This window comes from Erwinia sp. MYb416, assembly GCF_037479575.1.
GTDB lineage: Bacteria > Pseudomonadota > Gammaproteobacteria > Enterobacterales > Enterobacteriaceae > Erwinia > Erwinia rhapontici.
In genome coordinates, this window is the sequence record NZ_JBBGYT010000441.1 from 1 (window position 1) to 57,671 (window position 57,671).

At 53.6% G+C, this 57,671-nt stretch carries 48 protein-coding genes and 11 pseudogenes (1 of these 59 running past the window's edge); 43 read left to right on the plus strand and 16 right to left on the minus strand.

Annotated elements, in window-relative coordinates; all coding sequences use genetic code 11:
- From WH277_RS23430 to WH277_RS23460, 7 genes are all read left to right on the plus strand, one after another.
- The coding region (locus tag WH277_RS23430) for a VENN motif pre-toxin domain-containing protein (RefSeq protein WP_339507142.1) at positions 1-1,949 on the plus strand (1,949 nt) is incomplete at its 5' end.
- Positions 1,946-2,338, plus strand: a complete 393-nt coding sequence (locus WH277_RS23435; RefSeq protein WP_133847030.1) for a contact-dependent growth inhibition system immunity protein — start codon at positions 1,946-1,948, stop codon at positions 2,336-2,338. The genes WH277_RS23430 and WH277_RS23435, both read left to right, overlap by 4 nt.
- 74 nt (positions 2,339-2,412) lie before the next feature.
- Complete coding sequence (locus tag WH277_RS23440) at positions 2,413-2,637, plus strand: hypothetical protein (protein WP_133847029.1); 225 nt, start codon at positions 2,413-2,415, stop codon at positions 2,635-2,637.
- Positions 2,619-7,103: a hemagglutinin repeat-containing protein gene (locus WH277_RS23445; protein ID WP_339507145.1), complete on the plus strand. Its 4,485-nt coding sequence runs from the start codon at positions 2,619-2,621 to the stop codon at positions 7,101-7,103. The genes WH277_RS23440 and WH277_RS23445 overlap by 19 nt, the downstream gene beginning before the upstream one ends.
- 2 nt (positions 7,104-7,105) lie before the next feature.
- Positions 7,106-7,462 (plus strand): hypothetical protein, encoded by a 357-nt coding sequence (locus tag WH277_RS23450; RefSeq protein ID WP_259152078.1) that lies wholly within the window; start codon positions 7,106-7,108, stop codon positions 7,460-7,462.
- A gap of 95 nt (positions 7,463-7,557) precedes the next feature.
- Positions 7,558-9,009: a VENN motif pre-toxin domain-containing protein gene (locus WH277_RS23455; protein ID WP_339507148.1), complete on the plus strand. Its 1,452-nt coding sequence runs from the start codon at positions 7,558-7,560 to the stop codon at positions 9,007-9,009.
- 3 nt (positions 9,010-9,012) lie between these two features.
- Positions 9,013-9,450 (plus strand): hypothetical protein, encoded by a 438-nt coding sequence (locus WH277_RS23460; protein WP_259152076.1) that lies wholly within the window; start codon positions 9,013-9,015, stop codon positions 9,448-9,450.
- Positions 9,451-9,467: 17 nt separating this feature from the next.
- Here WH277_RS23460 and WH277_RS23465 read toward each other — a convergent pair.
- Positions 9,468-9,671 (minus strand): annotated as a pseudogene (locus WH277_RS23465) (hypothetical protein); the annotation flags it as partial.
- A 3-nt stretch (positions 9,672-9,674) separates the two neighbouring features.
- Here WH277_RS23465 and WH277_RS23470 point away from each other — a divergent pair.
- The 8 genes and pseudogenes from WH277_RS23470 to WH277_RS23505 all read left to right on the plus strand — a co-directional run bounded on the left by WH277_RS23470 (position 9,675) and on the right by WH277_RS23505 (position 13,764).
- The gene (locus WH277_RS23470) at positions 9,675-10,481 is read left to right on the plus strand and encodes a hypothetical protein (protein ID WP_339507150.1); all 807 of its coding nucleotides are present in this window, start codon (positions 9,675-9,677) and stop codon (positions 10,479-10,481) included.
- Positions 10,478-10,840 (plus strand): hypothetical protein, encoded by a 363-nt coding sequence (locus tag WH277_RS23475; protein WP_212813394.1) that lies wholly within the window; start codon positions 10,478-10,480, stop codon positions 10,838-10,840. Before WH277_RS23470 ends, WH277_RS23475 begins: the two co-directional genes overlap by 4 nt.
- 79 nt (positions 10,841-10,919) lie before the next feature.
- A pseudogene (locus WH277_RS28800) lies at positions 10,920-11,306 on the plus strand (hypothetical protein); the annotation flags it as partial.
- A 286-nt stretch (positions 11,307-11,592) separates the two neighbouring features.
- Positions 11,593-11,823, plus strand: a complete 231-nt coding sequence (locus WH277_RS23485; RefSeq protein WP_339507155.1) for a hypothetical protein — start codon at positions 11,593-11,595, stop codon at positions 11,821-11,823.
- Between the two features lie 4 nt (positions 11,824-11,827).
- Positions 11,828-12,190, plus strand: a complete 363-nt coding sequence (locus WH277_RS23490) for a hypothetical protein (protein ID WP_339507157.1) — start codon at positions 11,828-11,830, stop codon at positions 12,188-12,190.
- 95 nt (positions 12,191-12,285) lie between these two features.
- Positions 12,286-12,426: a hypothetical protein gene (locus tag WH277_RS23495; protein ID WP_166653709.1), complete on the plus strand. Its 141-nt coding sequence runs from the start codon at positions 12,286-12,288 to the stop codon at positions 12,424-12,426.
- Positions 12,386-13,555, plus strand: a pseudogene (locus tag WH277_RS23500) (VENN motif pre-toxin domain-containing protein); the annotation flags it as partial. The gene WH277_RS23495 and the pseudogene WH277_RS23500, both read left to right, overlap by 41 nt.
- Positions 13,555-13,764 (plus strand): hypothetical protein, encoded by a 210-nt coding sequence (locus WH277_RS23505; RefSeq protein WP_339507160.1) that lies wholly within the window; start codon positions 13,555-13,557, stop codon positions 13,762-13,764. The pseudogene WH277_RS23500 and the gene WH277_RS23505, both read left to right, overlap by 1 nt.
- A 341-nt stretch (positions 13,765-14,105) precedes the next feature.
- Here WH277_RS23505 and WH277_RS23510 read toward each other — a convergent pair whose 3' ends face one another.
- Positions 14,106-14,318: a SymE family type I addiction module toxin gene (locus tag WH277_RS23510; protein ID WP_339507344.1), complete on the minus strand. Its 213-nt coding sequence runs from the start codon at positions 14,316-14,318 to the stop codon at positions 14,106-14,108.
- Between the two features lie 84 nt (positions 14,319-14,402).
- Between WH277_RS23510 and WH277_RS23515 the strand changes: the two are divergent.
- From WH277_RS23515 to WH277_RS23530, 5 genes and pseudogenes are all read left to right on the plus strand, one after another.
- Positions 14,403-15,275 (plus strand): annotated as a pseudogene (locus WH277_RS23515) (hemagglutinin repeat-containing protein); the annotation flags it as partial.
- A 351-nt stretch (positions 15,276-15,626) separates the two neighbouring features.
- Positions 15,627-15,809 (plus strand): annotated as a pseudogene (locus tag WH277_RS23520) (hemolysin); the annotation flags it as partial.
- Positions 15,799-15,978: pseudogene (locus WH277_RS28805) on the plus strand (hypothetical protein); the annotation flags it as partial. The pseudogenes WH277_RS23520 and WH277_RS28805, both read left to right, overlap by 11 nt.
- An 11-nt stretch (positions 15,979-15,989) precedes the next feature.
- Positions 15,990-17,936 (plus strand): annotated as a pseudogene (locus tag WH277_RS23525) (VENN motif pre-toxin domain-containing protein); the annotation flags it as partial.
- A 35-nt stretch (positions 17,937-17,971) separates the two neighbouring features.
- Positions 17,972-18,298 (plus strand): zinc ABC transporter substrate-binding protein, encoded by a 327-nt coding sequence (locus WH277_RS23530; RefSeq protein WP_159336749.1) that lies wholly within the window; start codon positions 17,972-17,974, stop codon positions 18,296-18,298.
- Between the two features lie 46 nt (positions 18,299-18,344).
- Here the strand turns inward: WH277_RS23530 and WH277_RS23535 are convergent, their stop codons facing one another.
- Entirely contained in the window at positions 18,345-18,572 is a 228-nt protein-coding gene (locus tag WH277_RS23535) for a SymE family type I addiction module toxin (RefSeq protein WP_159336934.1), read from the minus strand.
- A gap of 291 nt (positions 18,573-18,863) precedes the next feature.
- Between WH277_RS23535 and WH277_RS28810 the strand changes: the two are divergent.
- A pseudogene (locus WH277_RS28810) lies at positions 18,864-19,262 on the plus strand (hypothetical protein); the annotation flags it as partial.
- A 5-nt stretch (positions 19,263-19,267) separates the two neighbouring features.
- A complete protein-coding gene (locus WH277_RS23545) occupies positions 19,268-19,651 on the plus strand; it encodes a CDI toxin immunity protein (protein ID WP_339507166.1) in 384 nt (127 codons plus the stop codon).
- Positions 19,652-19,696: 45 nt separating this feature from the next.
- Here WH277_RS23545 and WH277_RS23550 read toward each other — a convergent pair whose 3' ends face one another.
- Positions 19,697-19,972 carry a SymE family type I addiction module toxin gene (locus WH277_RS23550; RefSeq protein WP_159336751.1) on the minus strand — a complete coding sequence of 92 codons (276 nt, stop codon included), beginning with the start codon at positions 19,970-19,972 and terminating at the stop codon, positions 19,697-19,699.
- Between the two features lie 22 nt (positions 19,973-19,994).
- On the opposite strand from WH277_RS23550, the pseudogene WH277_RS23555 reads away from it, so the two are divergent.
- Positions 19,995-20,246: pseudogene (locus tag WH277_RS23555) on the plus strand (hemagglutinin repeat-containing protein); the annotation flags it as partial.
- Positions 20,247-20,326: 80 nt separating this feature from the next.
- Here WH277_RS23555 and WH277_RS23560 read toward each other — a convergent pair.
- Entirely contained in the window at positions 20,327-20,647 is a 321-nt protein-coding gene (locus WH277_RS23560) for a hypothetical protein (RefSeq protein WP_133842672.1), read from the minus strand.
- 14 nt (positions 20,648-20,661) lie between these two features.
- Positions 20,662-21,576, minus strand: a complete 915-nt coding sequence (locus tag WH277_RS23565) for a lipid kinase (RefSeq protein ID WP_339507346.1) — start codon at positions 21,574-21,576, stop codon at positions 20,662-20,664.
- 497 nt (positions 21,577-22,073) lie between these two features.
- Between WH277_RS23565 and gdhA the strand changes: the two genes are divergently transcribed.
- Positions 22,074-23,417, plus strand: a complete 1,344-nt coding sequence (gdhA, locus tag WH277_RS23570; protein ID WP_133842670.1) for an NADP-specific glutamate dehydrogenase — start codon at positions 22,074-22,076, stop codon at positions 23,415-23,417.
- A 64-nt stretch (positions 23,418-23,481) separates the two neighbouring features.
- Here the strand turns inward: gdhA and WH277_RS23575 are convergent, their stop codons facing one another.
- Entirely contained in the window at positions 23,482-24,870 is a 1,389-nt protein-coding gene (locus WH277_RS23575; protein WP_133842668.1) for an amino acid permease, read from the minus strand.
- Between the two features lie 465 nt (positions 24,871-25,335).
- On the opposite strand from WH277_RS23575, the gene dld reads away from it, so the two are divergent.
- Both dld and WH277_RS23585 read left to right on the plus strand, forming a co-directional pair.
- Positions 25,336-27,027, plus strand: a complete 1,692-nt coding sequence (dld, locus tag WH277_RS23580; RefSeq protein ID WP_133842666.1) for a D-lactate dehydrogenase — start codon at positions 25,336-25,338, stop codon at positions 27,025-27,027.
- Positions 27,028-27,218: 191 nt separating this feature from the next.
- Positions 27,219-27,665 (plus strand): DUF3828 domain-containing protein, encoded by a 447-nt coding sequence (locus WH277_RS23585; RefSeq protein ID WP_133842664.1) that lies wholly within the window; start codon positions 27,219-27,221, stop codon positions 27,663-27,665.
- Between the two features lie 6 nt (positions 27,666-27,671).
- On the opposite strand, the gene WH277_RS23590 is transcribed toward WH277_RS23585, so the two are convergent.
- On the minus strand, positions 27,672-28,604 hold the full coding sequence (locus WH277_RS23590; RefSeq protein ID WP_133842662.1) for a VirK/YbjX family protein: 933 nt from the start codon (positions 28,602-28,604) through the stop codon (positions 27,672-27,674).
- 214 nt (positions 28,605-28,818) lie between these two features.
- Here WH277_RS23590 and gstA point away from each other — a divergent pair, with 214 nt between their 5' ends.
- From gstA to WH277_RS23605, 3 genes are all read left to right on the plus strand, one after another.
- Positions 28,819-29,424 carry a glutathione transferase GstA gene (gene gstA / locus WH277_RS23595; RefSeq protein WP_133842660.1) on the plus strand — a complete coding sequence of 202 codons (606 nt, stop codon included), beginning with the start codon at positions 28,819-28,821 and terminating at the stop codon, positions 29,422-29,424.
- A 68-nt stretch (positions 29,425-29,492) separates the two neighbouring features.
- Entirely contained in the window at positions 29,493-30,326 is an 834-nt protein-coding gene (locus WH277_RS23600; RefSeq protein WP_133842658.1) for an AraC family transcriptional regulator, read from the plus strand.
- A 69-nt stretch (positions 30,327-30,395) separates the two neighbouring features.
- Positions 30,396-31,358, plus strand: a complete 963-nt coding sequence (locus WH277_RS23605; protein WP_133842656.1) for a DMT family transporter — start codon at positions 30,396-30,398, stop codon at positions 31,356-31,358.
- A gap of 861 nt (positions 31,359-32,219) precedes the next feature.
- Here WH277_RS23605 and WH277_RS23610 read toward each other — a convergent pair.
- The gene (locus WH277_RS23610) at positions 32,220-32,615 is read right to left on the minus strand and encodes a transposase (RefSeq protein WP_339507171.1); all 396 of its coding nucleotides are present in this window, start codon (positions 32,613-32,615) and stop codon (positions 32,220-32,222) included.
- A 546-nt stretch (positions 32,616-33,161) separates the two neighbouring features.
- Here WH277_RS23610 and WH277_RS23615 point away from each other — a divergent pair.
- Positions 33,162-34,418 (plus strand): polysaccharide biosynthesis protein, encoded by a 1,257-nt coding sequence (locus WH277_RS23615; protein ID WP_133842652.1) that lies wholly within the window; start codon positions 33,162-33,164, stop codon positions 34,416-34,418.
- A gap of 8 nt (positions 34,419-34,426) precedes the next feature.
- A complete protein-coding gene (locus tag WH277_RS23620; RefSeq protein ID WP_133842650.1) occupies positions 34,427-35,389 on the plus strand; it encodes an ATP-grasp fold amidoligase family protein in 963 nt (320 codons plus the stop codon).
- Positions 35,390-35,447: 58 nt separating this feature from the next.
- On the opposite strand, the gene WH277_RS23625 is transcribed toward WH277_RS23620, so the two are convergent.
- Positions 35,448-35,729, minus strand: coding sequence for a YjcB family protein (locus tag WH277_RS23625; RefSeq protein ID WP_133842648.1), 282 nt, complete (start codon positions 35,727-35,729; stop codon positions 35,448-35,450).
- 812 nt (positions 35,730-36,541) lie between these two features.
- On the opposite strand from WH277_RS23625, the gene WH277_RS23630 reads away from it, so the two are divergent.
- Complete coding sequence (locus WH277_RS23630) at positions 36,542-37,846, plus strand: diguanylate cyclase domain-containing protein (RefSeq protein ID WP_159336756.1); 1,305 nt, start codon at positions 36,542-36,544, stop codon at positions 37,844-37,846.
- A gap of 5 nt (positions 37,847-37,851) precedes the next feature.
- On the opposite strand, the gene soxS is transcribed toward WH277_RS23630, so the two are convergent.
- Entirely contained in the window at positions 37,852-38,277 is a 426-nt protein-coding gene (gene soxS / locus WH277_RS23635; protein WP_171149306.1) for a superoxide response transcriptional regulator SoxS, read from the minus strand.
- Between the two features lie 92 nt (positions 38,278-38,369).
- Between soxS and soxR the strand changes: the two genes are divergently transcribed.
- The 4 genes from soxR to WH277_RS23655 all read left to right on the plus strand — a co-directional run bounded on the left by soxR (position 38,370) and on the right by WH277_RS23655 (position 43,091).
- A complete protein-coding gene (gene soxR, locus WH277_RS23640; protein ID WP_133842643.1) occupies positions 38,370-38,837 on the plus strand; it encodes a redox-sensitive transcriptional activator SoxR in 468 nt (155 codons plus the stop codon).
- Positions 38,838-38,864: 27 nt separating this feature from the next.
- Positions 38,865-39,527 (plus strand): glutathione S-transferase family protein, encoded by a 663-nt coding sequence (locus tag WH277_RS23645; protein WP_200643824.1) that lies wholly within the window; start codon positions 38,865-38,867, stop codon positions 39,525-39,527.
- Between the two features lie 389 nt (positions 39,528-39,916).
- Positions 39,917-41,266, plus strand: a complete 1,350-nt coding sequence (locus WH277_RS23650; RefSeq protein ID WP_133842641.1) for an NCS2 family permease — start codon at positions 39,917-39,919, stop codon at positions 41,264-41,266.
- Positions 41,267-41,441: 175 nt separating this feature from the next.
- Positions 41,442-43,091, plus strand: coding sequence for a Na+/H+ antiporter (locus WH277_RS23655; protein ID WP_133842640.1), 1,650 nt, complete (start codon positions 41,442-41,444; stop codon positions 43,089-43,091).
- A gap of 167 nt (positions 43,092-43,258) precedes the next feature.
- Here WH277_RS23655 and WH277_RS23660 read toward each other — a convergent pair whose 3' ends face one another.
- Positions 43,259-44,161, minus strand: coding sequence for a LysR family transcriptional regulator (locus WH277_RS23660; RefSeq protein ID WP_133842639.1), 903 nt, complete (start codon positions 44,159-44,161; stop codon positions 43,259-43,261).
- A 107-nt stretch (positions 44,162-44,268) separates the two neighbouring features.
- Between WH277_RS23660 and WH277_RS23665 the strand changes: the two genes are divergently transcribed.
- From WH277_RS23665 to WH277_RS23675, 3 genes are all read left to right on the plus strand, one after another.
- Positions 44,269-44,697, plus strand: a complete 429-nt coding sequence (locus WH277_RS23665) for a CidA/LrgA family protein (protein ID WP_133842638.1) — start codon at positions 44,269-44,271, stop codon at positions 44,695-44,697.
- Positions 44,690-45,388, plus strand: coding sequence for an LrgB family protein (locus tag WH277_RS23670; RefSeq protein ID WP_339507177.1), 699 nt, complete (start codon positions 44,690-44,692; stop codon positions 45,386-45,388). The genes WH277_RS23665 and WH277_RS23670 overlap by 8 nt, the downstream gene beginning before the upstream one ends.
- A 140-nt stretch (positions 45,389-45,528) precedes the next feature.
- Positions 45,529-46,074: a YfaZ family outer membrane protein gene (locus WH277_RS23675; protein ID WP_133842636.1), complete on the plus strand. Its 546-nt coding sequence runs from the start codon at positions 45,529-45,531 to the stop codon at positions 46,072-46,074.
- Positions 46,075-46,357: 283 nt separating this feature from the next.
- Here the strand turns inward: WH277_RS23675 and WH277_RS23680 are convergent.
- The 3 genes and pseudogenes from WH277_RS23680 to acs form a co-directional block, all read right to left on the minus strand.
- Positions 46,358-48,009, minus strand: a pseudogene (locus WH277_RS23680) (cation acetate symporter).
- Positions 48,006-48,317: a DUF485 domain-containing protein gene (locus WH277_RS23685; RefSeq protein ID WP_133842634.1), complete on the minus strand. Its 312-nt coding sequence runs from the start codon at positions 48,315-48,317 to the stop codon at positions 48,006-48,008. The pseudogene WH277_RS23680 and the gene WH277_RS23685 overlap by 4 nt, the downstream one beginning before the upstream one ends.
- A 181-nt stretch (positions 48,318-48,498) precedes the next feature.
- Complete coding sequence (acs, locus tag WH277_RS23690; protein WP_133842633.1) at positions 48,499-50,454, minus strand: acetate--CoA ligase; 1,956 nt, start codon at positions 50,452-50,454, stop codon at positions 48,499-48,501.
- Between the two features lie 521 nt (positions 50,455-50,975).
- On the opposite strand from acs, the gene gltP reads away from it, so the two are divergent.
- The 3 genes from gltP (at position 50,976) to WH277_RS23705 (ending at position 55,053) form a co-directional block, all read left to right on the plus strand.
- Complete coding sequence (gene gltP / locus WH277_RS23695) at positions 50,976-52,277, plus strand: glutamate/aspartate:proton symporter GltP (protein WP_133842632.1); 1,302 nt, start codon at positions 50,976-50,978, stop codon at positions 52,275-52,277.
- Between the two features lie 379 nt (positions 52,278-52,656).
- A complete protein-coding gene (locus WH277_RS23700; protein ID WP_133842631.1) occupies positions 52,657-54,201 on the plus strand; it encodes a methyl-accepting chemotaxis protein in 1,545 nt (514 codons plus the stop codon).
- An 87-nt stretch (positions 54,202-54,288) separates the two neighbouring features.
- The gene (locus tag WH277_RS23705) at positions 54,289-55,053 is read left to right on the plus strand and encodes an AraC family transcriptional regulator (RefSeq protein ID WP_133842630.1); all 765 of its coding nucleotides are present in this window, start codon (positions 54,289-54,291) and stop codon (positions 55,051-55,053) included.
- Here the strand turns inward: WH277_RS23705 and leuA are convergent.
- A complete protein-coding gene (gene leuA, locus WH277_RS23710) occupies positions 55,035-56,702 on the minus strand; it encodes a 2-isopropylmalate synthase (RefSeq protein WP_133842629.1) in 1,668 nt (555 codons plus the stop codon). The two genes, WH277_RS23705 and leuA, sit on opposite strands and share 19 nt — an antisense overlap.
- A gap of 599 nt (positions 56,703-57,301) precedes the next feature.
- Here leuA and WH277_RS23715 point away from each other — a divergent pair.
- A pseudogene (locus WH277_RS23715) lies at positions 57,302-57,671 on the plus strand (dihydroxyacetone kinase subunit DhaK); it runs 952 nt beyond the window's last position.

Here is a 57,671-nt window from a genome sequence, read left to right on the forward strand (position 1 = left end):
ACCTGAGCATCACCAGCGGGCGGGACGCCACGCTGCACGGTGCCCAGGTGAGCGGCGAGAAGGTGGTGATGGACGTGGGGCGTGACCTGACGCTGAGCAGCCAGCAGGATGAAGATTATTACGACTCGAAGCAGCAGAGCGTCAGCGCCGGGGGCAGCATCAGCTTCAGCGGGGGCAGCGGGTCGGTTAACGCCAGCCGGGATAAAATGCACAGCAGCTGGCAGTCGGTGCAGGAGCAGACCGGGGTGTTTGCGGGCAGCGGCGGCTATGATATCACCGTGGGTAAACATACCCGGCTGGACGGAGCGGTTATCGGCTCGACGGCCACGGCGGATAAGAACAGGCTGGATACCGGCACGCTGGGCTTCAGCAACATTGAGAACAGGGCTGAGTACCAGGTTGAGCACCAGAGCGTGGGCATCAGCTCGGGCGGTAGCGTGGCCGGTCAGTTTGTGGGGAACATGGCCAACGGCCTGCTGGCGGGAATGAACGGCAGCGGGAGCGACAGTTCGACGACGAAGGCGGCGGTGAGCGAGGGCACGATAGTCATCCGTGATACGGCGAACCAGCAGCAGGACGTGGAGGGGCTGAGCCGCGACGTGGAGCACGCGAACCAGACGCTGAGCCCGATATTTGACAAGGAGAGGGAGCAGCGGCGGCTGAAGGAGGCGCAGCTGATAGGAGAAATCGGGAGCCAGGCGGCGGACATCGCACGGACGCAGGGGCAGATAGAGGCGACGAAGGCGGGCAGGGCAGAGCTTGAAAAACAGGGCATCCGCCAGCCGGGTGATAAGGCGACGAAGAAAGAGCGTGAGGCTTATGACAAGGCGCTGACGGAAACGGCGGGCTACAAAACCGCACAGCAGAAATGGGGCACGGGCAGTGCCATCCAGCAGGGGTTGCAGGCGGCGACGGCGGCGGTGCAGGGCCTGGCGGGCGGGGATCTGAAAGCGGCTATTGCCGGAGCCTCAGCACCCTACATAGCGGAAATTATCAAGCAGACGGCTCCGAACGAAGCCAGCCGGATAATGGCACATGCTGCGGTAGCGGGAGTGATAGCCGCCGCGCAGGGCAACTCGGCAGCAGCAGGCGCGGCGGGAGCGGCCACGACGGCCCTGATGGGTGAAGCTATCAAACAGTCACTGTATGGTGACGTGCCGGTCAGTCAGTTGAATGAAGATCAAAAGCAAACGCTGGTTGCGCTGGGAAGTCTGGCGGCGGGTCTGGCAGGCGGTCTGGCCGGAGGCAGTACGGCGGACGCCATAGCCGGAGCGCAGGCAGGCCAGAACGAAATCAGCAATAATATGGCCGGTGTGGGCATGCTGTCACAGATGCTGGCGCAGCAGACGCTGAACTCGGCGGCGATGGCTGAGGCTGGCAAGGGCAACGTGAACGACCAGGCGGCGCTGGCGCTGACAAAAGCGGTGAAAGATGGACTGAGCGCCGGATGCCTTGCGAACGATGCCTGCGTGCTGATGGCGATAGTCTCCGCGCAGAATCAGTCTGAATCAGACGGTAGCCAGAACCCGAATATTGGTAAAGATCTGACGGATGAGCAGAAGAAAGAGCTGGGCGGAACTGGAACAGGATCGGGAACACCACCATTGCCAGAAAATGATCCGAAAAAATCGGAAGAGAAAAAGATCGATAAACTGAATCAGAAGCAAGAAAGTGCTATGAGAAAGATCGATAATCTAATTAAAAACTCTTTGAAAGATCATGATATTACAGGTTCTCTTAAAGATATGGATAGTAACCCTATTCCTAAGCCTGATGGAAGTGGGCAGAACTGGAATCATATGAAAGAGATGCAAGATACTCTTAATGGTTTAAGGAATCATGCAAACACTCTAAAAAATGTAAATAATCCTGAAGCTCAAGTAGCTTACGGAAGAGCAAAAGAAGCAATCAATAAAATCGAGTCAGCGATTAAAGGATACGGCATATGACAACGTTTAGAGATTTGTTAATAACGGAAGGCAGTAATTATGAGCCTAGCACTAGGTCATCTCTTGATGAGTGGTTTAGCAGTATCGTAGATGTGCCACTTGATGAGCTGGACGTTGGGGATATTGCTAGAGCTATAAGGCAAGATCTGTTTTTAGTTCACATTCTGCCGAGAGCAGAATCTATCTTGAAAGGTAATCCTCTGGCTGGAGATGATTACGATGGTCAATTAATATCATCAATCGCATCCTTAAGTCACAACGAAGCAAAATGTGTTTTATCTTCCCTGAAAAGAATAAGTCATATTTTAAATCAAGTAGATAAAGATACCTTTGATAGGCAGCTACAGTTAGACCTAGCAAAAATTGATAAATTAACCTCTTGTGAGTAGTACAAATCCTCGGCCAGGGCCAATTGGCAGGGCACAGCCACGGTGGGGCAATATGCTGTTGCGCGGTACCGGGCGTGGCGCTGACGCCGGCACAGATAGCCGCGTTACAACAGGACATCGTCTGGCTGGTGAGTGAAACGGTCGACAGCGCAGAAGGCCCGCAGACGGTCTGGGTGCCGAAAGTCTATCTGGCCAACAATACCGTTCGCCTGTCCGGTGACGGGGCGCTGATCGCCGGTGGCAACTCTCGGCCAGCAGCCTCAGCAATGCCGGAAACCTGGTGGCTGACCAGGCGCTGAAGATTGATGCCGACCAGTTCCTGCACCAGGGCGGCGATATTCGTGCTGACAGTATTAACGTACAGGCCACTCACCTGACGTTAAGCACCAACCTTCAGGATGCCCTGCGCCAGGCCTCAATGAGTGCCAGTGACATCAGCCTGAGCGGCACCGATGTGACGTTGCAGGGGGCGAAGCTGGACGCCACGCACAACCTCAGCCTGAGTGCGCAGAACAGCCTGGAGATTGGTGCGGCCCGCAGCAGCCAGACGGCCAGCTTTGAGGTGATTTCCGGGGCGATGGGCAACCGGACGCGCGATGGCATGGAAGACGCAGGCTCGCGTAAGGCACAGGTGAGCGGTGAATGGCAGCAGGCGCTGGGCAGTTCGCTGAATGCCGGGGGCAACCTCAGCCTGAATACCGGGCAGGACATTACCCTGCAGGGCAGCCAGGTGAAAGCGGGCGGCACCACCCAGCTGCAGGCGGGCGGTGAGATAAAACTGCTGGCAGAAACCACCACCAATACCACCCACCTGAAAGCGAACAGCAGTACCTCATCGGTGCGTAACACCCGTCAGGAAGATCGTCTGTTGCTCAGCACCCTGAGCGGTGACCAGGGCGTGACGCTGGTGGCCGGTAAAAACCTGCGCGTGGAAGGCGCGCAGGTGGACAGCGAGAAAGGTAGCATCGGCGTGAGCGCGCAGGATGTGATCATCAAAGAAGTGCGCCAGGTTGTCATCGACCAGGACAGCGAAAAGAAACGCGAAGGCAAAACCAAAATCCAGCGTGAGATGGAGACGGTGCGCGACACCGGGATCGGCAGCACCTTCAGCGGCGAGAAAGGCGTAACGGTGATCGCCCGTGAAAATGATATTACGCTGGCGGGCAGTACCCTGCACAGCGAGGATGGCGCGATTGCGCTGCAGGCGAAACGGGACGTGGTGATTAACAGCGCCACCGATCGCGAATCGCAGTTCTCCGAAGATCGCAGCGAGAAAAAAGGCTTCCTGTCAAAAAGCAGCAGCCACACGGTAAAAGACGATCGCTCCACCCTTGAACAGGGCTCGCTGCTCAGCGGGGAAAGCGTCAGCATCACTGCCGGACGCGATCTGGCGGTCGTGGGATCGGCCATCGCTGCTGATAATGATGTCACCCTCGCCGCGGGCAACAATGTGGATATCGTCGCGGCCACCGAGACACAGTCGCATTATCTGCTGGAAGAGAAGAAAAAGAGCGGCCTGATGAGCAGCGGCGGCATCGGCTTTACCGTCGGAAGCCAGTCAACACGTCATCAGATAGATGAGAACGGCACCACGCAGAGCCAGAGCGTCAGCACCGTGGGCAGCAGCCAGGGCAATGTCAGCATCACCGCAGGCAACCGGGCGCATATCGGCGGTGCCGATGTGGTGGCGGGCAAAGATATTGCCATCACCGGCGACAGCGTGCAGATAGATCCGGGCTACGATAAACGCACCAGTACCGAAACCTTCGAATCGAAGCAGAGCGGCTTCACCCTTGCCCTCTCCGGGGCGGTGGGCAGCGCGCTGAATACCGCCGTCAGCACCGCGCAGCAGGCAAGGAAAGAGGGCGATGGACGCCTGCAGGCACTCCAGGGAACGAAAGCTGTGCTGTCCGGGGTGCAGGGGGCGCAGGCCTGGGATCATGACAATGCTGTAACGGAAGCGGCCGATGCAAAAAATGCAGCAAATGGCGTGGAGAAAGGCGCCGATGGGGCAGAAAAAGGCGCCACCAATACGGTGGGGGTGAATCTCTCTTATGGCAGCCAGTCGTCAAAGAGTGAGACGACCATCAAAAGCAGCCAGTCGCAGGGTAGCACCCTGAACGCCGGGCAAAACCTGTCGATCACCGCCACTGGCAAAGGTAAAGGGCCTGACAGCGGCGATATCAACATTGCAGGTAGCCAGCTTAAGGCGGGTAAAGATCTGTCGCTGGACGCCAGTCGCGATATCCATCTGGTGTCGGCGCAGAATACCGAAAGCACCGACGGTAAAAACAGCAGTAAGGGCGGCAGCGTTGGCATCGGGATCGGAGTGGGCTCTGGCGGCTGGGGCATCAGCGTCTCGGCGAGCGTCAATGCCGGTAAAGGCCATGAGAAAGGGAAGGGCCTGACGCATAGTGAAACCACCCTGGACGCGGGCAGCGTGGTCAGCCTGAACAGCGGGCGCGACACCACGCTGAAAGGCGCACAGGTCAGCGGTGAAACCGTGACCGCTGATGTCGGACGTAACCTGACGCTTGCCTCGCAGCAGGACAGTGACAGCTACGATGCAAAGCAGCAGAATGTCAGCGCGGGTGGGAGCTTCACCTTTGGATCCATGACCGGATCGGTGAATATCAACGCCAACCGCGACAAGATGAACAGTGATTTTGACTCGGTGAAGGAGCAGACCGGGCTGTTCGCAGGCAGCGGCGGCTATGCTATTAAAGTAGGTGAGCACACGCAGCTGGACGGGGCGGTGATCGCCTCAACGGCCACGGCGGATAAAAACAGCCTTGATACCGGGACGCTGGGTTGGTCAGATATTCATAATCAGGCTGATTACAAAACCGAGCATCAGAGCGTGGGCTTTAACAGCGGTGGGCCAATAGGGGCCAACCTTTTAAGCAACGTCAGCGCCCTGCCGATATCCGGTTCGGGTAGCGAAGGGCACGCGGAGGGGACCACCAAAGCGGCGGTCAGCGAAGGCAGCATCACCGTGCGTGATACGGCGAAGCAGCAGCAGGACGTCAGCACCCTGAACCGCGATACGGAGCACGCCAACGACGGCAGCATTACCCCGATCTTTAACAAAGAGAAAGAGCAGAAGCGGCTGCAGCAGGCGCAGCTGGTGAGCGATATCGCCGCGCAGGCGCTGGATATCTACAACACCCACGAGGCGACCAAAGCCACGCGTGAGGCCACGGCGGCACTGGGCGATAAATCGCGTCAGGCCGGGCTTGAGGAGCGGGCGAAAAAGGCGCTTTCGGAGGAGAAAAGAGTCAATCCGAAGGTGGATGACGGGCCGCAGGCGGTAGCCGGAAAAGCCTGGCAGCTGGCCTATGACGATGCGCTGGCGGCAAATGGCGCGCAGATGGGGGGCAGCGTGAGCACGGGCGTGAATGCGGTGGTGAGTGCGCTGCAGGGCCTGGCGGGAGGGGACATCAGGGCCGCGCTGGCGCAGGGAGCGGCGCCGTATCTTGCGGGGGTGGTCAAGACCCTGACGACGCAGGATAAGCAGTACAGCGAACTGAGCGCGGCGGAGAAAGCGAATAATGCGCTGGCGCATGCGCTGCTGGGCGGAGTGGTTGCAGAGCTGAGCGGCGGCAACGCGGCGGCGGGAGCGGCGGGGGCGGCCACGGGAGAGCTTGCGGCGCCGGCGATAGCGCTGGCGCTGTACGGTACGGCGGACAGCAGTAAGCTGACGTCGCAGCAGAAGGAAAACCTGAGCGCGCTGGCGACGCTGGCGTCAGGGATAGCGTCCGGTGTGAGCAGCGACAGCACGGCGGGAGCGGTGACGGGCGGGCTGGCGGGTAAGAATGCGGTTGAGAATAACTCACTGGCCGGTGACAAAGCCCGGGAGTCTGTGAAGCAAAGTGCTGAACACTGGAAAGAGCAGGTCAGGGATAAGCTGGGTGAAGGTACAACGTCTTCCATCGCGAACGGCATTATCAATGCCCTTGCGGATACCGGTGATGCAGCATTAGGTTCTGCGGACTATGCTGCTGATGCAGCAATGGCGCTGGCTTCATGTGCTGCGGGTGATAGCTATTGCACTAAAGCGATGAGCGACCTGGAGGGTAAAAATCAGGCTGCGGCAGATACACTGAAAGCTCTGATGAAGAGTGAAACCTGGGAAGCTGTTGCCGGGCAGGTGAAAGAAGCCGCGCAAGGTAACCAGCTTGCGTTGGAAGCCACAGGTGGAATGCTAGCGGGGCTGTTCCTGCCAGGCAAGAAATTACCTGATGGCGTTGCTAGTACAGGAAAAATCCCAGTCCTTCAAAAAAATAGTGATGGAATAACGGAGGTAAAAGTTAGCTCGACTCCTCTGGAGGGCCATGACCGCTTAAACACGCCAGATGTAAATGGTAACGGGAAGTATAACCCAGCAGAAGCTGCGGCTGCTGCAAGGTTGGAAGGTGTTCTTGGGCCGTTGGAAAGAGCTCCTGATACAGGTGGAAAAACAGCTGATTTTATTATTAGCACCGGGCATAATGCTGGGAAAACGGTTGACTTTATGTATACGACAAAGAATTTGTCTCAGAAAGAGATTGATGGGATTAACAAATTTTTTGAAAAAAATATGACTACCCCCTTAAAGACGGGAGACATTCCAGGAGGCCAGAAACAAATTCTTGAGCATCTGGAAAAAGCAGACATAGTTCCTGTTGATTTTACAGTGTTAGCGCCATCAAACCAGAAAGTTTTTATGGACTACATAAAAACTTTACCTAAAAATCAACAAAGTAAAATTATCATTATGAGGTGATTATGGGTTCTTTCGTTAACGTGGGATATAAGCCACCATATAATGACAGCTATCAAGGGAAAGATCTTACTATAGGCCTTAATAGAACATGGTCTAATGCTTTAGAAGTATTGTTTGACGATGCTTTGCAGGAAAGTTATCCAGACATGCATGAAAAGATAATGTTGTATTTACCATTAGATCAAATAACGTTAGCTGAGTTGGAAACAGAGGAGTTCAATGTGGTTGTAAAAGTTATTCGGGAGTGTATTAACAGCCGAATAGAGCCAACCCAAGGCCAACTCTTCCAGAAGCGAGTATGGGAAGAGGTAATAGAGCCCCTTATTCAGCAAGATGAACGTTATCAAAAACAAAGTTAAGGTAGTAATCCCGGCCAACTGGCCAGGATCTTTGCTTTTAAGCCCTGAAAACCTCATCTTCTCGTCGCCGTAACCGGATCACACCTTGTGCGGCGGTGAGTGAGGGCACGATAGTCATCCGTGACGCGGCGACCCAGCGGCAGGACGTGGAGGGTCTGAGCCGGGACGTGGAGCACGCGAACCAGACGCTGAGCCCGATATTTGACAAGGAGAAGGAGCAGCGGCGTCTGAAGGAGGCGCAGCTGATAGGAGAAATCGGGAGCCAGGCGGCGGACATCGCGCGGACGCAGGGGCAGATAGAGGCGACGAAGGCGGGCAGGGCAGAGCTTGAAAAACAGGGCATCCGCCAGCCGGGTGATAAGGCGACGAAGGCAGAACGTGCGGCTTATGACAAGGCGCTGACGGAAACGGCGGGCTACAAAACCGCCCAGCAGAAATGGGGCACGGGCAGCGCCATCCAGCAGGGTTTGCAGGCGGCGACGGCGGCGGTGCAGGGCCTGGCGGGCGGGGATCTGAAAGCGGCTATTGCAGGAGCCTCAGCACCCTACATAGCGGAAATTATCAAGCAGACGGCTCCGAACGAAGCCAGCCGGATAATGGCACATGCTGCGGTAGCGGGAGTGATAGCCGCCGCGCAGGGCAACTCGGCGGCAGCAGGCGCGGCGGGAGCGGCCACGACGGCCCTGATGGGTGAAGCTATCAAACAGTCACTGTATGGTGACGTGCCGGTCAGTCAGTTGAATGAAGATCAAAAGCAAACGCTGGTTGCGCTGGGAAGCCTGGCGGCGGGTCTGACAGGCGGTCTGGCCGGAGGCAGTACGGCGGACGCCATAGCCGGAGCGCAGGCAGGCCAGAACGAAATCAGCAATAATATGGCCGGTGTGGGCATGCTGTCACAGATGCTGGCGCAGCAGACGCTGAACTCGGCGGCGATGGCTGAGGCTGGCAAGGGCAACGTGAACGACCAGGCGGCGCTGGCACTGACAAAAGCGGTGAAAGATGGACTGAGCGCCGGATGCCTTGCGAACGATGCCTGCGTGCTGATGGCGATAGTTTCTGCTCAAAGTCAGCGACATCCGGAAGGTTCAGGAAGTAATAATGTAACCATCCCGGTTAAGGATGATCTGACTGGCGGCAAGCTGGTCAATCCGGGCCATCAGGGTGAAAAGGATACGTCATTTACCACGCCAGACCAGCGCGATCAGAACGGAGCTACGCATACAGGTAACAGCGATGGCGCGCCAGATACGGGTGGAAGTACTATCGTCACTCCGATCCCTGATGGGCCGAGTAAAGATGATATCGTTTATCTGGCTCTCAAGGGGAAAGAAGCACAGAAGGCTGCTGGTGATTTAGGTTATGATCGGAGAATACCGCCACAGAAAGCACCGTTTGATTCGCATGGTCAGCCCGTTTTTTACAACGGAAAAAATTATATTACCCCTGATGTTGATAGTCATAATGTGTCCAATGGCTGGAAGTTATTCAACAGCAAAGGTAAGAGAATTGGTACTTATGATAGCGAACTTAACAAGATTAAGGACTAGTTTATGTTTGGTATATTTCCCGAAGAGATGCCGACCACTATAGAAGGTGAGTCCGTTTTACCTGCATCGATAGTCATTGACGGATTCAAAGAGTCAATGAATATCCCTTTAACCTATTGGAATTTAGAGGATTATAAAAAAAGCTGGTTAAAATCACTCAAGGAAGGGTTGGAAAATAAAAATCATGCTGCGTTAGCCGTCTCAATGTATGAACCTAAGTTAATGAATTTTGTTTTTGCATGGGTTGTCTATTTTGAAGATGACGCAGCTCACATTCAAAATAATATTATTTTTTTGGATGAATGTAATAATTTCACTCCTGACAAGATCAACGAATTTATCGAAAAACGTACTGCCTATGATGAAGATGGAATGAAAATATCGGAATGGAGCACTGATATAAAAAGTATTTTAGACTTCTATAATAGTCTTAATCACTGAACGGAATCCCGCCCTTATCAGGCGGGATCTTCCCTGTACTCTTTCAACTCCCGTGCATGATAACCGCTGTTGCGCTTAAACTTTGGCACGTCGCAGGTGCTGTGCAACGCTCCCGGGAATTCCTTCAGCCACTGCGCCACCTTCCTGCGGTTAATCGGCACCACGCTTAAGCCCTTGATGAAACCCCACAGTTCGCGAGTGTCCTGGGTGGTGATCACGATGCGGTGGATAATAGCTTCCTCAGCTCAAAAGATGTGTTTAATCTGCATAAAGAGCTTGAGGAAGCGGATAAAACCGGTGCAAACAAAAAGGATATCTACGAGAAATACGCGGAGGTCAGCAAGAAGAACCGTGAAGAGGCGGTAGCGGAAGGCTGTTCCGGCAATCCATTCTGTGCCAACGGGGCATTGCCAGAAGCCGCTGTGGGTTCTGATATTGCGAACAGCCTGAAACGTCTGCCACTGTTCTCCGCCCTGAGCAGTGACGACCTGGCACAGCTTGATCGGTTTGTGCTGGCAGAGAATGAAGACAACGCCAGAGCGATTTACCAGGCGATGCCGGACTACGTCAAAGTCGCGCTGAACGGTAAGGAAGCGGTAGAAGCGATAGGGCTGGGTGCTGCGGTTGGTGGTGGTAAGGCGCTGGCTGCACTGGGCGTTGTGGGTAAGGCTAATAAACAGCCTCATCAGCCTCATCAGCCTCATCAGCCTCATCAGCCTAATCAGCCTAATCAGGGCGCTGTTGGGAATATGGGTGAGTTCTTCAGGCAGCCAGGTTTTGGTAGTCAAATGAAGGGTAAAACGCAGAAAACCAGCCAGATGTACGATGGGCAAAGTGTGTATCAGGCTAAGGGTGAAGTCGGAGAGTATATAGTTAAAGGTGATAAATATTATCTGGATGGCATGCACAAAAACCACATTGAAGTTTTTGATAAAAACAGGAATATCAAAGCCGTTCTGAATCTTGACGGTTCTTACAATGATACTAAGACCAAAAAAGCAATTGCCGATGGAAGGAAGTTGCCAAAATGATAAATTATGAATTTCTTAATGAAATAAAGGGGCTTTTCCCACTTATTCTCAAGCGGAAAGCGTCCCAGTCAATTGATACAGATGACATGGCTATTGATTATCAAGATTCTATTGTAGATAGGTTGGACAGGCAGTTATTTCTGTTAAAGGAAAATACTGAACTGTTAGCCCAAGCTAAAAAAGAAAATGATGAATTAGTGATGGAAGTTGCGTTGTTAAGGATCAGGACTCACTCAATGAGCTTATCTGGTTTTTTTGATGCTATTGCAGAAGATGCGACGCTATTAATCAAGGCAGATGGTTGGCCTGACATACCAGAAAATTATCAGGTTCCTGAACACTACAATTATCCTAAATGATAAAGCATAAATCCCGGCCACCGCGCCGGGATTTTAACATTAACAGTCAGCCAGCACCCCGCTTCTGCGGTTTCGCTATGTGGAGAATAACTCACTGGCCGGTGACAAAGCCCGGGAGTCTGTGAAGCAAAGTGCTGAACACAGGAAAGAGCAGGTCAGGGATAAGCTGGGTGAAGGTACAACGTCTTCCATCGCGAACGGCATTATCAATGCCCTTGCGGATACCGGTGATGCAGCAATGGCGCTGGCTTCATGTGCTGCGGGTGATAGCTATTGCACTAAAGCGATGAGCGACCTGACCGGGAAAAATCAGGCTGTGGCAGATAGCGTGACCGCTCTGATGCAAAGTGAAACCTGGTCAGCAGTCGCGGACACAATTAAACAGGCGGCTGAAGGCAATCAACTTGCGTTAGAGGCCACAGGCGGTATGCTGGCAGGCCTACGTTCACCTGGTAAGAAAATACCGGTTCTAAGTACTACACTTGGTAAAACTGAAAAGCTGGTCAGGAATACAGATGGCATTCACGAAGTAAAAGTCAACGTCACGCCTCTGGAAGGACATGACCGACTTAATACACCGGATCTGGGTGGTAATGGTAAGCTAAAACCGGCTGAAGCTGCATCTGCCGCACAATTAGAGCCTACCCTCGGTACGATGGAACGTTATACGCCTTCGCCTGGAGAAAAATTCGGGACTTCACCTGATTTTTTTAATTACGGCAGGTCCCAATAAAGGTAAAACCGTCGATGCCATGTATACGACAGATAGGCTGTCACAAAAAGAAATAGACGGATTAAATAAGTTTTATGAGAAAAATATGAGTGCTGGTAGTGGAAGAGATGTCATCCAAGATCATTTGCAAAAAGCAGACTTTGTGCCTGTTTATTTTAAAGTGCTAACGCCTGCTAACCAAAAAATTTTCATGGATTATATAAAAATACTGCCTGAAGCACAGCAAAATAAAGTTATTATTATGAGGTGATAGTATGGGGGCGAGTTTGTTTATCGGTTGGAATGACAATGGGCAAAGAGAAAGTAATTTCCAACGAACTGGAGGCTTTGTTAACGGAAGTTATTGGGATGCCTTTGGCGATCTGCTGGATGCCATTTTTTTACCAGATTACCCTAGGTTGCATGAAATAATTAAGTCTGAAGAAGGTGAGTATCTAAAGTTTTATTCATTTGTTGAGTTAGATAAGGCAGATTTTAACCAAGCTGTTAAGCTAATCAGGGATTACATTGCAAAGCAACAAAATCCGACGAAATGGCAACAGATGGCAAATGTTGTGTGGGAGGAAATTGCAGAACCTTACATTATTCAGGATGCGCGTTATGACGTTACTGCATGAATAAAATAACGGCCAGTCAGCCTGATGTATTTTATTCAATTGACTAAAATCCCGGCCATTACGCCGGGTGTTTGGCGAACGATGCCTGTGTGCTGATGGCAATAGTCTCCGCGCAGAATCAGCAGAAAGCAGAAGAACAGTCAGGACCAAATCTCGGTAAGGAACTGAGCGACGTGCAGAAGAAAGAGCTGAGCGGCGATAGCGCTGGCGCTGTACGTTACGGCGGACAGCAGTAAGCTGACGTCGCAGCAGAAGGAAAACCTGAGCGCGCTGGCGTCAGGGATAGCGTCCGGTGTGAGCAGCGACAGCACGGCGGGCGCGGTGACGGGCGGGCTGGCGGGTAAGAACGCGGTGGAGAATAACTTCCTGAGCAGAGAGGAAAAGACAGAGCTTGAGATAGCGAAACAGACGCTCAAAAATAGTAAAAATCCGGCAGAGCTTGAGAAAGCGCAGCAGAAGTATGATGCACTGCTTGAGAAAGATATCAGCAGTGACAAGGCAGTTATAGCAGCGTGCAGTAATGGGCAGGCTGCTAGTGCGGCCTGTGCCGGTGAACGACTGAAAGTTATTGAAGCAAAAGAAGGATATGAAAGCTTTGGTAACTACAACTCAAAAGCCAGTCAGATGTATCCCGATGCTTACGGGCAAATAGTAAACCTGTTGAATATCACCAGTGTTGATGCTCAGAATCAGCAACAGGTGAAAGATGCGATGGTGAATTATGCTATGGCGCAGCTTGGAGTTGATAAGGCGACAGCAGAACAATATGTGTCCACGTATGTGGGGATGAAGGTTGTTGCGGCTTCCATGACGCCTGTAATAGGTTCTGCTGCGGCCAGTAAGATAGAGACGCTGGCAGGTAAACAACGACTGTCCAGTAACTTTGAAATAAACTCTTTGCCGGATGCTAACGGGAAAAATCATGTCACAACCGTGAAAAATGATGCAACAATCCCAGTCGATAAGATTGAACTCTATTTGCGTGGTAAAGCATCTGGTGATTTGGAAGCATTGAAAAAAGAGTACAATTCACCTAAGGACTTACAAGTAAGTAATCAGAGGGAATTTGCTAAAACCCCCGGAGCAAGAGAAAAACTCAATAAACTTAACGATCAAATTTATAGTATTGAAAGATCTCGGGAAATGGCTCAAAATTTAAATAATGCGGGAGTCAATGATTCAGCAAAGAACAATGCAATAATTATAGATAAGTTATTGAATACTGGGGGTGGCGTTACATCATCTAATAGGGAAACGTCCATTGTAGTATCTGGTTCGGGCGGAAATGTAAGGATCTATGCAGTATGGAAAATTTTACCCGATGGTTCTAAAAGATTAGCTACTGTTAAAACAGGAGTGTTTTAATGATAAGTAATAAGAGTAAAAATGAGTTAATAATAGGCATAAGAAACTATTTAATGAATGGTTGTGCTGATATTAATTCTTTTGATGATCCTGTTAGTGAGGTGATTGATTATCTTAATGCTCTTTTTTCGATAGATGTCAAGTTAGCTGAAGAAGTTTGCAAAATGGTAATTAAAACAAAACATGGTGATAGTTATTTTTTTAAGTAAATATGCCTCAATGACTTACTTTTATCTGAGAACGAATGGCCTTTTGCATTTACTTACCTTTTAAATGAAACTGAAAATATAAGTATCCCTGAGCTTGAAAAGGCACTGTTCTATTTTTACTGTGCAAAAAATGAGACAGATCCTTATCCTGTACCAGAGGGGTTATTCAAAAAGCTAATGGAAAGATATGAAGAACTGAAAGATGATCCTGATGCAAAATTTTATCATCTTCATGAAGCGTATAATGATTTTATTAAAGCTTACTCACGGGATAAATAAAAACCATCCCGGCTTTGTGGGGTCAGTTCATTGTTGCCGGGATAATTTTATCTGTCGTTCAGTCAGTTACCGGTTCTGGTCTGCGGTTTATTGATCACTTTAATTAAATCAGTAACCTGCCGCTGCTTGCGGGCTGACAGCTTACAGACCTTCCTCAGCGTCTGCATAATCTCCGGCTCGGGTGGTAATGCAGGATCCCGTGCCGTCAGTATCAGACACCCCGGCATCACCCGCACATCAACCGGCGTGCCGGTTGCAAACCCCGCCTCTGCCAGCCAGTCCCCTTATGTGTGACAGGAACGGGTTCAAAAGTACGTGAATCCCGAATATGGATCACGGTTTAATTTCTTGTTATTTAGGACGTTAACCTGGTCTCGGCGGAGAACACGCAGAGTCTGGACGGGAAGAATGAGAGCCACGGCGCGTCGGTCGGCGTCGGGATAAACTTTGGTCAGGGTGCCAACGGGCTGTCGCTCAACGCCAGCGTCAACAAGGGGCGCGGCAGCGAGACGGGCAACGGGGCCACGCACAGCGAAACCACGGTGAACGCGGGTAACAACCTGAGCATCACCAGCGGGCGGGACGCCACGCTGCACGGTGCCCAGGTGAGCGGCGAGAAGGTGGTGATGGACGTGGGGCGTGACCTGACGCTGAGCAGCCAGCAGGATGAAGACTATTACGACTCGAAGCAGCAGAGCGTCAGCGCCGGGGGCAGCATCAGCTTCAGCGGGGGCAGCGGGTCGGTTAACGCCAGCCGGGATAAAATGCACAGCAGCTGGCAGTCGGTGCAGGAGCAGACCGGGGTGTTTGCGGGCAGCGGCGGCTATGATATCACCGTGGGTAAACATACCCGGCTGGACGGGGCGGTTATCGGCTCGACGGCCACGTCGGATAAGAACAGGCTGGATACCGGCACGCTGGGCTTCAGCAACATTGAGAACAGGGCTGAGTACCAGGTTGAGCACCAGAGCGTGGGCATCAGCTCGGGCGGTAGCGTGGCCGGTCAGTTTGTGGGGAACATGGCCAACGGCCTGCTGGCGGGAATGAACGGCAGCGGGAGCGACAGTTCGACGACGAAGGCGGCGGTGAGCGAGGGCACGATAGTCATCCGTGATACGGCGAACCAGCAGCAGGACGTGGAGGGGCTGAGCCGCGACGTGGAGCACGCGAACCAGACGCTGAGCCCGATATTTGACAAGGAGAGGGAGCAGCGGCGGCTGAAGGAGGCGCGACGGCCACGTCGGATAAGAACAGGCTGGATACCGGCACGCTGGGCTTCAGCAACATTGAGAACAGGGCTGAGTACCAGGTTGAGCACCAGAGCGTGGGCATCAGCTCGGGCGGTAGCGTGGCCGGTCAGTTTGTGGGGAACATGGCCAACGGCCTGCTGGCGGGAATGAACGGTTATCGGCTCGACGGCCACGTCGGATAAGAAGCTGGATACCGGCACGCTGGGCTTCAGCAACATTGAGAACAGGGCTGAGTACCAGGTTGAGCACCAGAGCGTGGGCATCAGCTCGGGCGGTAGCGTGGCCGGTCAGTTTGTGGGGAACATGGCCAACGGCCTGCTGGCGGGAATGAACGGCAGCGGGAGCGGCTATGATATCACCGTGGGTAAACATACCCGGCTGGACGGGGCGGTTATCGGCTCGACGGCCACGTCGGATAAGAACAGGCTGGATACCGGCACGCTGGGCTTCAGCAACATTGAGAACAGGGCTGAGTACCAGGTTGAGCACCAGAGCGTGGGCATCAGCTCGGGGGGATAAAATGCACAGCAGCTGGCAGTCGGTGCAGGAGCAGACCGGGGTGTTTGCGGGCAGCGGCGGCTATGATATCACCGTGGGTAAACATACCCGGCTGGACGGGGCGGTTATCGGCTCGACGGCCACGTCGGATAAGAACAGGCTGGATACCGGCACGCTGGGCTTCAGCAACATTGAGCACAGAGCGTCAGCGCCGGGGGCAGCATCAGCTTCAGCGGGGGCAGCGGGTCGGTTAACGCCAGCCGGGATAAAATGCACAGCAGCTGGCAGTCGGTGCAGGAGCAGACCGGGGTGTTTGCGGGCAGCGGCGGCTATGATATCACCGTGGGTAAACATACCCGGCTGGACGGGGCGGTTATCGGCTCGACGGCCACGTCGGATAAGAACAGGCTGGATACCGGCACGCTGGGCTTCAGCAACATTGAGAACAGGGCTGAGTACCAGGTTGAGCACCAGAGCGTGGGCATCAGCTCGGGCGGTAGCGTGGCCGGTCAGTTTGTGGGGAACATGGCCAACGGCCTGCTGGCGGGAATGAACGGCAGCGGGAGCGACAGTTCGACGACGAAGGCGGCGGTGAGCGAGGGCACGATAGTCATCCGTGATACGGCGAACCAGCAGCAGGACGTGGAGGGGCTGAGCCGCGACGTGGAGCACGCGAACCAGACGCTGAGCCCGATATTTGACAAGGAGAGGGAGCAGCGGCGGCTGAAGGAGGCGCAGCTGATAGGAGAAATCGGGAGCCAGGCGGCGGACATCGCGCGGACGCAGGGGCAGATAGAGGCAACCCGTGCGGCAAACGATAAGATGAAGAGCGTGACGCCGGAGCAGCTTCAGGCGGCCCGTAAAGCGTGGTCAAAGGCGAATCCGGGGAAAGAGCCGACGGATAAGCAGATAAGCGAGCAGGCTTACCAGACGTTCTATGATAAGGCGTTTGCAGCGTCTGACTTCGGGACGGGCGGCAAGGTGCAGCGTGCCATTCAGGCGGCGACGGCGGCGGTGCAGGGCCTGGCGGGGGGAGACCTGGCGAAGGCGGTTGCAGGGGGTTCCGCACCTTATATTGCGAACATTATCGGCAACAGCGGGCTGGACAGTGCGGGTAAGGTGCTGGCGCATGCGGCGGTGAATGCAGCGCTGGCAGCGGCGCAGGGTAACAGCGCGCTGGTAGGTGCCACAGGTGCGGCCACGGCGGAGCTGGCCGGGATAGTGGCGGTCAATGCGTACGGTAAGCCGGTGAGCGAACTGAGTGAAACGGAGAAGCAGACGGTAAGCGCGCTGGCGACGCTGGCGGCGGGCCTGGCAGGCGGCCTGGCGGGAGACGGCACGGCGGATGCGTTAGCGGGCGCGCAGGCGGGCAAGACGACGGTTGAGAATAACTATCTGCATGCGGATCAGGCACTGACGTTCGATAAGGAAATGCAGGCCTGCCGCAGCGCGGGTGAGAACTGCCAGCCTGTTATTGATAAATGGAAGAAAATCAGTGATAAACAGAGTGCAGAAACTGACGATAATATGAAGAATCATCCACTGACAGCACAGGGATGGGATAAGGAGCTTGCACAAGGTGGAATTGATGTAACAGAACGTCCGGGCTGGCTGAACAGTGTTGGCGCAGATGTGATGACCAGTGATGAAGCCAAAGCCTATGTACAGCAATGGAATGGTCAGGATCTGGCAAAAATAGATCAAAACAGTCCCACCTGGACGAAGTTTGCGGTATTTGCCTCAGATCCAGAAAATCAGGCCATGTTAGTTTCGGGTGGGCTACTGGCAAAGGATTTAGTACAACTAGCAAAAGCTACCATAACCAACTTATCCCAAGGTGGTGCTTCATTTGCAATAAAAAGTATGCAAGTTGGATTACGTAATCCACAACAGGTAGATCAGCTTAAAAACGATATGATGAGTGGAAATTATAAATTTACAGCCCCTCAGGGACGTATTGCTGGATATGTTGATAGTAAAGGGAATTATTATATATCTGAAGGTAATCATCGTATGGTTGCAGCTCAGGAAATATATAAGAAGACAGGAGATGCTTCGTATATAGAAAAGCTCATACAAAATGGTTCATGGACTCAGACTAAAAATGCTCCGGCTGGAGCCTCTTCTATGCCGACAAGGAAGTGACAAATTTTATGCATATTAATCATGAGGGTGGCTGCATGTATAAAAATGAAATATACGTGAAAATGTTAGGGCTTTCACTGCCTTACATACGGAACCTACAGCGATTGGAAAAGAAAGAAAAAATCTTGAATTTATCTTGCTATCTGGAAGCTGAACTTGTTCATAATTTGACTATTACTATTTTGGATAAGAACTTTACAGAACACGATATATGGTTTTTAAATAACCAAGCAAAATATTACGTTGAAAAATGCAATGAGGATATATCGCCAAATTACAATCAGCATCTTATTTATATAAAAGAGTTATTTAATATAGTTCCTGACGATTTGAAGTCTGAATTAACATGGGTTGGCCCATAATAAAAAATCCCAGCCAATCGGCTGGGATTTTTTATCTGTTGTTCAGTCAGTTACCAGCTCTGCTCGGCGGCCTGCTGATCACCTTGATCAGCTCCGTCACCTGACGCTGCTTACGAGCTGACAGCTTACAGACCTTCCTCAGCGCCTGCATAATCTCCGGCTCCGGTGGCGGTACTTCCGCCGTCAGCACCAGAGAACCGTTCATCACCCGCACGTTAACCGGCGTCCCAGTTGCAAATCCCGCCACTTCCAGCCAGCCACCTTTGTGGAGAATAACTCACTGGCCGGTGACAAAGCCCGGGAGTCTGTGAAGCAAAGTGCTGAGCTCTGGAAAGATCAGGTCAGAGATAAGCTGGGCAAGGGTGCAGCGTCAGCCATTGCGAACAGTATCATCAATGTTATTGCAGATAGCGGGGATGCAGCATTAGGTTCAGCGGATTATGTGGTTGATACGGCGATAGCGCTGGCTTCATGTGCTGCTGATGCAGCAATGGCGCTGGCTTCATGTGCTGCGGGTGATAGCTATTGCACTAAAGCGATGAGCGACCTGGCCGGGAAAAATCAGGCAGCGCTGGAAGCCACAGGCGGGATGCTGGCAGGTATTATGCTGCCAGGTAAGAAAGTCCCTGGAGTCGGGAACCGTATTGAAACGGTACTTAAAGCTGAAAAGAATTGGGAAACGGCTAGAAATAAAGCCATAAATATGGTTGGTGATTTAGGGGCTGATTCAAAGCCTGTTATTGGCCGATTGGAAGTGAGTGCTGGTAATGGAAAGGTTATTGGTCGTCAATCCAGCGATGGCAAGGTAGGCTGGCGTGTGGATTATGATCCAGAGAAAGGGACACATATTAATATGTGGGATTACTCAAAAGGTAAAGGCCCTGGTAAAGCAGTAAAAACCGTCATACCTTTTGAAGGTAATGAAAAAGCTTTTGAAACTATATTGAAACAGCTAAATAGGTAGGAATAATGACTTTATTTGACGAATGCAAAGAAGCGTTGGCTGTTGACTTTAATATAGTTATTGGTGCCGAAGAAAGAAAGGCCATCGATATGCTTTATAATTATCCCCTTGCCGCCGGAGGAGTTTTGTGGGATGGGATGAAATATAGTGATTATGATGATTTATATAATTTGTTAAACGCAAATTTAGTAAAAAAACACGACGTCTTTGTCTTAGCAGATGATGCAGAAATACCACTATTCAGGACAAATATTAGGCTGATAGCGGAAAATGTTTATGATGTTACAGCATTGTCACCAAAGTTATTTATTTATAACGATGAAATCATAATACAGCCGTTATTTCCATCAGAGAGTTTTCGTGTTGGGCTAAGATCTGACAATTTATAATTAAATAATCCCAGCTCTAAGCGGCTGGGTTTTTTGCTTTAACAGTCAGCCAGCGCTCCGCTTCTTCGGCTTCGCCATCACCTGAATCACGTCCATCAGTTCCCGCTGTTTACGGGCTGAGAGCTTCGGGCAGAGCTGGCGCAGGGTCTGTATCACCTTCGGCACCGGTGGCGGTACTTCCGCCGTCAGCACCAGAGAACCGTTCATCACCCGCACGTTAACCAGCGTCCTAGTTGCAAATCCCGCCTCCTTCAGCCAGCCGCCCTTCAGCGCAATGGCCGCAACGGGTTCAAAGATGCGTGAATCCCGGATATGGATCACGGTTTAATTTCTTGTTATTTAGGACGTTAACCTGGTCTCGGCGGAGAACACGCAGAGCCTGGACGGGAAGAACGAGAGCCACGGCGCGTCGGTCGGCGTCGGGATAAACTTTGGTCAGGGTGCCAACGGGCTGTCGCTCAACGCCAGCGTCAACAAGAGGCGCGGCAGCGAGACGGGCAACGGAGCCACGCACAGTGAAACCACGGTGAACGCGGGTAACAACCTGAGCATCACCAGCGGGCGGGACGCCACGCTGCACGGCGAGAAGGTGGGGGTTAACCCACCAAAGCAGCAGTGAAAAACCACTGTATCGTCAAAGTAAAATCGCGAAGGAAATTCAGAGAAGGACAAAAATCAGTTATTCTCTGACTCCGCTTCCTCACCTTCTTTCTCTTCCCCACCGCCCGAAATAAAGTCAGACAGCTTCATCTCACCCAGCTCATTCATTTTTTTCTTCGCCTCTTCTAATGGCTGCGCAGCGTTTAGTTCCGCCACTTTTGCATCGGCCAGATCCGTTGCCTGTTTACGGGTTTCATCCCACTGCGTTTGTGCCGATTCCACCAGGCTGCTTGTGCGTTTGTCGGCTTCTTCTTTAATATTTTCTTTGGTTGCATCATCACAGGCTGAAATTAAGGTGATCATGGCGGTTAATGCGAGAATGCCAAATTTGTTCATAGAAATAATCCTTATTAAACCGACGTCGCTTGCGACGGAGAAAAAACAGTAATGGCATGTGCCTTGATGGCAAACCGGGCAGGTGTCTGCCCAATCAGTTCACCGTCGGCGTTAATATCATGAGGACGCCGCGTACTCAGCGTCATGGCGGTGGTGGATAGCGTACGCACTTTACGCCAGCGCCCGTGTGTGCCGCGCCGCAGCGCAGGCAGCAGGGCGATCATCTCCCACCAGTGCGCCACTTCCAGGCTGTAAACATCCAGGCGACCATCATCGGGTGCCGCACTCTGTTCCACCGTCATGCCGCCGCCGTAAAAGCGGCCGTTACCCACGGAAACCTGCACGGTTTTGACCTTCTCAGTGATGCCGTCATGCTCCAGCGTGGCGCTGAACGGGCGGCTCTGTTTCAGCAGTTTAAAGGCCGCCAACGCGTAGCCAAAAGTCCCCCAGCGCTTCTTCGATTCAGCGGTCAAATGGTGGGCCAGCGTGGCGGAAAACCCGATGCTGGAGACGTTAAAAAACAAATGTCCGTTCACTTCACCCAGGTCGATAGGGCGCTGGTGCCCGACTGCGATCACCTTCACGGCCTGAGCCAAATCGTTGGTGATGCCGATGGTGCGGGCGAAATCATTGGCGGTGCCGAGTGGCAACACCCCCAGCGGCAGGCCGCTGCGCATCAGCCCTTTCGCGGCAGCGTTCAGGCTGCCATCGCCCCCGCCAACAATCACCAAATCGATGCGGTCAGCGTAGTCGAGGATGATCTCGCTGCTGTCGCGACGGTCGCTGGCTTCAGGTTCAACCACCTGAATTCCCTCTGCGCTGAGCAGGGATAACGCCTGCTGTTTATTGGCTTTGCCATTCCGGGAATGTTCATTAATCAGTAACAATGCGATCGGCTTTCCCTGAATATTATCATTATCATGGTTCATCATTATTTCTCAGGTCGTCAGAGCACAATTTCTGGAGGATCGATGGAATCACAGCTGATTACGATGAAGCAACTCACATTTCTTAAGTTTACATTTATACATAAATAATGACGGCGCTCGTGAAATAAAACATAAAACTGCGGGGGAAATAGCCGGAGATTGATGTCTGTAATAAAAATGTCATATTCATTTTCTGTTTTAGCGGGTTATTTTGTTCTCCGTTGCTCTCTTCTGACCGCTTCTAATCATCAACGTTGATGAAATGCGGGTCGGTAATAACTTTTTCTTATGGTTGTTCGTCGTGGTTTTGCGCTTCTGTTCAGTGTTTGCGCTGCCTGGCGCCTTATTGGCCTCATTACCCTGTGTTTTGCAGGTCATAAGTTTTTTGTTGTACAGCGGAAAGCCGGTGATATAGTCGCTGAGACACAACATCATCTCTCTGATTACCCTAACAATAACAACATCAGGGTCAGACCATTACGCACAAGGAATTCATCATGACAGCTTTTCACTCTCTGGAGTCGTTTCTCACCTCCGTTCAGCAGCGCGATCCGCACCAGCCTGAATACCTGCAAGCCGTACGCGAAGTATTCACCTCACTGTGGCCATTCCTGGAACGTAACCCGCAATATCAGGAACAGAGCCTGCTGGAACGCCTGGTGGAACCGGAACGTGTGATCCAGTTCCGCGTGGCCTGGACGGATGACAAAGGTCAGGTACAGGTGAATCGCGCATGGCGCGTGCAGTTCAGTTCTTCGATTGGCCCGTATAAAGGCGGAATGCGTTTCCATCCGTCAGTCAACCTGTCGATCCTGAAATTCCTTGGGTTTGAGCAGACGTTTAAAAATGCGCTGACCACGTTGCCGATGGGCGGCGGGAAAGGCGGCTCTGACTTCAATCCGAAAGGGAAAAGCAACGCGGAAGTCATGCGTTTCTGCCAGGCGCTGATGACCGAACTGTATCGTCACCTTGGTCCGGATACCGATGTGCCTGCGGGCGATATCGGCGTGGGTGGCCGTGAAGTGGCCTTTATGTCCGGGATGATGAAGAAGCTGTCGAACAACACGGCCTGCGTGTTTACCGGTAAAGGTCTGTCGTTTGGCGGCAGCCTGATCCGCCCGGAAGCCACCGGCTACGGTCTGGTGTACTTCACCGATGCGATGTTAAAACGTCATGGTCTGGGCTTTGAAGGCAGCACGGTCTCGGTATCCGGTGCGGGCAACGTGGCGCAGTACGCCATTGAAAAAGCGATGGAGCTGGGCGCTCGCGTGCTGACGGCGTCTGACTCTCGCGGCACGGTAGTGGATGAAGCCGGGTTTACCCCTGAGAAGCTGGCTCATCTGGCTGAAATCAAAAACGTGCGTTACGGCAGCGTGGAAGACTATGCGCGCGAACGTCAGCTGGTTTACCTCGCCGGGCAGCAGCCGTGGAGCGTACCGGTAGATATCGCCTTACCTTGTGCTACACAGAACGAGCTGGATCTGCCTGCGGCGCGTCAGCTGATTGCTAATGGTGTGAAAGCCGTGGCCGAAGGCGCCAATATGCCGACCACGATCCAGGCGACCGATGCGTTCCTGGATGCGGGTGTGTTGTTTGCCCCAGGGAAAGCGGCGAATGCCGGCGGTGTGGCAACTTCCGGTCTGGAGATGGCACAGAACGCAGCGCGTCTGAGCTGGAAAGCCGAGAAGGTGGACATTCGTCTGCAACATATCATGCTGGATATCCATCACGCCTGCGTCGAGCACGGCGGGGAAGGGAAGCAGACCCACTACGTGCACGGCGCGAATATCGCCGGGTTTGTAAAAGTGGCCGATGCGATGCTGGCACAGGGCGTGTTGTAACGTCCCGTCCCTGGTAGGGGGTGACCATTTTTCGGTCGCCCCGAATCCTGCACCTGCATAACCCTTATGCCATTACCGTCTGTTCCCGCCGTTGCTTCACCCGCCAGACCCACGCCAGCAAAATAAACCACAGCGGCATCGCACACAGCGCCATCAGCGTATCGCGGTCAAACACCATGACCACCAGTGAAAACAGAAAGAACAGCAGCGTGATCCAGCTCATCAGAACCCCGGCAGGCATCTTAAACGTCGACTGCTGGTGCAGCTCCGGGCAGCGTTTGCGGTACACCAGATACGCCACCAGAATCATCCCCCAGGTATAAATCACCAGTATCGCTGCCAGCGTGGACACCACGGTGAACAGCGTCATCACGTTGGGCACCAGGAACAGCAGCAGCGTGCCGCTTAACATACAGAAGCAGGAGAACATCAGGCTGCGAACCGGAATGCGGGTGGTGCGCGACAGAATGCGGAACTGCCAGTGGGCGTGCTGCTCCACCGACAGGCCGTACAGCATACGTGTGCTGGAATAGACGCCGCTGTTGGCGGATGACATCGCCGACGTCAGCGCGACAAAGTTAATCACGGCCGCGGCGGCAGGCAGCCCGGCTTTGGCAAACAGCGTAACAAACGGGCTGGTATCCGGTGAGATATGCTGCCAGGAGGTGACGGCGATGATCACCACCATCGACAGCACATAGAAGATAATAATGCGCAGCGGGATTGCCCGGATGGCTTTCGGCAACACCTTTTCCGGCGATTTGGTTTCGGCACTCATGGTGCCCAACAGCTCAATGCCGGTATAAGAGAAAATCGCGATCTGAAAACCGGCAAAGAAGCCCACGATTCCGTGCGGCATAAACACCGCCGGGTCGCTGAGATTATGCAGTGAGGCGGTGACGCCATCCGGCGATGTCCAGCCGCTGCCAATCATCCAGATGCCGGTAACAATCAGCGCGATAATGGCGATCACCTTAATAATCGCAAACCAGAACTCGGCCTCGCCAAACATCTTCACCGACAGCAAATTAAACAGACACAGCAGCCCCAGGGTCAGCAGCGCCGGGATCCACGGCGACAGCTCGGGCAGCCAGAACTGCATATACCCGCCGCACACCACCACGTCGGCAATGCAGGTCACCACCCAGCTGAGCCAGTAAGACCAGCCAAGAAAGAAGCTGGCCTTCGGGCCGAGGTAGTCGGAAACAAAATCGGCAAACGAACGGTAATCCAGCCGGGTGAGCAGCAGCTCACCCATCGCACGCATCACCATATACATAAAGAAGCCCACCACCACATAGGTGATCAGGATCGAGGTGCCGGAGACCGCGATGGTTTTGCCTGCCCCCATAAACAACCCGGTGCCAATTGCGCCGCCCAGCGAGATCAGCTGGATATGGCGCGAACTGAGGCCGCGATGCAGGTTTTGCTGTGTATCCATTTGGTCAGACATCGCATCCTCTCAACATTGATGAGTCGCAGGCAAAACCACCCCTTCCCTATAGTATTATCAGGGAGTTACGTTCTGATGGATTCGGAAAGTGGTCCACATGCTCGCGCTGCGTTGTAACAAAGTCAACACATCAAAGTCCGTAATTATTCACTTTTTGATCACATTCAAGTTTCTGAAAAACAGGGGAAAAGTTTTCTGTATGCATAAATAGTGCATAAGAATTGCATAGAATGGTTTTTCCTATCAGCCAGAAAAAAACTAACTATTTATTCATCAAAGGGCGCGAGGAAGGGGAGTAAAAAATTCTTCGTTGTGGACAAAATCGTTTTGTATGCTTTTGAGCGACGATAAGTGGCGGGCATCCCAGCATGACAGAATTTCACCCTCTCATGCTGGCCCAGACTCGACCCCCTCAGGTACAATCCCCGTTGCTAAAAAAATGAGCTATGGAGAGGCAGTCATAACATGCAACACACTCTGATCCTGCAACAACTGGGCGACCCGGTCGGCCCGGACAATCTGATCACCGACAGTTATCAAAAAGCGTATTACTGCAAAGGCTTCCGCGTGGGCCAGGGTGATGCGCTGGCCGTTGTGCTGCCGGAAACGCTGCTGCAACTGTGGCAGGTGCTCAAGGTGTGCCAGCAAAATGACATCATTATCCTGATGCAGGCCTCTAACACCGGGGTGACCGGTGGCTCCACGCCGCACGGTGATGACTATGACCGCCCGGTGGTGATTGTCAGCACCCGCAAAATCAAGGGTGTGCAGGTAATTGATAACGCACAGCAGATTATCGCGTTCCCCGGCAGCACGCTGACCGAGCTGGAAACCAGCCTGAAACCGTGGAACAAAGAACCGCATTCCGTGATCGGTTCCTCCTGTATCGGCGCATCGGTGGTCGGTGGTATCTGTAATAACTCTGGGGGATCGCTGTTACAACGCGGCCCGGCGTTTACCGAAAAATCCCTGTTTGCGCAGATTAGCGACGACGGGCAGCTGCATCTGATCAACCATCTGGGCATCGAGCTGGGGAAGACCCCGGAAGAGATGATCACCCGACTGGAAGCAGGCGAGTACACCACCGGCACAGCCCCGGACTGGGAAGGAAAAATCTGGGCCGATGACTACGCGGCGGTGATCAAAGATGTGGATGCCACCACCCCGACGCGTTTTAACGGTAATCCGCACTATCTGCATGACAGCGCGGGCTGCGCCGGAAAAGTGATCGTCTTTGCCGTGCGCCTTGCCACCTTCGACGCTACCCCGCAGGAAGACACCTTCTATATTGGCACCAACGATGAGCAGGTGCTGCTCGACCTGCGTCGCTATCTGATTGAAAATCTTGAGACGCTGCCGATTCAGGCGGAGTATATCCACCGCAACGCTTTCCGGCTGACCCTGCGCTATGCGCGTCATATGTTCCTGTCGATTAAGCGCCTCGGGCCCGCAGCGCTGCCGGGGCTGATGGCAAAAAAAGCACGCTGGGATGCGCGGTTGAGAAAACTCCGGCTACTGCCGCATAACACCCTCGATCGGCTGATCCAGTGGGGTAACCGCATCACGCCTTCTACCGTGGCACCGCGTCTGCTCTCGTATCATCGCCGCTATGAACATCATCTGATGATAAAACTGGCCCATGATGAAGTTGCGTCGATGAGTCGCCTGCTGACCGCATTCTTCGCCACGCGCAATGGGGAATGGTTCCACTGTACTGAAGAGGAACAGAAGGATGCCTTCCTGGTGCGTTTTGGCGTGGGGGCCTGCACGGTGTTCTACTGTGACTATGCTGGCATCAATACCGACGACAGGCTGATTGCCTTTGATGTGGCGTTGCGCCGTAATGACGATCAGTGGCTGATCCGCCTGCCGCCAGAGTTGCAGGCTCAGGTACTGGAAGACTCCTGCTGTGGCCACTTCTTCTGTCTGGTCAATCACCAGGACTACATTTTGAAACCTGGCGTCGATGGCGCGCAGTTTAAAGCGGCGGTGCTGGCGTATCTGGATCAGCGCGGGGCAAAATACCCGGCCGAGCACAATATTGGCCATCTCTACCACGCCTCCGACGAGCATCAGCATCACTTCCATCAGCTCGACCCGACCAACACCTGCAACCCGGGTATTGGCAAAACAAGTAAGAAGAAGCACTGGGCATGACAATGCTGCACTCAGCCTGCCTGTGTGGCAGGCTGAGTGCAAACGTATCACTGCGATAAACAGTTACTAAAAAAGCAGGCAAAGTGTGGGGGAAGACGCTGGCTTAGCCGGATAAATTCAATACAATCACTGGCGCCCTGTCGGCGTACAGGTGGCAGAAATGAATAGCGGTGTTATCCGGGATGGTTTGCATGAAAAAGTGGTTGCTGATGCTGGTGGTGTCTTTCGTTGCTTTTCAGGCAGCGGCGGCAGCGCATAACGACGATCCCCAGAGCACCAGCCTGGCCTTTTACAGCTGGTATCTGGCGGCGCTGAACAAAGAAGAAAGCCCGATTGATGAACACGACCCGTTATTAAATGAGTATGTTACTGAGCGGCTGCTGACAAAAATCAATCTGCTGATCAAAAGCCCGGACGGTATGGACGATGATTATTTTCTCCAGGATCAAGACTACAGCGACAGCTGGGTCAACAATGTCAGCGTCAGCCGATTTACGCTAAACGGTAACCGGGCTTCCGGCGATGTCACCCTCGGGCGTGACCCTGCTGACCAGCAGCATCTGCTGGTCACGCTGGTGCAGGATCACGATGGTTGGAAGATTGATGACGTTGAACAGGAAGCCCCTTCTGCCCCCTGATCCCACTTAGTGCAGGCGCATAAACTGCTCGCTGAGGCTCTCCATTAGCCCATAGCGGCGACGATACTCCGCACGTTTTTTACTGGGGATCTCTTCCATCGTTTTCTGGCTGAATGCCAGCGGCAGTTGCCAGAGGCGACGGCAAAGCGGCGTGCCATCCAGTGACTGCCAGAACTCATCATAACTGGCGACAAACACGGCCTTCTTTTTAAAGCGATAACGCAGGCTGCGATACGTATGGCCGCGATCGCTGACGGCCTGAATGGCGCTGATACCCATGCCCCGTGCCAGCAGTGATACCCCTTCCAGCAGGACACGTTTCGGGAATAGCCCATAACAGGATTTGGTTGCTGAGCGGATCAGCGTATGGGGCGTATCGCTGTGTGCGCCCTGTATCCCCCCGATCAACAGCACCGGCAGGCTGTCACGTTCAACGATGACGAACGTCAGTATCGCCAGCAGCGTCCCATCGCCATGCAGCATCATATTCACTTCACCCTCACGCTCGCAGCGGCCATTACAGGTCAGCGTGAGCTGAAAATGCTCGCCCTCTTTGCCACTGAAGCTGGCCAGTGTGGTGGGGTGTGATGAGAGCATGGCATGGCGTAATGCCTGGGAAGGGAGCTGTTGCACAAAACGGTAGTGCTGGCTCAGTACCTGCACCCGCTGGCCCGCAGACAGACCGAGGTGCAGATAAGGCCGGTGGATCTTATTGGGCAAGGTCGGCTGCAGATGCAGCGCATCCTGCATCACGGGCAGGGTGGCAATCTGCTGCATGTGCTGGAGAGTGGCCAGAGGAAAGGCCAGTGAACGCAGTAAAAACTTAGTCCGCCAGGCGGTACTGTGCCAGATCGGGCCTGGGAGCATTCTGCCGTTAAGCAAGTGCTGGAACAGCGATAACCCGTTCTCCGGGCGCGTAAGCGTCAACGTTTCTGACATGATGTGTGATCCGACCTGGTGTAAGAAAACCGTATTCAACCACGGTGATAATCAATGGTGAGTCAATGCCTGAGGGAAGCTTCTGGTAATAATGCGGCCGTTTGGCTGGCGTTTAATCTTCAGGATTTGTAAGCATGCGTGGCATCAACCGCTAAAGGCGGCGTAGACTGGCTCGCGTACTCTGACGCTCTCTAATCAACAAGGAATAAGTCTGATGAAATTGTTCTATACCCCAGGTGCCTGCTCGCTCTCCCCGCATATCGCGCTCGAAGAAGTTGGGGCAACGTTCACGCTGGAAAAGGTTGATCTTAAAACGAAAAAAACCGAAACCGGCGCTGACTTCACGACCATTAACAGCAAAGGCTACATTCCTGCACTGCTGCTGGATGATGGCAGCCTGCTGACAGAAGGTACGGTGATTGCGCAGTATGTGGCCGACCTGAAACCGGAAGCAGGCCTGATCCCGGCGGCGGGCACCGCGGAACGTTACAAAGTGCTTGAGTGGCTGAGCTTTATCTCAACGGAACTGCATAAGCCAATGGGTGCGTTGTTTAACCCGGCCCAGACCCCTGACTGGAAGCAGGCGACCGTGGCGACACTCAATAAACGCCTCGATTGGCTCTCTTCCGCACTGGCCGGGAAAACCTGGCTCCAGGGTGAGCAGTTCACCGTGGCAGATGGTTATCTGTTTACCGTGCTGGGCTGGAGCAAAGTGGTTGGCTTCTCGCTCGACAGCTGGCCTGAATTGCAGGCGTTTGCAGGCCGCGTGGCAGCACGCCCTGCGGTACAGCGAGCGCTGAAAGCCGAAGGCTTGATCTAAGGCGTCTGGATCGCTGCGGGTAAAGATCGTAAGCTGACACCCTCATCATTTTCTTAATGGAGTCGGCTGTGGAAGGGGTTCCTGAGCAGTTCAGCTATGAGCAGGATCGGGCCAGCTTCCGTCATCTTTCCGGGCAGCAGGGCGTTGAACTGTATCGCGCCCATATTACCCGCTACGCGTTTGAACCTCACACGCATGAAGCGTTCGGCATCGGGACTATCGATCGGGGTGCCGAGCGTTTCCGTTATCGCGGGGTACAGCATGTAGCGCCCGTCGACTCGCTGGTATTGATGAATCCCGATGAGTTACACACGGGGGAATCCGCCACGGAGGGCGGCTGGCAATACCGCATGATCTATATTGAACCTCAGCGTCTTGCTGCCTTAACCGGAGAAACGGGCTGGTGGTTTGAGCAGGCGGTCTGCCATGATCCGCAGCGCGCAGCACAGCTCTCAAGGTTGCTGGAAAACCTGTGGCAGGCCGACGATCCGCTGGCGACGGATGGCCTGCTGCTCACGCTGTGCGATCTGCTACGTCCTCATGCCCGCATTGCCCGGCCCTTAGCGGCTGAACCCCGCCACCGTTTCGATCAGGTACGCGACTATCTGCGTGCCCATTTCAACGAACGTATCACCCTGGACACACTGGCGGCGCTGGTGTCTCTCAGCCCTTACCATTTCCAGCGGCAGTTCAAAGCACACTATCATGTTACCCCGCATCAGATGCTGATGGCGTTCCGGTTGTACCAGGCCAGCCAACTGCTGAGGGCCGGGCTGCCTGCGGCAGAGGTGGCCGCGGCTGTGGGGCTGACCGACCAGGCGCATCTGACGCGCAGTTTTGCCGGGCGCTATGGCATCACGCCGTCGCGCTATCAGAAACAGGTACGTGCCGCATTGCGCTGACCGCAATTTGCTACAATCTCCCGACCTCCCTTTTTCCCATAATGGTGTTTTCTCTGTCCGGAGTGGACGATGTTAACGGGTATTTTATTTGCACTGAGCGCCGGGTTGATGTGGGGGCTGATTTTTGTCGGGCCGCTATTGGTGCCTGACTATCCTGGCACCCTGCAGTCGATGGGCCGCTATCTGGCCTTTGGGCTGATTGCGCTGCCTCTGGCCTGGCAGGATCGCCATCGTCTGGCGGCGCTGACCCGCCGTGACTGGCGGGAGGCTTTCAAACTGACGCTGGTCGGCAACCTGCTCTATTACGCTTGTCTGGCAACAGCGATCCAGCGTACTGGCGCACCGATATCGACCATGATTATCGGTACGTTGCCAGTGGTGATCTCGGTCAGTGCCAATCTGTTTTACGGCCGCGATGAAGGGCATCTGCGCTGGGGTAAGTTATTTCCGGCCCTGTTATTGATCGTCGTCGGGCTGGTGTGCGTGAATGTGGCGGAACTGACGGGCGCCACGCATCCGGTCGACGTGTGGCGCTATCTGAGTGGGATGGCGCTGGCCTTTACTGCGGTGGTGTGCTGGACATGGTATCCGCTGCGCAATGCCCGCTGGTTACGCCAGCATGCGATTCGTCCTGCCACCTGGGCCACTGCGCAGGGGCTGGTGACGTTGCCGCTGGCGCTGGTCGGGTATTTGCTGGTCATGGGGCAACTGCATTTTAGCGATGTTTCGTTTGCCCTCCCGTTTGGCCCGCGGCCGGCGGTCTTTATTGCGCTGATGTTGGCGATTGCGCTGTTCTGTTCCTGGTTGGGGACGCTGTGCTGGAATGAAGCCAGCCAGAGATTACCCACGGTCTTAGTGGGTCCGTTGATCGTGTTTGAGATACTCGCCGGGTTGGCTTACACCTTCCTGTTACGGCAGTCATGGCCGCCACTGCTGACGCTATGCGGCATCTTGTGCCTGATGATCGGGGTAATCAGTGCTATGCGTATCAAGCCAGAAGCGGTAGTAAAGCCATTGAATATTCGCGGATAAAAACGCGCGCAGCCTGACTGACCGCGGCGATGTTCAGTCAGGCGCCGTTCAGGGCCCCGACTGGTCCGACAGTCCGTGATTTCATCGCAATAATGTGATCAAAATCACCTTTTCACTCACATCCTCCCTGCTTTATTTATCATCAACTCAGCGGATCGCCTGCCATAAGCAGGGATTGTTCGGCTATGAGAATTATCGCTAATCCACATATCGCCTTTTTTTGTACAGTAAACCCTCCCTACTCAATGCAAAAACCTTCATTTTTGAGACGACTTTTCCCAGATCAGACCAGTATTAACTCGAATGATATGAATAAAAAATCATCGATTATGGTAGGGAGACGAAAGAGAAAGAGGCGCTAATGATAAGTTGAAGCGTCATTTAACGGTCAAAGGTGGGGGGGTATCCTGATAAATGATAAATGAGTTTAATCTGTTTACCGTGGGAACATCTGTGCTGCTGCTGACTTATTGCGCTTTGTGGCGCGCTGAGCGCGGGTGTCGCCATGTAGCACTCTCCGGCTATTCATTAGTGATCGATGAGAATAAGAAGCCATTATAAAAAAGAGAATGATCACCAAAGCTAACGATTTTTCTAAATTCTTGAGGGGGGGGGTTGCAAAGGACACGTTAACTTAAGGCGCGTTTATCTTTGTCTGCAAAGATAAACGCGCATTGAAAGCCTTGATGCTATTGAGATTTTAGCTGGTGCCTGGATAAGTTACAGCCAAATAATAGAGCGGGATGACAATTAACTCATCAGTCAAATTCCGCATCAAAAAATCGATCTGAACTTTTCAATAAGCGTTGAGAATATTTTATTTTGGTACTATTACACCTGACATTGACTGCCGATGAGCAATTACTGATTTTCAAGATTGTAAGGATAATGGTAAACACTGCGGCTGATATCCAGCAGACGGCAGCTACGGCGCGTTCCAATGTCGAACGTATCCTGTAAGAAATTAACGGCTTGCCGTTTGTCATTCGTGGTGAAAAAGTTTTTCAGCACGCTTTGCAGCATCTCTTTGTCTGATGATAGCGACTGGAGCTCACGTTCCATATGGTGGACCTTCTCCTCTAATTCTTTGATTTTCCTTCCTTCTTCTGAGGACAATCCGGCGTATTTCTTTTTACAACTGTAGAAAGTTGCTTCAGAAATGCCCAGTTCGTCACAGATTTCTTTCACCTTGATACCATTTTCAGAAGCTTTAATGGCGCTGGTGATTTGCTCTTCGGTATATCGTGACTTTCTCATGAATGCTATTACCTTTCTTAACAATAATGGGATGAGAATGACTGCATTAATCAATGGATCTGTTTTGTACAGATATTAGCGCAGTGTTTCAAAGTACGCGATTGGAATGGCAAGCTTTAAGTTAAGGGATTATGAAGAAATAACATCATGGGATTTCTCCTATTTTATTTCAAAAGGGTTTTGATAGCTTTCGATATTGGTTTTTTTGATATAGATTCGTCTCATGCCAGTTCAAGGCCACGTTGTAATTAGGATAACTCCAACGGGAAAGGTAAAAAAAGTGTGCTAACTTTAATCCCGGTCAAAAGGGTATGTGAATTAGATCACACTTAAATTAAGACCAGATTTAACCATAAATGCTGGCAGGATTGTCTGTTCAGGTTAAAAAACAGTCTCTTAAAAATAAAAGGCACAACGATGCCTGAAAAATATTATTTTCTTTTTCTGCGTTCTCGCCAGGGGTCTACTGTGCGTTATTGAATCAGTTGTGGACACGGATGTGTTGGTTTGAGGTTTTAGCTGGTTGGAAACACAAAGGATGCTTCGATGAAATACAGTGTGATGTCTAATGCCGCCTGGATGATGTCCGAAAAAGTGGTGTCAGTTTTTGGCGTAATTTTTGTCACCTCTTATGTGGCTAAATCTTTCGGCCCGGTTATATTCGGGCAAATAGCATTTTCTGCCTCACTGTTTTCAATTATTCAGACTATTGCCATTTTTGGCACAGAAACAATTCTTTTTAAAAGCATCAGTAAAAGCACGCCAAAAGGAATGCGCCTGATGGGGGTGGCAAAATCATTGCGCCTGACATTATTACTGGTGCTGTCATTGCCCGTATTGCTCTATGTGTGGCTGACGATGCGCGAGAACTTTATTGTGTTTGCCGTGGCATCATTTCTCTCCGCTATGTTTGTGACCCAGGATATTTTTAGCGTTTACAATAACGCCCGTCTGGAATCGCGAATGAATACGGTTGCAAATGCCACCGGCATGATATTGAGCTTTGCCATCAGCTTTACTGTTGCCTGGTGCAAGCTCAGCCCGCTGTGGTTGTCCCTGTCCATTGTCGCCGTCACGCTGGTGCCCTATCTGATCAAGCGCAGTCGCTTTTATCAGACCAACACTATCAGCCCACCGCCGCGACATAAGCGTAAGAATTATCTGCGTTATTTACTGCATGCGGGGCTGCCGCTGGCGATTTCCAGCGTCTTTATCGCCGTTCAGGTGAAGACCGCACAGTTCTTTCTTGTTGGGGTGAGTTCGGCCCAGGATCTTGGCCTGTTTACCGCAGCGAATACCATTTCCGCCTCGTGGATTTTTATTCCGGTGGCGATCATTACATCCTGCTTCTCTGAAATTTTCAGGGAGCGTGCGGATGTGGCAGTAAAACTGGCTTCACGGCTTAATGGCTATGTTATGGCAGTTTCACTTTTGATGCTCTCCGTTGTCACGCTGTTTGGTGACAGGATCATTAACAGCCTGTATGGGCAAGATTACACACAATCGGGAAACCTCATTACGTTGTTGTCGTTAGCAACCTGCTTTTCGGCAATGGGAACCGTAGCGTATCGCTACATGGTGAAAGAGGGTGGTTTCAATTACTTACTGGTGAAAGTGATTCTGCTGGTAGTTATTGGTCTGGCAACTTCTTACTTCTTTATCCATTCCTGGGGATTAACAGGCGCAGCCTGGAGCGTGTTTATCACCGAACTCCTGTCCCTGACGATAATGAATTATTTCTTTAAGAATGGCGTCATTCTTAAAATACAGCTTTCCTCACTCAACTACAAAACCTACAGATGAGGTAAATCATGTTGAAGCTCAAAGCAGAGTTGAGAAAGGGTTTTGTTTACCTGCTCAAGAAAATGCCTTGGTCTTACCAGGATAAAATTTATTACTTTCAGAAATTCAAACGTATTCCCAATATCCGGGAACCCAAGTTGTTCAATGAGAAGATTCTGTATCGTAAATATGTCACTGGTGACCATGTGCGCTATGCCAATTTGTCTGATAAATTACTGGTCAGAGAATATATTGCCGACACTATCGGGGAAGATTATCTGATTCCGCTGATTCATCAGACCGATGACCCGATTTCGTTACTGAGTTTGCCGTCCCTGAAAAACACGGTGATCAAGCCGAATCACGGCTCAGGCATGGTGGAAATTGTGCTGGAAGAACCCGATTGCATCCAGAAACAACTGCTGATCAAGCGCTGCGATGAATGGTTGCATAAGGACTTCTCGCACCATGCGCGTGAGATTCACTACCGCTACATTAAGCCCTGCATTCTGGTTGAACAGTACGTTGGTGATGGCAAGTTTGCCGCCGTTGACTACAAGTTTCATATGTTCAACAAGAAAGATGGCAACTTCGAGTACGTATTGCAGGTGATTTACAACCGGGTGGGCAGTGCTGCGTTGTCGATGAGCTTCTACGTCAACAACCTGAAGCAGAGCTTTTATAAAATCCGGGATACCGGTTTTGACATCAGTGCAGACAGCGAGACGCTGGAACGTGCGCTGGAACTGAGTAAGACGCTGGCAACGGATTTCGACTATGTGCGTGTTGATTGGTACATCCATGAAGGGCATATCTACTTCGGTGAGCTGACGTTTACGCCAGGCGCAGGTATGGTGACCGGACTGGAAAATGGTCTGAATCAGATCATGGGGGATATGTGGTTGCAGGATCGTAAAACGGCAGCGTTGCCGGAAGTCAAAGCGTCCAGCGATGTCCCTTTGCCGACCTCGGCGGTGCTAAAAAAGATATAAAAAGTGACAAATAACCTTCTGCCCGGTGAGTCAGGTCAGCTCTCCGGGCAGATGTCGCTTACGGCATCGGCCAGTCGGGAGGTGTGCGGCTCATCACTTCGACAAATACATCCTTGGTTATCGTCCAGAAGTTATGCAGATTATCCATGCTCAACGTAATGCCCAGCAGCCCGGTGACAAACCAGCATGACATACCGATACCAATACCGGTAAACGCGAACGCCATCACGTTGCGGCTGGCTTTGCGGCACTGCACATTAAAGGTGCTGGCAAGGAACATCATCACTGCACTGAGCAGCTCCCATCTCATGAGAATAACGCTGGTGGTAATCGTAGCCATATTGAAAACTCCGGGGTGATCGGTCCTGACAAACGGGATGCAACATCACCCGGAACGGAACGGGAGCTGCCAGGCTTGCTCCTTTCCGGTCTGACGCTCTGGTCATGGAAGTGTGACGGCGATCACATTATATCACCCGTTTTTCAAAACTGAACAAAATTTATACCTGGTATGGTAGTTTTTTTCGGTCAATCCAGGTGGGTTTACACTGACTCGCCAGGAGGGCAGGTGATAAATATATTATCGCTGATATCGAAAAATACAGATTAATCCGTATGCATAATATTATTTCTATGCCATGTGACCGATCTTTTTTCTGACCTTTTGTGCCATCGAATATCTAATTTAACTTAGGGTAAGATTAATTCTAATTGCGTATTGTTACGTGCTGTGATAACCCATTTTATCTGCAATTATTGAATGTATTTTTAAGTAAAAGTTGTTTTATATCATGATGTTATTTTCTGGTCTCTCCGTTAAATCTAAGTCAAATCAAACGGTTTAAGATGAATCTTACGCTATTTGAAGTTGTACAGACTATCGATGATCTGTAGGATTTTGCCAAACATTTCTCCCTGTTTATTATTTCCCGGAATTAATCCAGGGAGGGTTTTCTATTCCCGTAAATCATGCCTAAAAAACATTAACTAATAATACATCTGCAAACAGCAGAAAATAATAAAGGAGCCTGCGTGTCGTCTATTGGTCACTCCTGGCTTTCGGGTCTTTCACATCAAACATGATCGTGACGGGCAAATCACCCGTGTGGATGCCGGGCACGTTGTCCGCTGAACGGCGGAGGGGGAGTAAGCATGAAGATCAGGCAAAACGAGGCGGTGACAGTGGCGCGTGAATTACCGACCATGCGCCAGTCATTTCAACGCATTCATCTGGTGATTATCGTGGTGTCGCTGCTGTTCAGCGGGTTGTCGCTTTCTGCGCTGTCGATGTATGTGCTGCGCAGCTATGCGGAAAACAATATCCAGCTGGTCGCGGCCAGCGTTAGTTACAGCGCCCGGACAGCGGTGCTACAGAACGATTCAGCAACCGCAGAGAGTATTCTGCGTGACATGGGGACGCGTACGGAGTTTGCGGTCGGGCGCGTATATCGTGCTGATCAGCAGCTGCTGGCCCAATGGCAGGCACCGGGCGGCGAAGATCCCCGCGGCGCCGGTGCCGTTGTGGCTCGCTGGCTGTTCCCTCAGCCGGTGAGCGCACCCGTGATGCATAATAATCAGGAAGTCGGCCGGGTGTGGATCAGTGGTGATGCCTCACGCGTTCTACATTATCTGGGGCAGGCGCTGCTGTGGCTGGGCGGCAGTCTGTTGATTACCGCCATGCTGGCGATCTACCTGGCGCGGCGGATGCATGCCGGCATTTTACAGGGCCTGCAAAATATTGCCTCCGTCGCACATGATGTGCGCAAACGGCGTGCTTTCTCCCTGCGCGTACCGTCGTCCTCGATTGCCGAGCTGGATAAACTGAGCGGTGATTTCAACAGCCTGCTCGATGAGCTGGACCAGTGGCAGCGGCATCTGACCAGTGAGAATGACTCGCTGACACACCAGACGCTGCATGACACGTTGACCGGGCTGCCTAACCGTAAAGCCTTTGAGCAACATTTACAGGCGCTGATGGACGACCCGGAAACCCGCCAGCAGGCCAGTGTGCTGTTTATCGACGGTGACCGTTTTAAGCAGGTGAATGACTGCTACGGTCACGCCGCCGGCGATCATGTGCTGATGGTCACAGCCCAGCGTCTGCGTGAGCGCCTGCGTAAAGGCGATCTGGTGGCACGCCTGGGCGGCGATGAGTTTGCTGTGGTGCTATCGACGGTCGAACGGGAGGAGCAGGTGGCTCAGGTGGCGCGCGATATTATTGAAGCAATGCAGCCGCCCATCGTGCTGCCGGAAGGCGCGCGGGTGGTGCAGTCGTTAAGCGTGGGTGTGGCGCTGGCAAAAAACCACAGCTCCCCGGAAGCACTTATTGCGCAGGCTGATGCGGCGATGTATCACATTAAAGAGCTGGGCGGCGGCTGGTACTTATCACCGTCTTACTGGGGGCAGGAAATACCCGGCTTGCCCCCCCAGGTGGCGGTGGCAACGGGTCGTCATTAGCCGCGTTAGCCGCAGGTCGGGCAGGATTTTTCACTGACCCGCTGGCTGAAGCTGCTGGTGGCATAGTCGCTACAGTCGAATGTCCAGCTGCTGCGCTTCAGGGATGCATGGCGCATGGTGTGACGATAGGCGGTCGGTGTCTGTGAAAACTGGCGGCGAAACACGCGTGAAAACGTCTGTTGGGAGTCATAACCGTACTGCATGGCAATATCGAACACCGGACGTTGCGTCAGGCGCAGCGCTTCGGCGGCCAGCGTCAGACGGCGTTCACGAATGTATCCACCCAGCGTCTGTTTCGTCACGGAACGGAACATACGCTGCAAATGCCACTTCGAATAGCCTGATTTTGCCGCCACTTCATCAATCGACAGAGTCTTTTCCAGATTGTTGTCGATCCAGTCAGTCAGGGTGCTGATGATGTCGTCATGCATACACTTTTTCTCCCAGGTCTCTGCGTCAATAGGTCGCGAACTCAATGGAGGCTGAGTATAATTCCTCAAGTTAACTTGAGGTAAAGCGCTAAATGAAAAAAAGTATGAGTAACGCCAGCAAGCGCGAACTAACCCCCGGCGATGTGGCACGGCGTTGCGGTGTGGCGGTTTCGACGCTTCATTTTTATGAAAGCAAAGGATTAATTAGCAGTTTCCGCAACCCCGGAAATCAACGGCGCTACACGCGTGATGTGCTGAGGCGTGTGGCGGTGATCAAGATTGCCCAGCGTATCGGCATCCCACTTGCGACTATCAGCGACAGCCTGATGCAGTATTCCCCGGGCAAGCGCATGACGACAAAAGAGTGGGCGGTGCTGTCGCAACAGTGGCGCGATGAACTGGACAGACGCATTGAAACGCTGACGCATCTGCGGGACGATCTGGACGGCTGCATCGGCTGTGGCTGTTTGTCGATGGAAGACTGCCCGCTGCGTAACCCGAACGACCGCCTGAGTGAGCAGGGCACCGGAGCGATACTGCTGGATGTGAAGAGCGTTTGACTATACTCAGGCTTTTAAGGAGCGAATATGATCACCGTACACCATCTGAATAATTCGCGATCGCAGCGCGTGCTGTGGTTGCTGGAAGAGTTGAACGTGCCGTATCAGATCAAACGTTATCAGCGTGAGGCGAGCATGCTGGCACCTGAGGCCCTGAAAAAAGTGCATCCTTTGGGTAAATCCCCGGTGATCACCGATGAAAATCGCGTGGTGGCGGAATCCGGTGCGATCCTGGAGTACCTGGAAGCGCAGTATGACGCAGAAGGTCTGCTGAAACTTTTTGATGAAGAAGAGGTGATCCAGTCGCGCTACTGGCTGCACTATGCGGAAGGCTCGCTGATGCCGCTGCTGGTGATGAAGCTGATCTTCAGCCGGATGGGCAAAGCCCCGGTCCCCTGGCTGTTACGTCCCATCGGCAGCGCCTTTGGTAAAGGGGTTCAGAAGGGCTACCTCGACCCGCAGATCACCACCCATCGCCAGTTCATCGAACAGCATCTTGCCCGGAATGAATGGTTTGCCGGTAGCCGCTTCAGCATTGCGGATGTGCAGATGAGTTTTCCGCTGCAAGCACTCACCGCACGCGGTGGTGCGGCCGACAGCCCGGCGATTCAGGCCTGGTTGCAGAAGGTGCAAAGCCGTGCGGCCTGGCAGCGCGCACTACAGCAGGGGGGTGAAGTTCGTCTCGACTGAATGCGTTCCTGCTTCAGGTTGCGGATAGCGGTCATAAGAAAGCGCTATTAGAGGGCAGGGGAACCTGCCGCTACCATCAGAAGCATTGATTACCGGCGCGGGTGTAAATCAAGGATTATGCAAATTTAAGCAATAACAGGTGTTGAAAATGCACCATTAAACACAGGATAATCGTTTGCGTTCATCTTTCCTCTTTCTCAGAGGATAAAAATGCACGGCAATTTAGCGATTTTTTGCGTGGAATAGTAAACGTTTGCCTTTATCCGGTCTGCGCCTCGCCCTGAGGTTTTTGTACCGCGTATATTGCGCCAGGGATGCAAACGTCGACTACCGCTGGGAAACAGGGGTACCACGCAGCGATAACTCATAAGAAATCTCAGGGGATTACGATGTCAGCTCCTTCTCAACCGGCCAGCGGCTCTTTAGACGCCTGGTTCAAAATTTCTGCGCGCGGTAGTAGCGTCCGTCAGGAAATCCTGGCCGGTCTTACGACCTTCCTGGCGATGGTCTATTCCGTGATTGTGGTGCCCTCGATGCTGGGCAAAGCAGGTTTCCCGCCGACGGCGGTCTTTGTGGCGACCTGCCTGGTGGCCGGTTTTGGTTCACTGCTGATGGGGTTGTGGGCCAATCTGCCGCTGGCGATTGGCTGCGCGATCTCGCTGACGGCATTCACCGCCTTTAGCCTGGTGCTGGGCCAGCAGATCAGCGTACCGGTTGCGCTGGGTGCGGTGTTCCTGATGGGCGTCCTGTTTACCCTGATCTCTGCAACCGGCATTCGAGCCTGGATATTGCGTAACCTGCCGATGGGCGTGGCGCACGGCACGGGCGTGGGCATCGGCCTGTTCCTGCTGCTGATTGCCGCTGACGGTGTGGGCCTGGTGGTGAAAAACCCGGGGCCTGGCCTGCCGGTTGCGTTGGGTCACTTCCCCTCTTTCCCGGTGGTGATGACGCTGGTCGGGCTGGCGGTGATTTTTGGTCTGGAGAAGCTGCGTGTGCCAGGTGGCATCCTGCTGACGATTATTGCCATCTCGGTGCTTGGCCTGATCTTCGACCCGGCGGTGACCTATCAGGGGTTGTTCGCGATGCCAAGCCTGAGCGATGCGCAGGGTAACTCGCTGGTGTTTAGCCTGGATATCCTTGGGGCATTAAAACCGGCGGTGCTGCCAAGCGTGCTGGCGCTGGTGATGACGGCGGTATTTGATGCCACCGGCACCATCCGTGCAGTCGCCGGGCAGGCGAACCTGCTGGATAAAGACAACCAGATTATCAATGGCGGCAAGGCCCTGACCACGGACTCACTGAGCAGCATTTTCTCAGGTCTGGTCGGTGCGGCCCCGGCAGCCGTTTACATTGAGTCGGCAGCCGGAACGGCAGCAGGCGGTAAAACGGGTCTGACAGCCATCGTGGTCGGTGTGCTGTTCCTGATGATCCTGTTCCTGTCGCCGCTGGCGTACCTGGTTCCGGGTTATGCCACCGCACCTGCGCTGATGTATGTCGGCCTGCTGATGTTAAGCAACGTTTCTAAAATCGATTTCAGTGATTTTGTTGATGCGATGTCTGGCCTGCTGGCCGCCGTCTTTATCGTTCTGACCTGTAACATCGTTACCGGTATTATGCTCGGTTTCGGTTCACTGGTGATTGGCCGCATCTTTGCCGGTGAATGGCGCAAGCTGAATGTGGGCACCGTGCTTATTGCGGTAGCGCTGGTCGCTTTCTATGCCTGCGGTTGGGCGATATAATTCTGTTTCGGGGCCGGGATCGCTGGCCCCACCTTAAGATGACACTGATTTTCCCTTCCTAACGCACATCCTGTTTTTCATCGTCTCCCTAATTTGCTTTACTATCTACCAGGGTATTCGCTATCAATGTCTGCCTGTGTTTAAAGCCTATCGGAAGACGTATAAAAAGGATCGCATGGAAATTTTCTTTACCATTCTCATTTTGACGCTGGTTGTGTCGCTGTCAGGCGTCGCCGCGCGTATTATTCCCTTTCAAATTCCTTTGCCTCTGGTGCAAATCGCTATGGGCGCGTTGCTCGCCTGGCCAACGTTTGGTCTGCATGTCGATTTTGATCCGGAGCTGTTTTTAGTGCTGTTTATCCCGCCGCTGCTGTTTGCTGACGGCTGGAAAACCCCGACCAGTGAGTTTCTGCGCCACGGGCGCGAGATCCTTGGCCTGGCGCTGGTGCTGGTGCTGATTACCGTTGTCGGGATTGGCTACCTGATTTACTGGCTGGTGCCGGGTATTCCGCTGCTGTCTGCCTTTGCACTGGCGGCCGTGTTGTCACCGACCGATGCCGTGGCGCTCTCCGGTATTGTCGGCGAGGGGCGCATTCCGAAAAAAATTATGGGGATACTGCAAGGCGAAGCGTTGATGAACGACGCATCCGGCCTGGTGTCGCTGAAGTTCGCCGTCGCCGTGGCGATGGGCACGATGGTGTTTACCGTGTCCGGGGCCTCGCTGGAATTCGCCAAAGTGGCGATAGGTGGCCTGCTGGCAGGTATCGCAATCTGCTGGTTATACGGTAAATCACTGCGCCTGTTCAGCCGCTGGAGTGGCGATGATCCGGCCACGCAGACCGTGCTGCTGCTGCTGCTGCCGTTTGCGTCTTATCTGATTGCCGAACATATCGGTGTGTCCGGCATTCTTGCGGCGGTTGCCGCCGGGATGACCATTTCACGCTCCGGGATTATCCGTCAGGCGCCGCTGGCTATGCGCCTGCGTGCTAACAGCGTCTGGCAGATGCTGGAATTCGTGTTTAACGGCATGGTCTTCCTGATGCTGGGCCTGCAACTGCCAGGCATTCTGGAAATCTCCGTGCGTCAGGCGGATGCTGACCCGAATGTTGAGCTGTGGGTGCTGTTTGCCTCGGTGGTGCTGATCTATATGGCGTTGATGGTCGTGCGTTTTGGCTGGCTGTGGACCATGCGCTTTATCAGCCGTACGGCGTTAAAAAAACGTCCGATGGAGTTTTCCAGCTACTCGACGCGTGAGCTGCTGATTGCTTCCTTCGCCGGGGTACGCGGCGCGATTACCCTGGCCGGTGTGTTGTCGATTCCGCTGTTGCTGAGTAACGGAAATGATTTCCCGGCGCGTTATGAGCTGGTGTTCCTGGCGACCGGGGTGATCCTGTTCTCGCTGTTGGTGGGGGTGGTCATGCTGCCGCTGCTGCTGCGAGGCGTTGAAGGGATCGATAAAGCGGGCCACCGCCGTGAGCTACAGATGGCGCGTGCGACGATGGCGAGTGTTGCCATCGACAGTCTGCATAAGATGGAAGAACGTCTGATGGTCGACACGGAAGAGAACATCGACCCCGAGCTGTTGAAAGAAGTCAGTTCAAGGGTGATGGGCAATCTGCGTCGTCGTGTGGATGGCAAAGAGGATATGGAACGTGCGCTGTTTGCCGAAAACCTTGAGCGACGTTTCCGTCTGAGCGCTCTGCGTTCTGAGCGCGCGGAGTTGTATCACCTGCGAGCCACGCAGCAAATCAGTAATGAGACGATGCAGAAGCTGTTGCACGATCTCGACCTGCTGGAAACGCTGTTGATCGAGAAAGAGGAATAACTGCGCATCGGCGGTCCCGTGCGTTTGTGGGTCGGGCATGCCCGACCCCTACGATAATCCGACGGTGTCTATTTCGTGTGTTTTTGGTGGGCGGACATGTCCGGCTCCTGCGATAATCCGGCATTGTAAATTGCGTGTAGGGGCGAGGCATGCCTCGCCCGGCGGGTTTACAATGAAATGCGCGGTGTTTCGCCCGGCCAGAACTCGCGACAGCAGGTAATCCATGCCTGTGCGCTGCGCGACAGATAGCTCCCCTCGCGCCAGATTAATCCCAGATTCCACACCAGATCCGACTCCAGCGGCAGCCACAGAAGCTGGCTTTTATCCAGACGCTGACAGATAGGCTCCGGCAGAATCGCCACGCCCATACCCGCCTGCACCATCGCGGCCAGAAAATCCCACTGCCCGCTGCGCACCGCAATCTGCGGAGTAAAACCACTTGCCTGAAACGCCCGCATCAGCTGGCGATTAAGGGAAAATTCTTCGTTATAGATCAGGATCGGGTGCCCGGCCAGCTCACTGATCGGCATATGGCTGCGGCGCAACCAGGCCTCGGTACGGGGCACCAGCACGCACAGCGGGTGGCTCATCAGTGACAGCGAATTCAGCGGCAAATCATCAGCGACCGGCAGGGCGGTCATGGCAATATCCAGACTGCCGGACAGCACGGCCTGCTGCACGGTCAGGCCGCCAAACTCAGATATTTTCAGCTCCACGCCCGGATAACGCTGACGAAATGCGGAGATCGAACCCGCAATTTGCATCCCCACCATCGGGGGAATACCCAGGCGCAGCTCGCCGGTTTTCAGCTCGTTGATATCGCTGATCTCCGCTTCCAGCTGTTTAAACTCTTGCAGGATAGTCACGCCGCGCTGGTACACCGCCTGCCCGGTATCCGTCAGATGCAGTTTACGCCCCTCACGGATCAATAAGGTGCAGCCCAGCTCATCCTCCAGCTGGCGCAACATCTTGCTAATGGTCGGCTGTGTGACGTAGAGCTGTTCTGCAGCACGGGTGAAGCTTTGCTGACGAACCACTTCCACAAAGTAGCGCAGGGCGCGAACGTCCATAATCATTCCTGTCTGGCATAGTTGGGATAATATTAAGTCATTTTTTTCACCCTTTGTTACCGCTTTATACTCTTTCCTATAAAAACATTCACAAAGGGGAAAACAGCATGGCATTGGCACTTCGTCCACAGGGTTCTGCCTGGCTGCATCGGGTTCAGGTTCCGCTACAGGTGGCGCTTTATGTCGGGCTGTTTTTAGTCTCAGAACAGCTGGTGAGCTGGCTGCATTTACCCCTTCCCGCCAACATCGTTGGGATGTTGTTGCTGTTGTCGATGATTATGCTGCGCGTAATGCCGTTGGGGTGGGTCAAAGCCGGTGCCAGCTGGTTGCTGGCTGAAATGCTGTTGTTCTTTGTTCCGGCCGTTGTCGCGGTGGTTAACTATGGCGATCTGTTGCGCCTTGAGGGCTGGCGAATTCTGCTGGTGATTGGTGTCAGTACGCTGCTGGTGCTGGGCGCCACCTCGCTGGTGGTGGATCGCGTGTATCGCTTCGAGCTGTGGCTGGCGGCGCGTAAACAGGGGAAGGGCGATGAATGATTTTATCCTCAGCGTGTTATGTCTGTTGGCCACGCTGGCCGTCTACTTCTGCAATAAACGACTGTATCGCCGCTGGCACCGCCTGCTGCTGATGCCCCTGGTGATGACACCAATGGTGCTGGTGGCGCTGCTGGTGGTGGCCCATATCTCCTGGCAGGACTACATCAGTGAAAGCCGCTGGCTCTTGTGGCTGCTTGGCCCGGCCACACTGGCGTTTGCTGTACCGGTGTATGAGAACATCGCGATCATTCGTCGTCACTGGATGTCGCTCAGTGCCGGGGTGATCACCGCCACGGCGGTAGCGGTATGCAGTTCGGTGTGGCTGGCGCAGATGCTGGCGTTGCCGGAGAGCATTCAGCGCAGCCTGGCAGTGCGTTCCATCACCACGCCGTTTGCGCTTGCGGCAGCGAAGCAGCTGGGCGGGCAACCGGACCTGGTGGCGTTGTTTGTGGTGATCACCGGGGTGTTTGGCATGGCGGTGGGTGACCTGTTGTTCCTGCGTCTGGCCATCAAACAAGGCCTGGCGCGAGGGGCCGGATTCGGTGCGGCATCTCACGGCGCCGGGACGGCACGCGCGTATGAGCTGGGTCAGCAGGAGGGCGTGGTTTCAAGCTTAGTGATGATGTTATCCGGTGTCGTTACCGTGGTGATAGCGCCTGCTATCGGGCATGTCATGTGGGCGGTTGGCTAACAGGACTGGATTCAGTGCGTTTGTAAGGTTACTCAAATTCAACGTGATTAGTTTGTTTCTCATATAATTTCAGGGGCGGTTGGTTTACTCTGCAAGCCCGCCGCATCATGGCGTGAGTAAAAATTAATCAGGAGAATAAAATGAAAAGAGTGGCAATGACAACCGGCGCACTGGCGCTGCTGGCGCTGGCAGGCTCTGCTCAGGCTATCGAAGGTGGCGTGAGTGTGGGTAAGGATTACACTGATGTTCACGTTGGCCTGGGGACAACAACCCCTGGTTTTGCGCTTTCCGGTGACTGGCTGCGCAGCGATCATGATGGCAATGTAGAGAGCCTGGGTCTGGGTTACAACGTCGCGATTGGCGATGTGTTCCTGTCTCCGACCGTTAAAGCGCTGTCGACTAACCCGAAAGACACGAAAGATGGCTACGCGATTGCCATTGGTGGCGGCGTGAAAGTCCCTGTGACCAAAATGTTTAACGTGTACGGTGAGTATTTCTACTCTCCTGATTCGTTTTCCAGCCACATCGATAACTACCAGGAAGCATCTGCAGGCGTGAGCTTCCAGCCAATCTCTCTGGTGGATGTGAGCGTGGGTTACAAGTATATGACGCTGAACGGCAAAGATGGCCGTAAAGATAATGTCGTTGCTGATGGTCCATACGTGGGCGCCGCACTGCACTTCTAACGCCCTGCCACCCTGTTTGATACGGACGAGGCGTGCCTCGCCCCTACGGTGATGATACATATACCCGTAGGGGTCGGGCATGCCCGATCCGTTTGACACAGGCGAGGCGTGCCTCGCCCCTACGGCGATGGTACATATACCCGTAGGGATCGGGCATGCCCGATCCGTTTGACATGGCGCGGCGGGCTCGCCCCTACGGTGATGGTACATATACCCGTAGGGGTCGGGCATGCCCGACCCGTTTGACTTAGGCGAGGCGCGCCTCGCCCGTACGGGTTCCGTGTTAATGCCCTTTCCCACCCTCAATGCCGACACCTGTTTGCGATCGCACAAACTGCGCCTGGAAGCGTTGACGCTCTTCCGCACCCGATGCCGAGTTGTCGGTCACCGAGAACAGCCACGTACCGATAAATGCTGCCAGCATGGAGAACAGCGCCGGATACTCATACGGGAACACGGCTTTGGCATGTCCCAGCACCTGCACCCACACCGTCGGGCCGAGGATCATCAGCAGCACCGCCGTCAGCAGACCCAGCCAACCGCCAATCATTGCCCCGCGCGTGGTCAGTTCGACCAGTACATCGACATAATCGGGAAGTTACAGCTGGCCGCAATCGAGAACGCCAGCCCGACCATAAACGCAATATTCTGTTTCTCAAACATAATGCCCAGCAGGATCGCCACAATCCCCAGCAGCACCACGGTGATCTTCGACACCCGCAGCTCATCACGTTCGCTCGCCTGGCCCTTACGGAACACGCTTGCATACAAATCGTGTGACACCGCCGAGGCGCCGGCCAGCGTCAGACCCGCGACCACCGCCAGAATGGTGGCGAAGGCCACAGCAGAGATAAAGCCTAAGAACAGACTGCCGCCCACCGCGTCGGCCAAATGCACCGCCGCCATATTATTGCCGCCAATCAGTGCCCCGGTCGCATCCTTAAACGCCGGATTAGCCCCGACCAGCAGAATGGCACCAAACCCGATAATAAAGGTCAGGAAGTAGAAATAACCCATAAAGCCGGTGGCCCAGAACACGCTCTTACGTGCTTCACGCGCATCGCTGACGGTAAAGAAGCGCATCAAAATATGCGGCAACCCGGCGGTACCAAACATCAGGCCCAGTCCGAGTGACAGCGCCGATATCGGGTCATGCACCAGCCCGCCGGGGCTCATAATGGCGATGCCTTTCGGGTGCACCTTCATCGCTTCGGTAAACAGCGTATTGAAGCTGAAGCCAACGGTTTTCATCACCATAATCGCCATAAAGCTGGCGCCGAACAGCAGCAGCACGGCTTTAATAATCTGCACCCAGGTAGTGGCCAGCATGCCGCCAAACAGCACGTACATCACCATCAGGATCCCGACCAACACCACTGCCACATGGTAGTCCAGGCCAAACAGCAGCTGGATAAGCTTGCCTGCCCCCACCATTTGCGCAATCAGATACAGCGCCACCACCACCAGAGAACCGCAGGCGGAGAGGGTGCGGATTGGCTTCTGCTTAAGACGATAAGAGGCCACATCTGCAAAGGTATAGCGGCCGAGGTTACGCAGGCGTTCGGCAATCAGGAACAGAATGATCGGCCAGCCCACCAGGAAACCAAGCGAGTAAATCAGCCCGTCATAACCGGAGGTGTACACCAGCGCGGAAATTCCGAGGAATGAGGCGGCAGACATAAAGTCCCCGGCCATCGCCAGACCGTTCTGGAAGCCGGTGATATTGCCGCCTGCCGTGTAGTAGTCGCTGCGTGAACGGGTGCGTTTGGAGGCCCAGTAAGTGATCCCCAGCGTAAAAGCGACGAAAATCAGGAACATGATAATCGCTTCGACGTTAGTCGGCTGGCGCTCTACCGCGCCGCTGATAGCATCGGCGGCCAGTACACCACACGGCAACAGTGCCGCCAGCGCAAAGAACAGATGGCGTGATTTCATCCTTTCACCTCATTCAGCAGTTCGCGGGTCAGACGGTCGAACTCGCCATTAGCACGCCAGACGTAAACTCCGGTCAGCAGAAAAGAAATCACAATTAAGCCCACGCCAATCGGAATACCGCGCGTCACGTTGGTCCCTTCATAAAGCGGCGTACCGAGCCAGCCAGGGGCAAAAGCAATCAGCAAAATAAACCCGACATACAGCACTAACATAATCACGGACAGCAGGGTGGCAAAGCTCTGGCGTTTTCTCACCAGCTCTTTAAATTTCGCACTTCGTTCTATTCTTTCGTAGAGGACATTGCTCATTGTAATATCTCCAGAGACAGGGTTATTCCTTTGATCCTTGAAGCATTAACGTCAAGATCGGGGGAATATATTTTTTTTATATCCTGGTACGGACAATATTAAGACGTGAAGCAATCAGATCTGCTCTGCGGCAGGTTTATGATGTCAATATGAAAAGCAGGGGCACGGTGGCCCCTGTGGGTTATGGCATTTTAATGGACTGTTTCTCTTCGAGTAATTTCTCCACTACGCCAGGATCGGCCAGAGTAGAGGTATCACCGAGATTACTGGTATCACCGGCAGCAATTTTGCGCAGGATACGACGCATTATTTTACCGGAACGGGTTTTCGGTAATGAATCTGTCCAGTGCAATACATCCGGGGTGGCAATCGGGCCAATCTCTTTACGTACCCAATTGCGCACTTCGGTATACAGCTCGGGTGAAGGTTCTTCGCCATGATTCAGAGTGATATAGGCATAAATTGCCTGACCTTTCAGACCATGCGGAATACCTACCACCGCCGCTTCGGCGATTAAGGGATGAGACACCAGTGCAGATTCGATTTCTGCCGTCCCCAGGCGATGGCCGGAGACGTTCAGCACGTCATCCACGCGCCCGGTGATCCAGTAATAGCCATCCTCATCACGACGTGCGCCGTCACCGCTAAAATACTGATTTTTAAAGGTGGAAAAATAGGTCTGCTCGAAGCGTTCGTGATCGCCATACAGCGTACGCGCCTGGCCCGGCCAGGAGTCGACGATCACCAGGTTGCCTTCAGTGGCCCCCTCCAGCGCATTGCCTTCGTTATCCACCAGTGCAGGCTGCACGCCAAAGAACGGGTTGGAGGCCGACCCCGGTTTCAGTGCAGTCGCGCCCGGCAGCGGGGTGATCATAAAACCGCCGGTTTCCGTCTGCCACCAGGTATCCACGATCGGGCAGCGGCCATTGCCGATTTTTTTGTGGAACCACTCCCAGGCTTCCGGGTTGATCGGCTCACCAACGGACCCGAGGATGCGCAGGCTCGAACGATCGGTCCCTTCAATCGCTTTATCCCCTTCGGCCATCAACGCACGCACGGCGGTCGGGGCAGTATACAGGATCGTCACCTTATGCTTGTCGACCACTTCCGCCATACGGCTCGGTTTTGGCCAGTTCGGCACGCCTTCAAACATCAGCGTGGTGGCACCACAGGCCAGTGGGCCATACAGCAGGTAGCTGTGGCCGGTCACCCAGCCGACATCGGCGGTACACCAGTAGATATCATCCGCTTGGTAGTCAAACACATACTTAAAGGTGGCGGCGGCATACACCAGGTAGCCGCCCGTGGTGTGCAGCACGCCTTTCGGCTTTCCGGTCGAACCGGAGGTATAAAGGATAAACAGCGGGTCTTCTGCAGCCACCTCTTCCGGCTCGTGATGGGTGCTGGCGTTGTTCGCCAGCTCGTGCCACCACAGGTCGCGATCGCTGTTCCAGCCAACCTCTTTACCGGTACGGCGAAACACCACCACGTTCCCCACGCTGGTGACGTTGGGATTGTTCAGGGCATCATCCACGTTTTTCTTCAGTGGGATAGTTCGCCCGGCACGTACGCCCTCATCGGCGGTGATCACCAGCCGGGCGTTACAGTCGATAATGCGTCCGGCGACCGCTTCTGGCGAGAATCCACCGAAGATCACCGAATGCACAGCGCCAATACGTGCGCAGGCCAGCATGGCAACGGCGGCTTCCGGCACCATCGGCATATAGATAGCCACGACATCGCCTTTGTTGATGCCCAGCGCTTTTAAGGTGTTAGCAAAGCGGCAGACGTCCTGGTGCAGCTCGCGATAGGTGATCGTCTTGCTTTCACTGCTGTCATCGCCTTCCCAGATGATTGCCGGATGGTCGCCACGCGTTTGCAGATGGCGGTCAAGGCAGTTGGCCGCCAGGTTTAGCGTGCCGTCCTCAAACCAGCGGATAGAGACATTGCCGGGAGCAAAGGAGGTGTTCTTCACCAACGTGTAAGGCTTAATCCAGTCGAGGATTTTGCCTTGTTCACCCCAAAACGCATCGGGGTCCTGTACCGACTGCTGATACATTGACGCGTACTGCTGAGCATTGATCTGGGTATTTTCCGCAATGTTCGCGGGAACCGGGTAGGTATGTGATTGGCTCATAGCTGGCCTCCTTGAAGATTGTTAATAATATGTCAATCAAAGGTTAAGTGAAGACGCTGGTTTGGCTTTGTTTTCTTTTTGCGCGGCAGATCACGTCATAACAGAATGTGATGGAATCGGGGGAACTGCCTGCTCTAAAGATATTCATTTACCGTCAGAACCGCTGAGATGCGCACGACATGTCGTGCAAAAAAAGCGCATATAGACCATTTTGTTTCTGCGGGGAATGGCGGGGTTATGCATAGCTATGCTGTTTTTATTCTGAATATTTCTAATTATTACAAAGACTTATTTCTTCATGTTAACGGTAGCGCTTTATCCTGTTAATAGATAGTAAAGTAGCCACATCTCTCGCAGGGTTGCATTTAGTCCGTTGAAAATGGTACTGATTACGCGCCTGTCAATCAGGTTTCAACTATCCACTACCTGCGAATTGCCCGATCCCGGTCAGCCTCCTTTGAGTGTTATTCACTCCGCATGCACCACGCGGAAAGCAGGTTTTGTTAAGGAAATGACGCGTTATGAAAGCCGTAAAGTTCAGCCTTGCCTGGCAAATATTGATTGCGCTGGTGCTGGGGATCGCCGCTGGGGCGATATTGCATAATCAGCCAGAAAATCGTGAATGGTTAGTCACCAACGTTCTCAGTCCTGCCGGTGATATCTTTATCCATCTGATCAAAATGATCGTTGTACCGATTGTGATTTCTACACTGATTGTCGGCATTGCCGGTGTCGGTGATGCTAAAAAACTCGGACGTATTGGTGTGAAAACCATCGTCTATTTCGAAGTGATTACCACCATTGCCATTGTGACAGGAATTACTCTGGCGAACGTGTTTCAACCCGGCTCCGGCATTGATATGTCGACGCTGGCAACGGTGGACATCTCTAAGTATGAAGCCACAACGGCGCAGGTTCAGGGGCAGCCACACAGTCTGGTAACCACTATCCTGTCGCTGATCCCGCAGAATATTTTTGCGGCGATTGCGAAAGGCGACATGCTGCCCATTATCTTCTTCTCGGTGCTGTTCGGCCTGGGCCTCTCTTCGCTGCCGTCTGAACACCGTGACCCGCTGGTGAAAGTGTTCCGTTCGACCTCAGAAGCGATGTTCAAAGTCACCAATATGATCATGCGCTATGCGCCGATTGGGGTGTTTGCGCTGATCTCCGTCACCGTTGCAAACTTCGGTTTCGCTTCACTGTGGCCGCTGGCTAAGCTGGTGATACTGGTGTATGTGGCGATCCTGTTCTTCGCACTGGTGGTACTGGGTGCGGTGGCGCGCTTCTGTAAGCTGCGTATTACAACGTTAATACGCATCCTGAAAGATGAGCTGATCCTCTCTTACTCTACCGCCAGTTCGGAAACCGTGCTGCCGCGTATCATGGAGAAGATGGAAGCCTACGGTGCACCTAAGTCGATCACCAGCTTTGTGGTACCGACGGGCTACTCGTTTAATCTTGACGGCTCCACCCTCTATCAGAGCATTGCGGCAATCTTTATTGCCCAGCTGTACGGCATTGACCTCTCCCTGGGGCAGGAAATCGTGCTGGTGCTGACGCTGATGGTGACGTCGAAAGGTATTGCGGGCGTGCCGGGCGTGTCCTTTGTGGTGCTGTTGGCAACGCTAGGAAGCGTGGGTATTCCGCTGGAAGGGCTGGCGTTTATTGCCGGTGTTGACCGTATCCTCGATATGGCGCGTACGGCGCTGAACGTGGTGGGTAATGCGCTGGCGGTGCTGGTGATTGCCAAGTGGGAAGATCAGTTTGATGCCAAACAGGCCGTAGCCTATGAAGCGCAGCTAAAAACGCAGACTTCAGTCTGATAACTCCACGGGCTGGTGGCCCTGATCGCCAGCCCGAATAAGCTCTCCCTGCGCACTTCTTCCTTTATCGCTATCATTTTATCTGGGGTATCTGTGGGCATTCCCCTGCATCACCTATCCGCCTGGTAAAGATGCATTGGCAATATCATAAATTTTCCCTGAAGAATAATGACTTACTAAAATCATGGTTTTTTGTTGTTTCCAGGCCGTGATTTTTTGTGGGTCAGCGTCCGTGCGTCGATGTTACAAGCTTTGTCGCCCGGATCACGAAATTTATAAAAACCCTGCTAAAGATCCCCTATTTCGCGCCGAAAATATAAAAAAACGTTACTAATTTTTCCTGGTCCAACTCCCGTTGATCCATTCAAGGATTTAACTCATGCGCAATAATTTGCCCGTTACACAGCAAGAATATGCGTTTGGCGATGATGCCACACTCATGTCGACCACCGATACCAACAGCCATATCACTTATGCCAACGATGCCTTTATGGAGGTGAGTGGTTTTACGCCGGAAGAGATTAACGGCCAGCCCCATAATATGGTGCGTCATCCGGATATGCCGCCGGAAGCCTTTGCCGATATGTGGGCGACGCTGAAAAAGGGGGAACCCTGGACCGCACTGGTGAAAAACCGCCGCAAAGATGGTGACCATTATTGGGTACGTGCCAATGCCATTCCGGTGGTACGTAACGGCAACGTACAGGGCTATATGTCGGTGCGCACCAAGCCGAGCCAGCAGGAGATCCGTGACACCGAGCGTTTGTACCAGGATTTCCGTACCGGACGGGCGAAAGGAAAGTGCTTCCATAAAGGGCTGATTGTTCGTACCGGTCTGATGGCCTGGCGATCCGTCTTTAAAACCCTGCCGCTGCGCTGGCGTATTCGCAGCGCGTTGCTGGCGCTGCTGCCGCTGGCGACGCTGGGCGTCTGGGCACTCGGGCTGAGTCATGCTGCGCTGGGTATTTTTGCTGCGGGCATGGCGGTGCTGTTGCTGCTGGCGTCAGCCTGGCTGGAGCAGCAGATTTCACGACCGATTGAACGCGTTTGCCAGCAGGCGCTGCGCGTGGCCACCGGGGCCGATCATAAAGTGGAGCAGATAGACCGGGTTGATGAGGTCGGCACCACACTGCGAGCCATAGGTCAGCTTGGGCTGATGTTCCGCTGGTTAGTGGATGATGTCAGCGGCCAGGCAATTAATGTGCTGAGCGCCAGTGACTCGATTGCGCAGGGTAACAGCGAACTGAGCCGCCGCACCGAACAGGCCGCCGCCAACGTCCAGCAAACCGCGGCCACCATGAATGAAATGACGGCCACGGTGAAGAGCAATACCGAAACTGCAGCCGAAGTGAAAAGCCTGTCGATCAGCACCAGCAGCGCCGCTGTACAGGGCGGTGAAGCGATGAATGATATGGTCAAGATGATGGCGGAGATCACCGACAGTTCGAAGAAAATTGCCAACATCACCAGCGTGATTGACGGCATTGCCTTCCAGACCAATATTCTGGCGCTGAATGCTGCGGTGGAAGCCGCTCGCGCCGGTGAGCAGGGTAAAGGTTTTGCCGTGGTCGCCGGGGAAGTGCGCAGCCTGGCCCAGCGCAGCGCCAAGGCCGCGAGTGAGATCAAAATGCTGGTGGAGAGCAGCGCTGACAAAGTGAAATCCGGCACGTTGCATGTCAATGAAGCGGGGAAAACGATGGAAAGTATTGTGTCTCAGGTGCAGAACGTAACGTCGTTGATCGCGCAGATCAGCGCGGCAACCGCCGAACAGTCCACGGCCATCGGCGAGATCAGCCTGGCGGTGGAAGATCTGGATAACATTACTCATCAGAATGCGGCAAAAGTGGAAGAGGGCGCACAGGCTTCCGGGCGTATGACGCGGCAGGCTACGCGTCTGGTCGAAGCTATCAGCGTGTTCCGTTAACCCATCAGGGAAAATCTGTAGGGGTCGGGCATGCCCGACCCGCTTAACATTTGTTATGCTGACTCTCCGTTAACCTGCGAGACTCCCATGTCAGCTACCGTCGATTTCTCCTTTGCCCACCGCCCGCTGATCCCCTATGCACACGACTATCAACATGGCGATGTTGAGCCATTGCATCATCACAACTGCGCGCAGCTGGTACATACGCTGACGGGCGTGGTACGGATTGAGACGCCGCTCGGGCACTGGGTTGTACCGCCGGGGCGCGGTGTCTGGCTGCCTGCCGGGGTGAAACATGCGTTGCAGATGACCGGAGACGTTGCGGCACGCACGTTGTTTATCGACCCCCTGGCGCGCGCCGATCTGCCTGCCAGTTGCCAGGTGGTGCAGGTGTCGCCCCTGCTGCGCGAGTTGATTGTTAGCGCTCTCGACCTGCCTGAACATTATGCTCCCGCCAGCCGCGCTGAACGTATTTATGAACTGATCCTTGATGAAATTCGGGTGATGAGCGTGCTGCCTTTCAACCTGCCGGAACCGCAGAGTGCAGCCCTGGTCGGGCTTTGCCAGGCGCTGAGGGCGGCACCGGGCGAGCGCTGGACGCTGGAAAACAGCGCCCAACGCATTAATGTCAGCAGCCGTACGCTGGCGCGGCATTTTCATCAGGAGACGGGGTTGCAATTCAGCGACTGGGTGCGGCGCGCCCGCCTGATGGAAGCCCTGACGCGCCTGGCTCGGGGCGACTCGGTGCTGACGGTATCACTGGAGCTGGGTTATGAGAGCCAGAGCGCTTTCAGCGCCATGTTCCGCCGTATCCTCGGCGTTGCTCCCAGCGACTACTTCCCGCCCAGTTGATCCTGCGCCACGGCATTCAGCAGCGCCTGCAACGAGGCTCGCGATACATCGCTGTCAATGCCCACGCCCCAGGCGCTGCGGTTGCCAGGGAAGATGCAGCGCAGATAGGTGACGGAGCGGCTGTCACTGCGCTGGCCGAGCGTATGTTCATGATAATCCTGAATGGTAAAGGAGACATCCAGCGCCTGGCGCAACGCATCGGCTGCCGCAGACAGCAGGCCGTTCCCCCGCCCGCTGATGTTGTAATGTTTGTCGCCCTGCTGAATGCCCGCGTCGAAACGCAACTGCCCCTGGCTGTCGCTTTCGCTGCGGTACTCACCCAGCTGTAAATGTGTCGCTTCCAGACCGTATACCCGGCGAAACAGCTGCCAGATGGCGGCCTGAGTCATTTCACGGCTTTCCCGATCGGCAACCTGCTGCACCTGCTGACTGAAGTCCTGTTGCAGGGCGCGTGGCAGAGCCAGTCCATGATTCTGCTCGATCATCCATGCCGCCCCACTTTTACCGGACTGACTGTTGACGCGGATCACCGCTTCGTAACTACAGCCAATATCCGCCGGGTCGAGTGGCAGGTAAGGCACTTCCCAGCGCTCCTGCTGCTGACGGGCTGCAAAGCCCTTTTTAATCGCATCCTGATGGGAGCCTGAAAAGGCCGTAAACACCAGTTCCCCGGCGTAGGGATGGCGCGGATGCACCGGCAGTTGGTTGCACTGCTCCACCACATCGACCACCTGTTTCATCTGGCTGAAGTCGAGCTGCGGATGAATGCCCTGGGTATAGAAGTTCAGTGCCATCGTCACCAGATCCACATTCCCCGTGCGTTCGCCGTTACCAAACAGGCAGCCTTCAACCCGATCGGCCCCGGCCAGCAGTGCCAGCTCTGCGGCGGCAATCCCGGTGCCGCGATCGTTATGCGGATGCACGCTGATACACACCTGCGGGCGCTGAGAAAAGTGACGGCAGAAGTATTCGATCTGGTCGGCATACACGTTAGGTGTGCTGACCTCCACCGTGGCAGGCAGGTTGATGATCATCGGCCGCTGTGCACAGGGCTGCCAGACGGCGGCCACCGCTTCACAGATTTCCAGTGCAAAATCGGCCTCGGTGAAGCAGAAGGTTTCCGGTGAGTATTCAAAGGTCCAGTGCGTCTGCGTCTGCTCCTCACAGCGTTGTCGGATCAGACGTGTGGCGTTCACGGCCAGTTCGATAATCTGCTCACGGCTCTGGCGAAACACCAGGCGGCGAAACACCGGTGCGGTGGCATTGTACAAATGCACGCAGGCCTGCTTTGCCCCTTCCAGAGAGACAAACGTGCGATCGATCAGATCGGCTCTTGCCTGGGTCAGAACCTGGATCGTCACATCATCCGGGATCATCCGCTCTTCGATCAGTTCACGAACGAAATTGAAGTCGGTCTGTGACGCTGAAGGAAACGCCACTTCGATCTCTTTGAAACCACACTGTATCAGCAACTGCCAGAACGCTTTTTTACGTGCGCCATCCATTGGCTCGGCCAGTGACTGATTGCCATCACGCAGGTCGGTAGAGAGCCAGCGCGGGGCGGCGGTCAGCGTGCGGGCAGGCCACTGGCGATCGGTCAATGTGACGGGAGGAAAGGCGTGATATTTGTCGGCAGGTTGGTGCAGCATAGTCAGGCTCCTTGTTGGGTGAGTGACTATTCTGCGGTGAAAATGCGCTGGCTGGCTGGCGCAAAACTGACAACAGCGGATTAAAAAGTGACAATCAACGATGAAAAAAAAGGAGCAGGGGATTAAGCCTGCTCCTTTTGACGCCCTGGTGTTGGCGTGACTGCTGAGATGTGATGCGGGCAGTGATTTGCCTGTAATTGTGTTTGATGGCCTGCCGCGCGGCACCTCATTGGACTTTTATATCATTGGCTAAACGGCGTATTGTTATGTTGTGGTTAGCCGAGGACAGTTATATACGCAATGTCTGTGGAATGCATTACATTTAATAGCAAAGTGTGATTGATACTGAAGTTTCATTGTCATATCACCTTTGTGTTAAATATGTATTAAAATATTAACAGGGAATTAAAGGTGAGTGTTATCAATTAATTGTGTGCTTATTTCTAAGGGCATCTTTATATGGCGCAACGTTGTATGTGAACCTGGTTTTAATCTTTGGCGGGAACAGGTAAATATCCCCGGGCTAACTCTCTTAACGTAGGGTATTGTTTATTAGTTGAAAGGGTAATTAATATTCTTCATTTAACAAGGAGTGCGCAATGAGTCAGTTTTTCATGAATCAGCGTGTGGTCGTGCGCAATGACTGGGACAAGTCACGCGTTGCGCTGATCTCCGGTGGCGGTTCGGGTCATGAACCCGCTCATATTGGCTTTGTGGGGAAGGGATGCTGACGGCAGCGGTGTGCGGCGATATCTTCGCTTCCCCCAGCGTCGATGCCGTTCTGCACGCCATTATCAATGTGACCGGGGAGGCGGGCTGTCTGCTGATCGTCAAAAACTACACTGGCGATCGTCTTAACTTCGGGCTGGCGGCAGAAAAGGCCCGTGGCATGGGCTACCAGGTGGAAATGGTGATGGTGCGCGACGACATTGCGCTGCCGGATAACCCGCAGCCGCGCGGTATCGCCGG

Excerpts from the sequence above, each read along its gene's own strand:
- soxR (WP_133842643.1), top strand. The coding sequence starts at position 38,370 with ATGAAAAAAAGTATGAGTAACGCCAGCAAGCGCGAACTAACCCCCGGC.
- WH277_RS23575 (WP_133842668.1), bottom strand. The coding sequence starts at position 24,870 with ATGTCTGACCAAATGGATACACAGCAAAACCTGCATCGCGGCCTCAGT.
- WH277_RS23615 (WP_133842652.1), top strand. The coding sequence starts at position 33,162 with ATGAAATACAGTGTGATGTCTAATGCCGCCTGGATGATGTCCGAAAAA.
- gstA (WP_133842660.1), top strand. The coding sequence starts at position 28,819 with ATGAAATTGTTCTATACCCCAGGTGCCTGCTCGCTCTCCCCGCATATC.
- WH277_RS23545 (WP_339507166.1), top strand. The coding sequence starts at position 19,268 with ATGACTTTATTTGACGAATGCAAAGAAGCGTTGGCTGTTGACTTTAAT.
- WH277_RS23685 (WP_133842634.1), bottom strand. The coding sequence starts at position 48,317 with ATGAGCAATGTCCTCTACGAAAGAATAGAACGAAGTGCGAAATTTAAA.
- WH277_RS23450 (WP_259152078.1), top strand. The coding sequence starts at position 7,106 with ATGGGTTCTTTCGTTAACGTGGGATATAAGCCACCATATAATGACAGC.
- dld (WP_133842666.1), top strand. The coding sequence starts at position 25,336 with ATGCAACACACTCTGATCCTGCAACAACTGGGCGACCCGGTCGGCCCG.
- WH277_RS23670 (WP_339507177.1), top strand. The coding sequence starts at position 44,690 with ATGAATGATTTTATCCTCAGCGTGTTATGTCTGTTGGCCACGCTGGCC.
- WH277_RS23610 (WP_339507171.1), bottom strand. The coding sequence starts at position 32,615 with ATGAGAAAGTCACGATATACCGAAGAGCAAATCACCAGCGCCATTAAA.
- soxS (WP_171149306.1), bottom strand. The coding sequence starts at position 38,277 with ATGCATGACGACATCATCAGCACCCTGACTGACTGGATCGACAACAAT.
- WH277_RS23665 (WP_133842638.1), top strand. The coding sequence starts at position 44,269 with ATGGCATTGGCACTTCGTCCACAGGGTTCTGCCTGGCTGCATCGGGTT.
- WH277_RS23605 (WP_133842656.1), top strand. The coding sequence starts at position 30,396 with ATGTTAACGGGTATTTTATTTGCACTGAGCGCCGGGTTGATGTGGGGG.
- WH277_RS23565 (WP_339507346.1), bottom strand. The coding sequence starts at position 21,576 with ATGAACCATGATAATGATAATATTCAGGGAAAGCCGATCGCATTGTTA.
- WH277_RS23505 (WP_339507160.1), top strand. The coding sequence starts at position 13,555 with ATGATAAGTAATAAGAGTAAAAATGAGTTAATAATAGGCATAAGAAAC.
- WH277_RS23625 (WP_133842648.1), bottom strand. The coding sequence starts at position 35,729 with ATGGCTACGATTACCACCAGCGTTATTCTCATGAGATGGGAGCTGCTC.
- WH277_RS23645 (WP_200643824.1), top strand. The coding sequence starts at position 38,865 with ATGATCACCGTACACCATCTGAATAATTCGCGATCGCAGCGCGTGCTG.
- WH277_RS23675 (WP_133842636.1), top strand. The coding sequence starts at position 45,529 with ATGAAAAGAGTGGCAATGACAACCGGCGCACTGGCGCTGCTGGCGCTG.
- WH277_RS23460 (WP_259152076.1), top strand. The coding sequence starts at position 9,013 with ATGTTTGGTATATTTCCCGAAGAGATGCCGACCACTATAGAAGGTGAG.
- WH277_RS23590 (WP_133842662.1), bottom strand. The coding sequence starts at position 28,604 with ATGTCAGAAACGTTGACGCTTACGCGCCCGGAGAACGGGTTATCGCTG.
- acs (WP_133842633.1), bottom strand. The coding sequence starts at position 50,454 with ATGAGCCAATCACATACCTACCCGGTTCCCGCGAACATTGCGGAAAAT.
- WH277_RS23495 (WP_166653709.1), top strand. The coding sequence starts at position 12,286 with ATGGCAATAGTCTCCGCGCAGAATCAGCAGAAAGCAGAAGAACAGTCA.
- WH277_RS23700 (WP_133842631.1), top strand. The coding sequence starts at position 52,657 with ATGCGCAATAATTTGCCCGTTACACAGCAAGAATATGCGTTTGGCGAT.
- WH277_RS23475 (WP_212813394.1), top strand. The coding sequence starts at position 10,478 with ATGATAAATTATGAATTTCTTAATGAAATAAAGGGGCTTTTCCCACTT.
- WH277_RS23585 (WP_133842664.1), top strand. The coding sequence starts at position 27,219 with ATGAAAAAGTGGTTGCTGATGCTGGTGGTGTCTTTCGTTGCTTTTCAG.
- WH277_RS23660 (WP_133842639.1), bottom strand. The coding sequence starts at position 44,161 with ATGGACGTTCGCGCCCTGCGCTACTTTGTGGAAGTGGTTCGTCAGCAA.
- WH277_RS23655 (WP_133842640.1), top strand. The coding sequence starts at position 41,442 with ATGGAAATTTTCTTTACCATTCTCATTTTGACGCTGGTTGTGTCGCTG.
- leuA (WP_133842629.1), bottom strand. The coding sequence starts at position 56,702 with ATGCTGCACCAACCTGCCGACAAATATCACGCCTTTCCTCCCGTCACA.
- WH277_RS23705 (WP_133842630.1), top strand. The coding sequence starts at position 54,289 with ATGTCAGCTACCGTCGATTTCTCCTTTGCCCACCGCCCGCTGATCCCC.
- WH277_RS23650 (WP_133842641.1), top strand. The coding sequence starts at position 39,917 with ATGTCAGCTCCTTCTCAACCGGCCAGCGGCTCTTTAGACGCCTGGTTC.
- gdhA (WP_133842670.1), top strand. The coding sequence starts at position 22,074 with ATGACAGCTTTTCACTCTCTGGAGTCGTTTCTCACCTCCGTTCAGCAG.
- WH277_RS23485 (WP_339507155.1), top strand. The coding sequence starts at position 11,593 with ATGTATACGACAGATAGGCTGTCACAAAAAGAAATAGACGGATTAAAT.
- WH277_RS23560 (WP_133842672.1), bottom strand. The coding sequence starts at position 20,647 with ATGAACAAATTTGGCATTCTCGCATTAACCGCCATGATCACCTTAATT.
- WH277_RS23435 (WP_133847030.1), top strand. The coding sequence starts at position 1,946 with ATGACAACGTTTAGAGATTTGTTAATAACGGAAGGCAGTAATTATGAG.
- gltP (WP_133842632.1), top strand. The coding sequence starts at position 50,976 with ATGAAAGCCGTAAAGTTCAGCCTTGCCTGGCAAATATTGATTGCGCTG.
- WH277_RS23630 (WP_159336756.1), top strand. The coding sequence starts at position 36,542 with ATGAAGATCAGGCAAAACGAGGCGGTGACAGTGGCGCGTGAATTACCG.
- WH277_RS23620 (WP_133842650.1), top strand. The coding sequence starts at position 34,427 with ATGTTGAAGCTCAAAGCAGAGTTGAGAAAGGGTTTTGTTTACCTGCTC.
- WH277_RS23490 (WP_339507157.1), top strand. The coding sequence starts at position 11,828 with ATGGGGGCGAGTTTGTTTATCGGTTGGAATGACAATGGGCAAAGAGAA.
- WH277_RS23530 (WP_159336749.1), top strand. The coding sequence starts at position 17,972 with ATGTATAAAAATGAAATATACGTGAAAATGTTAGGGCTTTCACTGCCT.